Origin of the sequence: Niabella hirudinis, assembly GCF_051201075.1 — a bacterium.
Lineage (GTDB): Bacteria > Bacteroidota > Bacteroidia > Chitinophagales > Chitinophagaceae > Niabella > Niabella hirudinis.
This window is the reverse complement of sequence record NZ_JBPEHJ010000005.1, coordinates 115,343-173,013: the sequence shown is the minus strand read 5'-3', so window position 1 is coordinate 173,013 and position 57,671 is coordinate 115,343. Positions and strand designations below refer to the sequence as shown.

The window sequence follows — 57,671 nt, the reverse complement described above, 5'->3', positions numbered from 1 at the left end:
TGAAACGGTATCCTTTCGGGACACAGCGCCACTGGAGCGATCGATTATCCCGGGGAAAAGGGTTCGTTACCTGTCTGATATTTCAGAATCGATCCGTAACTACAATCATTACGTAAAAGAGCAGGCAGAAATAGCCACGAAGCTGTACCAGTTAAATGGCGTAATCAAACTGTATGAATAACCTAAAAAATAACATCTATGAAAGCAATTACAAGACCCTACAAAAAATGGCTGGGCACTTTAAAAGAAGAGATAGCGCAAAGCCGGTTGCAGACTGCGCTTACCGTAAACAAGAATATGCTGTTGCTGTACTGGTTTCTTGGCCGGCAAATTATTGAGAAAATTGATGGGGATGATTGGGGGGCAAAAGTGATCGATCAATTGTCGGCTGATCTTCAGTCGGGCTTCCCGGATATGCGGGGCTTTTCTGTAAGGAACCTGCTTTACATGAAACAATTTGCTGCTATATACCCCGATCTGCTAATTACGCAACAGCCTGTTGCGCAATTTAACGGTATAAATTATTTTCTTTCAAATCCTTTGCTGATAAGCATTCCCTGGGGGCATCATACCTATTTGATCGACAAAATTAGCAATGCGCAGGAGCGTTTATGGTATATTCAAAAAACAGTGGAGCACAACTGGAGCCGGGCCTTGCTGCAACACCAGTTAAGTACAGATTTGTATTTAAGACAGCATAAAAGAAAAAAGACCTCCAACTTTCATTTAAAAGTGTTTTATAAAAAATTGGATACCGGAAAATAAATCAAATGCTACAAAAGTCATCTATCAAAGAGGCATTGGAAGAAGTTTATCAGTCTTTGCAGGCGCAATTGGATCCGGAGTGCCGGCAGCTGGTGGATCAATGGCCGGAGCTAAAAAAGAAATATGAGAAAGATTTTTTTGAGTTTGCTGTTCGCAAGCGTACGATCCGGTTACCGCTTACGGTAACCTCATTGAGCGGAACAACCATCCGGAAGATCGCATTGCCGCAATATAAAGATTGGGGTGATCTGCTGAAATGGCAATTACAGGAAAACGTACCCGGAAGGTTTCCTTACACAGCAGGGGTATTTGATCTGAAGCGGGAGGGGGAAGATCCTACCCGGATGTTTGCAGGAGAAGGCTGCCCCGAGCGCACCAACAAACGGTTTCATTATTTAAGCCTTGATGCTCCGGCCAAACGGCTGAGTACCGCGTTTGACAGTGTTACGCTTTATGGTGAGGATCCGGGGCACCGGCCGGATATCTATGGGAAAATCGGCAATAGCGGGGTGAGCGTAGCAACCGTAGATGACGCAAAAAAACTGTACAGTGGTTTTGATCTCTGCGATCCTGCTACTTCGGTTTCGATGACCATTAACGGGCCCGCACCGGTACTGCTGGCGTTTTTCCTGAATGCGGCTATTGACCAGCAATGTGAAAAATATCTTGAAGAACATCAGCTATGGGATAAGGCAGACGCAGCGTACCGGAAAAAATTTAAGGGAGGGGTGGTTCCGCAATATTATAACCCGCTGGCTCCGCAAGCATTGCCGGAAGGCCACAACGGACTGGGGCTGCGGCTCCTGGGTATCAGTGGCAGCGAGGTGCTGGGTGATCAGGAATACGCGGCTATCAGGGCCGATGCTTTGGCCAGGGTAAGAGGTACGGTACAGGCAGATATACTAAAGGAAGACCAGGCGCAGAACACCTGCATCTTTTCTACGGAGTTTGCACTAAAGCTGATGGGCGATGTGCAGGAGTATTTTATTGATCATAACGTGAGAAACTTTTACAGTGTTAGCATCAGCGGCTATCATATAGCCGAAGCAGGGGCTAACCCGGTAACGCAGCTGGCATTTACGCTGGCCAACGGATTTACTTACGTAGAATATTACCTGAGCCGGGGAATGCAGGTTGATGATTTTGCCCCTAACCTGTCCTTCTTTTTCAGCAATGGGATGGATCCCGAGTACAGCGTGATTGGCCGGGTAGCACGCCGCATTTGGGCTAAGGCAATCAAAAATATCTATAGGGGAAATGAACGCTCGCAGAAACTGAAATACCATATACAAACATCGGGGCGCAGCCTGCACGCGCAGGAGATTGATTTTAATGATATCCGCACCACCTTACAGGCTTTGTATGCTATTTATGATAATTGTAACTCGCTTCATACAAATGCCTATGATGAGGCCATCACCACGCCAACAGAAGAAAGTGTACGGCGGGCCATGGCCATCCAGCTGATCATTAACCGCGAGCTGGGAACGGCCCGTTCGGAAAACTTTATACAGGGCAGCTTTGTAGTGGAGGAGCTGACGGATCTTGTGGAGGAAGCGGTGTTGATGGAGTTTGACCGCATCAGCGAACGGGGTGGTGTGCTGGGCGCTATGGAACGTATGTACCAGCGCAACAGGATACAGGAGGAGAGCTTGTATTACGAAATGAAAAAAAACGATGGCAGCCTGCCGCTTATCGGGGTAAATACCTTTTTAAATAAACAGGGCAGCCCTACCATTCTGCCGGGTGAAGTGATCCGGAGCACAGAGCCGGAAAAAGAGCAGCAGATTGAAAATTTAACCAACTTTCAAAAACGCAACGAGGCGCAGAGTGCTCATGCGCTGTTACAACTGAAGGCAGCGGCAGTTGCAGGGGGGAATCTTTTTGCGGTGCTGATGGATTGTGTAAAGAGCTGCTCTTTGGGGCAGATAACCCATGCTTTATATGAAGTAGGCGGGCAATACAGGCGCAGTATGTAATATTTTCTTAATTTCGCTGGATTCACTATCTAAAAAATTAAATATGGAAACGGGTTTGCTGCATCTTCACAGTTTCTTACGTTGGGTTATTTTATTATTATTGCTGGTGGCGATTTTTAAAAGTATTGGTGTGGGCAGCAGGCCGTTTACCAATGGCCATCGCAAAGCCGGTCTGTTCCTGATGATCGCAGTGGATATTGAATTTCTGATCGGGATCATTCAGTGGATCACAGGAGCGCATGGACTGAAAGTGATACAGGACCAGGGGATGTCGGCAGTAATGCAGAATGCGACCCTGCGCTTTTTTGCAGTTGAGCATATTACAATGATGCTGATTGCAGTTGTACTGGTTCATATTGGTAAGTCTTTTGCAAAGAAGAATATCTCCGACCGCAAGAAGCATCGTAAAACCGTCCTTTGTTATATACTGGCCCTGATCATTATCCTTGCCGCTATTCCCTGGCCTTTTCGTGAGGTAGGATTGGGGAGGGGCTGGTTTTAGGCAGGAGCCGTTTCTATGTCTGATGCATTTTCCTTGGTTTCAGGTTTCAAGTTTCGGTGATGTTTAAGGTTCAAAGTTTAAAGTTTCACGTTGGTGTCTTGGGTTCTGTTTTCATACCTGATGTCGGGTTTCCGCGATGCACTTTAATTGGTTGAAGATTGTTGAATACCGGGATCCGGTTTTTCCATCGTTCATTTTTGATTTTTCATTGCCTCTTCACCATTTTACAAATTGAAAATCCCTATCGGAGTAAAGAATATGGAGTTGTAACGGATCGCCATTTTCAAATCTTCACATTCCCTCATTCTCACATTCCCTCATTCTCACATTTCCATATTTTCATATTGTCCCCAACTCAATAACCTCGCAGTTGCGGATGTTTTTGCCATCGATCACAAACCGGATGAGTGTGCGCACCTGGTGCCATCCCTGTTTTCCCGCAGCCCCGGGGTTTATATGCAGGCATTGCAGCTGATCATCGTACATGACCTTGAGTATATGCGAGTGTCCGCTGATAAAAAGTTGCGGTCGCTCTTTTAAGAGCAAGGGCTTTGTTTCCTTATTATATTTTGGCGGGTAGCCGCCAATATGCCGGATCATTACGTTTATGTCTTCGCAGGGAAATATCAGTGTTTCGGGGAATGATCCGCGGATCTCCTGCCCATCGATATTTCCGTACACGCCGCGGAGCGGCTTAAAGCTTTTAAGTTGTTCCACCACGGCAGCATTGCCAAAGTCGCCGGCATGCCACAGTTCATCGCATTCGTTGAAATGGCGGAATACCGCTTCATCAAGGTAGCCATGTGTATCTGATAGTAAACCGATCCGCTGCACTGTCTTTTTTGATAAAAGTAGGAATAAAAAGAGTCCCGCTAAAAAGACGGGACTCCTTTCTTAAGGATTGAATCCGATCCGGTTTTAGAATACAAAACCAATGCGGACACCTGTAATGACATTGGGGGCTAATTCAAAGCCACTGCCTGCCGATTTTTGGGTAACGGTAGGTTCATCATTTACTTCGATAGTCGTTTTACCCTTTTTAGTGTTCAGGAAACCAAAGCCAGCTTCGGCACCCAGGAAAACACGTTTGGCAATGTAGTAATCAGCGCCCACTACAGCCCTTACGCCAAATCCAAGGCTTCCGGGCCCTTTAACACTGCCGGAATTGTTTTCCTGATAAGCGGTTCCGCCCATGGTAGCATCACTGAATTCGTTTTTTTTGCCGGCTACGCTCAGCAAAAGATCACCACCAACATAGGGCGACAGCCGCTCCGTTCCTGCAAAGTGCTTTTCCACACCCAGGTTCAGCAAAAAGTCAGTTTCGCTTGTTTTGTAGGTCCCTTTACGCGAATCATCATTAATGTCATAAAGGTTCTTAATGTTTTTGTAACTGCTGAGACCAAAGCCCAGCCGGAATGCCAGGGTTTCTTTGGCAAAATAACGGAAGCGTAACAGGTTGCCTTGCTCGGTTAACTCAAAATTGGAGTTTAATACACCACCAGACAGTCCGAACTCCGTGGTTACATCACCTTGATTGGGTTTGATTTCGCTTTGCGCGTTTGCTCCTGCCACGAGGGCCAGGGAAAAGATACTTAATAGGATTTTTTTCATTTGATCGAAATTTACATTTGCCGCTTTTGTTCAAGAAGTATGCCAGAGGATAACAAAAAATTAAGAAACCGTTAGTAATTTATTAACATTAAAACCGGCTGTTATTTGTAACAAACGTGTGTTATAAGGTTGCAAATAAAGAGAGCCGTTGACTTATTGCTTTACCGGTTTCAAGGCGATAAAATACTTTTTGAAGGCAGCCGCAATGGCATTAATTAGAAAAATTATTTTGGGCCCCGAAGAAAAAACGGCAGGCATCCTGTGGCGTTTGTCATTATTTTGTCTATCTTAGAAAAGTAAAAGTTCCTAAATCCAAATTATATGAAATTAAACGAACTGAAACCAGGAGACTGGGTTATTGTAACGGACAATGGTGTTTCCCGTGAGGGATCGGTAGTAAGGGTCAGCAATGAGGAGGGAGAGGTTTGTGTGGATAATGGTGTTCAGGAATTCTGGTACCCGCTGGACCAGGTACAGGGTATTCCTGTAGACGAGGCCCAGTTAATGCGTCTTGGATTTGAAAAAATGGATCGGGAGGCCGGAAACGGGGTAAAATACGGTAAAGGCCCCTTTCGGGTACTGGTGCCGGCGGCAGATAATTTCTCCAGCAGTGAGGTTTGGTATCGTGAAGATCGCCGTCTTTTTGACCGCCCTATTACCGTAAGTGAGCTGCAAAATATTCATTTACAAATGACTAAGGTTCCGCTGCTCCATTAATTTTTGCTATTTTTGTGGCCCGGAGGCCAAACAATACAGCTTTATTCTGAAATTTAAGCAGAATAAGGCTTTTTTATTATAAAATATTACCTATCTTTGCAGCCCTAAAATTTGTATGTCAAAACAACCTTTAATAAAACAAGACGGAGTCATCCTTGAAGCCTTGTCTAATGCGATGTTCAGGGTAAAGCTGGAAAACGGCCATGAGGTTTTGGCAACAATTTCCGGTAAGATGCGTATGCACTACATTCGTATTTTGCCCGGGGATAAAGTGGGATTGGAAATGTCTCCTTATGATTTAACAAGGGGCCGGATCAATTTCCGTTATAGAAATTAAGCTGAAAACCGTAAATTAAAAAAAAGATGAGAGTAAGAGCATCCATTAAGAAACGCAGCGCCGACTGTAAAATTGTACGTCGCAAAGGGAAGCTTTATGTAATTAACAAAAAGAATCCCCGGTTTAAACAAAGACAAGGATAAAAAATATTGTTCAAAGTTTAAGGTTTGAGGTTTAAAGTTATTGACCCCGGATCTTAAAATGAACATTAAACTTTAAACATTAAACTTCAAACAGATTTAAAATATGGCACGTATTGCCGGTGTAGACTTACCAAAAAATAAGAGGGGCGAGATTGGCCTGACCTATATCTATGGGATCGGTCCTTCCACAGCAAAATATATTCTGGACAGGAATAGCATTGATCGCAACAAAAAGGTGAATGAGTGGAATGACGAAGACCTGAATGCGATTCGTTCTACCATTACAGAAGAATTAAAAGTTGAAGGTCAGCTGAGAAGCGAGGTGCAAATGAATATTAAGCGCCTGCTGGATATCGCCTGCTACCGTGGCCTGCGTCACAGGAAAGGACTTCCGGTGCGTGGTCAGCGGACAAAAACCAACAGCCGTACCCGTAAAGGTAAACGTAAGACGGTTGCAGGTAAGAAAAAAGCAGCTAAGAAATAATTTAATATAATATATTGTTGGGGCGAAATATATTTCGCCCCAACAATTGTTATTTTATATGCACCTGATATTACCAGATCAATTTCGGACTCCCGGTGCAGGAATAGGATTGACTGGGCGTTTTGCCTCGCAGAACGTTTTTATTTTTTAAAGATTACCTTTTAAGAACAATGGCAAAAGCACAAAACAGCGGAAAAGCCGCAGCGAAAAAGAGGATTGTAAAAGTGGATGCGTATGGTGATGCGCACATTTCTGCAACGTTTAACAACATCATTATTAGCTTAACCAACAAATCAGGCCAGGTTATTTCATGGAGCAGCGCCGGTAAAATGGGTTTCAGGGGTTCTAAAAAGAATACTCCCTATGCAGCCCAGATGGCATCAGCAGACGCCGCCAAAGTAGCGCTGGACGCTGGTTTAAAAAGAGTGGATGTATTTGTAAAAGGCCCCGGGGCTGGTCGTGAAGGTGCCATCCGTTCTCTTTCCCAATCGGGTATTGAGATCGTGATGATCAAAGACGTAACGCCTCTGCCGCACAACGGATGCCGTCCTCCCAAGAAGAGAAGAGTATAAAGCCCACCCCGGCCCTCCCGGAGGGAGGGGATGGACCAAAAAATATAAAGTTCTTTCTATAGCATTGTTCAATTTCTTTTTGAATAATGCGGCCAGGTTAAACAGCCGCCCAGGCCCTCCCTCCGGGAGGGTTTGGGTGGGCCTCATTTTAAAAAAGGGTACACAATTAATTTTTTCCAAAGCTTTTTACTGATTGCTGTACCGGTTTCTAAAAAAGCTTAAATGAAAGTATAATTATGGCACGTTACAATGGTCCTAAGACCAAGATCTCCCGTATTTTCGGAGAGCCTATTTTAGGTAATGGTAAATGGTTGGGTAAAAACAGTAACCCTCCCGGTATGCATGGCGAAAAGCGCAAGCGTAAAACCTTAGGGGAATATGCATTGCAGTTACGCGAAAAACAAAAGGCAAAATATACTTACGGTGTGCTGGAAAAACAATTCCGCAAAACGTTTGAAGAAGCCAACCGCCGTAAAGGTATTACCGGTGAAAACCTTATTAAATTACTTGAAGCCCGTTTAGACAACACGGTATTCCGTATGGGTATTGCACCCAGCCGTCCTGCTGCACGCCAGCTGGTGAGCCACAAGCACATCGAGGTAAATGGAGAAGTGGTAAACATTCCTTCTTTCCAGTTAAAAGCCGGCGATATCATCACCCTGAAAGAAAACAGCAAGAACCGTTCTTCTATTACGAGCGTGATCCGTCCCAAAAATCCAAAGTTTGGCTGGATCGATTTCAATGAAACTGAAATCAAAGGTACTTTCATCACCTACCCCGAAAGGGAAAGCGTTCCTGAAAACATTAAGGAACAACTGATTGTTGAATTGTACAGTAAGTAATTTTAGTGAATAGTCAATATTGAATAGTGAGCTGTCGAGTCACCATTCATTATTTACTATTCATTTATTCACCATTCACTTAATAAAGGAAAAAATGGCAATTTTAAATTTCCACCAACCGGACAAAATCATTTTGCAGAAGGCTTCGGATTTTGAAGCCCAGTTTGAGTTTCGTCCATTAGAACCCGGGTATGGTGTTACAATAGGTAACGCACTGCGTCGTGTTTTATTAAACTCTCTTGAAGGATATGCTATTGTAGGCATTAAAATTGAAGGAGTAGATCATGAGTTTGCTACCATGAAGGGGGTTAGCGAAGATGTGGTTGAAATTATCCTGAATTTAAAACAGGTACGCTTCAAAAGAATCGTGGATCATGAAGGGGCCAATGAAAAAATTTCCATTTCGGTAAAAAATCAGACAGAATTCACCGCAGGCATGATTGCCGAGGGGACGCAATCCTTCCAGATCATGAACCCGGAACTGCTGATCTGCACTATGGATTCGTCTTCCAAGCTGGATATTGAACTGACCATCGGCAAGGGCCGCGGTTATGTACCGGCTGAAGATAACAAGGTAAAAGATGCCCCGGTTGGCTATATTGCCATCGACTCTATCTTTACCCCCATCAAAAATGTAAAATACAGCATTGAAAATACCCGTGTGGAACAACGTACGGATTATGAAAAGCTGTTGATGGAGGTAAACACGGATGGTACCATTCATCCGGAAGAGGCCGTTAAACAAGCCAGCCGCATCCTGATCCAGCACCTGATGATCATTACGGATGAAAACATCACGTTTGATAATAAGGAGGAGAAGAAAGAAGATATGGTAGATGAGCAGACATTGCAACTGCGTAAAGTACTGAAAACTCCGTTGGAAGACCTGGATCTTTCTGTACGCGCCTTCAATTGCCTGAAAGCTGCCAAGATCAATTCCCTGAGCGAGCTGGTTCAGTACGAGCAGGAAGACCTGATGAAGTTCCGGAACTTTGGTCAGAAATCCCTGTCTGAAATTGAGCAGGTGCTGATCGAAAGAGGCCTGGGCTTTGGTATGGATCTGCAGAAGCTGGGAATCGATAAAGACGATTATTAATAATGTGAGGATGTGATAATGTGGGAGTATGAAAATTTCCACATTCATACATTCACACATTTCCACATTAGACAGTAGGTTACATTTCCTTGACACGGTGTAGCCGAATTTTTTAACTTGGTATCGGGTTTAACCCTGAAACGTTAACCCTGAAACTTTAAACATTAAATGTCATGCGTCACGGAGACAAAATCAAAAATTTAAGCCGTACCAAATCGCACAGAGATGCGCTGTTACGCAACCTGTCCTGCCAGCTGATTGAGCACAAACGTATTGTAACTACTGTTGCAAAGGCAAAGGCTTTAAGGGTATATGTAGAGCCCCTGATCACCAAGAGCAAGGAAAATACCACGCATCAGCGCCGTATCGTATTCAGCCATCTGCAGGACAAAGAAGCAGTGAAAGAACTGTTTGGTTCTGTTGCTGAAAAAGTAGGCGGTCGCCCCGGTGGTTATACCCGTATCATTAAACTGGGCATTCGCCCTGGTGATGCTGCTGAAAAGGCGATGATCGAGCTGGTTGACTTTAACGAGGTTTACGGAAAGAGTACCGATGAGAAAGCAGCCGGAAAACGTACCCGCCGTCGTGGTGGAAGCGGCAAGAAAAAAGAAGAAGCCGACGCCGTTGCAGAAACAGCGCCTGCGGAGGAAGTAAAAGAAGCGGTTGCTCCCGAAGCACCGTCAAAAGAGGAGACCCCGGAAGCATAATATCTTCTTAAGAAAATAAAAGCCCCGCTCTGGTACAACCCGGGCGGGGCTTTTTTGTGCGGATCCCTTACCCGACCGGAATGTGCGTTTGATGAATTGCAATGATTTTTATTTCTTATTAGATGTTATATAAAGAAATGATTAAATGCTTAGGCTTTGCAAATGGTATAGTGAAAAAATAGTACCTTCAACGCTGTTTAATTGTTGCCGGGCGCAGGCTTTTATGTCCTGTCTGCAAACAGGCCCCGGTGTAATGCTAAAAGTCAAACAGGAAATATATGGATGTGGTAAGCAGCCAATCGGTTCAGCACTTCAAAAATGATGTAGGAATAAGGTTTCAATTGTATAACAGTTTGTTTACCTCTTTGCCCTTTCATAAAATTGAAAAGACGGGGATCTTATTGTCGTTGTTGTCCAGCATGTGTGAAGAAGGCTATGAAAAAGGATCGGGCCCTGTGGAGATCGTTGAAGATTTTTTTAGCCGACACACTTCCTTTACCACCTCTAAAGAGCGCATGGATCTTATGTTTCGGCTAGTACAGTATGTGGAACGCCAGGTGGTGTTGTTTGATGCGCTGGAAGATGCTTCCTATAAGAAGATAAACGATTTTAGCGGACCGGGTACATTGAAGCAGTTAATGTCCGCGGTAGCCCAGAATAATAAGGAGGCACAGTTTGGCAAAGTGCTGGAAGACTTTTGTGTGCGGTTAGTGCTGACGGCCCATCCTACCCAGTTTTACCCCGGATCGGTATTGGGAATTATCCGGGACCTGAGCAATGCGTTGCTTAAAAATGACGCCAGCGAGATTAACGTTCTGCTGCAGCAGCTGGGCAAGACGCCCTTTTTTAAGAAAAACAAACCCACTCCTTTCGATGAGGCGGTGAGCCTTATCTGGTACCTCGAAAATGTTTTTTACCCCGCGGCTGGCCGTATCCTTAGTGAGCTGAAGAACCAGTTTCCGGGGATTACTACAGCTAAGCATTCGGTAATCAAGATGGGCTTCTGGCCGGGCGGCGACCGTGACGGGAACCCCTTTGTAACCAGGGAGACTACGCTGCAGGTAGCGGCCGCGCTGCGAGGGGCTATTTTGAAATGTTATTATTTTGATGTGCGCCGGTTGAAGCGCCGCTTAACGTTTCATGGTGTTGAGGACATCATGAGCGACCTGGAACGCCGCTTGTATGAGGAGGTATTTATCCCGGGTAAGGAAGCGAACATAACCGATAAAGAAATTATATCCATATTGGAGGAAGTAAAACAAATTGTGAATGAAAAGGCCAACGGCTTATTTGTACCCCGGATACAGGAATTGATCAGTAAGATCGAGGTCTTCGGTTTGCACTTTGCTTCACTGGATATCCGGCAGGATAGCTCCGTACATGAAAAAGTATTTTCGCGCGTTGCCGCTTCGCAGGCCGGCTTATTACCAGCGGACTACGATACGCTGGAGGAAAAAGAAAAGGTGAAATTGCTGCTGAATCTGAAGCCGCTGGACAACACGTCTATATTTGAAGATACGGTGGTGAAGGACACGGTTGAAGTAGTCAATGCCATTTGTTCTGTACAAAAGTCGAACGGGGAACTGGGCTGCAACCGGTATATTATCAGCCATGCCACCAGCGTGTTGAGTATTATTGAAGTGATGGGCCTGTTTAAATTAAACGGTATTGGCTGTGAGGAAATAAATGTGGATATTGTTCCGCTTTTTGAAACGATCGAAGACCTCCAAAATGCGGGTGACGTAATGAAAACCCTTTACTCCCTTCCGGAATATAAGGCCCACCTGGATCGCCGCGGCGGAACACAAACCATTATGCTGGGCTTTTCTGACGGAACCAAGGATGGCGGCTACCTGATGGCCAACTGGAGTATTTACCGCGCCAAGGAAGAGCTGACGCGGATTACAAGACAATACGGCTTTGATGTGATCTTCTTTGACGGCAGGGGAGGCCCGCCCTCCCGTGGCGGCGGAAAAACACACAAGTTTTACGCGTCTATGGGACGCAATATCTCTAACAGGGAAATTCAACTAACGATACAGGGCCAAACGGTGAGCGCCAATTTTGGAATTATCGACTCTGCGCAGTTCAACATCGAACAGTTGATTAATGCTGGTGTTTCGAGTTCGCTTTTTGCAGATCGTTATCCCCCGCTAAACGGCAAACAGGAGCAGCTCCTGGAAGAGCTTTCTTCTTATGGCTTTGATGCCTATATAAAACTGAAAAACCATCCGCAGCTGGCAAATTATCTTTATGAAATGAGCCCCCTGCGCTTTTACAGCGAAACCAATATTGGCAGCCGGCCGGCCAAGAGGGGCCATCAACAGACTTCTATTTCGCTGGGCGATCTCCGGGCCATTCCGTTCTCCGGCGCCTGGAGCCAGCTGAAGCAAAATGTGCCGGGCTTTTTTGGCGTGGGCACTGCTTTAAAGCAGATGGAATATATTGGACGCTTTGACGAACTGAAGCAACTATACAACGAATCGCTGTACTTTAAAACCCTGCTGGATAACTGCGAAATGGCGATGAGTAAATCCTATTTTCCGATAACGGCTTACATTGCAGAAGACGAGCAATTTGGCGCTATCTGGCAAATGATTTATGATGAGTTTGTGTTAACCAAACAATACATTTATAAACTAACGGGGCACGATACACTAATGGGATCCTACCCCGTAGATAAATTGTCTATTCGCATGCGGGAACGGATCGTGATGCCGTTGGTTACCATTCAGCAGTATGCGCTGGTGAAGCTGCGCGAAGGGGCTGATGATATGGATGAAACACTTCGGGATGCCTATGGAAAGCTGATCATGCGTTGCTCCTTCGGTATCATCAATGCCGGGCGCAATTCGGCGTAGCCCTGCGGAAATATAAAATATCCAATGTGGAATTTAGAATGTAAAAGTGGAAAGATGTTGCGCAGCAATAACTGTTTGTTTAGCGTATTCGAAATGATTGTTTGCCAAAAAAGAAGAAGGGTGTAACAATTGAGGCATAGAAATGCAAAAGCCGGGCGTCCGCCAGCCGGCGGACCTGCCACTTTGTACTAAAGCCGATAGAAGCACTCATCCGGAATCGTGCCGTAACCGATTCCGGGGCCCTTTTTGGGTACCTTTTTGGGCAAACAAAAAGGCTACAAAAAAAATTAGTGCAAGGGTTTTGTGGGGTTGGTTGTGTTTTGCTTGCAGCATCTTGTTTTTATCTGACCTCAAATGAGCCCGTTTTACGATGAAATTTGTTGAATCGCGGGTTAAACAGCAGACCCTATTTATTGTTCAATATTTTTCATTCAATAAAATCGTATGCGTTCCTGATGGCAGTGTATAGCTGCCATTTTTATTTTGTATACCGGGCATCCGAAAACCCTTTTGGGGCTGCCAGGGCGTGGGTATAAAAAATGTGGCCCTACTGTTGGCCGGAACCCGGCAGGTATAGCGGAGCTGCTCCCCCTGTTTTTCCCATGATGAAAGGATTGGGCCTCTTGCGCTGTTGTAAGTAGCCCTAAAGGTATTGAGCCCCTTTACAAAATTGGGTTTAAGGAGTATATTACTAAAGCCCGGATGCTCCGGATCCGGAAAAATGCCACCCAGGGCTTTGTATAACCAGGCGCCGATATCGCCAAACATAATATGATTCAGCGAAGCATCGTTTCTGGCATCTACCTTCCAGTTTTCATAAAGTGTGGTAGCGCCGTTTTCGATCCACCAACCCCAGGAGGGATAAGTGTTGCGGGCGGCCAGCTGGTAGGCCAGGTCGGCATATCCGTTCTCGCTAAGTACATTGAGCACTGCTTTGGCACCCAGGATGCCTACATCCAGCTGAACACCGTCTTCTTTTACCTTTTTTGCCAGGTTGGCCACTACAAGGGCTTTCATTGTTTCCGGAACCACGCCCCAGTAAACCGGTGTGCTTTGCTCTGTTTGTAAACCACTGCCATAGATTCCGGTTTTGGTGTTGAGGTATTTACCGTTAATGGCATTTTTTATTTTTTCTGCCAGTACCTGGTAGCGGGTTGCATCTTCTTTCCTGTTAAAAAGCGCTGCTGTTTTTGCCAGTATCGTTACATCTTTATAATAGTAAAGAGAGGAGGTAAGTTCAACGGGAGATTTGGATTTTACCGGCACCCAGTCCCCCAATCCCCAGGTGGTAAGCCCGCCGGGGTATAGCGCGGCAATATGGTTTACATAGCTTTTTATATTTTCATAATTATCTGCCAGTGGCTTGCTGTCGCCATAAAACTGGTACAGGGTCCAGGGAATTATCGCAATGGTGCTGGTCCAGTCGGGCCCGTTGGCCCATTGGTAGCCCCAGCCGCTGGTAGGGATAATGGCCGGCAACACCCCGTTGGGCTGCTGTTCGTCACGATGGTCGGCCAGCCATTTTTCATATACGGTAATGCCGTCAAAATTATAAAGCCCTGTTTCCAGTGCAATGACGGCATCTCCCGTCCAGCCGTTTTTTTCCCGCTGGGGGCAATCGGTGGGGTAGCCAAAAAGATTTGAAAGATAGGAATGATTTGTTGCCTGCCAGATCTTGTTGATCAGCGGCGCTCCAGTTTCGATAGTACCGGCCCGGGGCACATCACTGTGCATGAACCAGGCCCGGAGGCTGGACTTGCTGAGCTCAACCGGCTTATTGCTGATAACTTCTACGTACTGGAATCCCTTATAGTTAAACCGCGGTTTAAAGATCTCCGTTCCCTTACCCTTGAGGATAAAAATATCGGTTTGAAAGGGATCGCTGTCGTCCGTGGGGCGGTAATGTACGTCAATATTGGAAAGATCTGTATGACCGGATGCGTGAAGGCGCTCCGAGTGGATCAGCCGGATAACGGTTCCGGCAGCTCCTGAAACACTGATTTCGCTGACACCCGAAATGTTCCGGCCCAGGTTAAAGACATAGTTGGTGTCGTTAAATTTTTTAAGATCCACCGGGGTTATGTTTTCAACATCCCGTATTGGGTGCAGTGCCTGTGCGGCGATCAGTTGTGATGGCGCTGCACGGTCAGTAGCGGTGTTCCATTTGGAGTCATCAAACCCCGGTTGGTTCCAGCCGGGTATTTCAAGCCGGGCATCATAATGCTCCCCGGTGTAGATGCTGTTAAAGATGACAGGGCTTAAAGCAGTTTTCCAGCTGCGGTCGGTGCTGATGATTTCTTCCGAACCATCTGTATACCTAACCCGCAGGTCCAGGCAAAAAGCCGGTCGGTTGCGCCAGGGCGCTTTATCAAAATACCATACGGCTGTTGACTGGTGGTTGTACCAGCCGTTGCCGAGCAGCACGCCAATTACATTCTGGCCCTGCTGTAGCTGTTGGCTAACATCATAAGTAATATAGAGGTTGCGGCGGTCGAACCGGGTGTACATGGGGTCCAGCCGGTGATCGCCCACTTTTGCTGCATTTAATGAAAGCTCATAAAGGCCGGCCGCCGCTATATAAATCCTTGCTGTTTTGACCGGCTTCTTTAATAGAAAAGCCTTCCTGAAATAGGGGGCGGGTTTCCGCTGTATATCACTGCCATCGCTGATCCATCCTCCCTGCCAGTTTGCTTGCTGCATCATACCGGTTTCGAAAAAAGCAGCGGGTGATGCAGGGTAGGGGCGGCGATCGTTACCCATAAGGGTTACGCTCCAGGCATATTTTGTGAAGGGCTCCAAAGCATTACCCTTGTAAGTAACCAGGTTGTCCCCGGAGGCAATAACGCCGGAGTTCCACACTTCTTCCCCGGTTTCTTTAGCAACAATGATCCTGTAGCTGGTTTGTACAGCGCCCGTTTTGGGATCATCAAGGATCCAGCTGAACCGGGGTGTTTTATTATCGATACCCAATGGATTAACGAGGTGCTCACATTGAAGATTGACAATTTTTTGAGCATGGAGCAACCGCGGAATTCCGGTTAAAACCAGTAGGAATAACAAGGCCGGTTTGTAAGTCATATAGCAATATTATCGGGACAAAATAAAATTACCGGTGCAAAATAACCGGAAAACCTAAGTAAAACTATTTTCAGGATAGTACAGGATGGTTCTATCCCTTAAAAGAAGTATTTTTTGAGGTATGCAGCGGTTTATAAGAAGATTGCTTTTCTCCATAGGGATGATGGCCGGCATCATACCGGCGATAGCCCAGGTTATGCCCGTTATACCAGGTTTAAAGGAATTAAATAGTCCCTTTGGCGCGTCCGATAGAAAGGCATTTGAGATGCCTTCAAAGAGCTATCATCCGGAGACCTGGTTTCATTTTATCGGGGGAAATATTTCGAAGGAGGGGATTACCGCTGATCTCGAGGCGATTGCCAAAGCGGGCATTTCTGGTATCCAGCTTTTTCATGGTCAGTTTGGCGGAAAGTGGCCGGGTGTAGGGCCGGAGATCATCTGCCTGAGTCCCGCCTGGGAAGATGCCTTAAACTTTACGGCTAAGGAGTGTAAACGGCTGGGGCTCCGGTTTACTCTGCAAAACTGTCCGGGCTGGGCTATGGCGGGCGGCCCCTGGATACAACCAGAGAACGCCATGCGTAATTTGGTTTGGAAGCGCCAGGATATTAAAGGAGGGCAAACCAATAGTATCCGTTTGGCAAAACCTGAAGGAATTGATGAGCCCTGGCGCGATTACCGGGAGGTGGCGGTACTGGCCTTCCCTACCCCGGAGGGCGATACCGGCCAACCCCTGACGCCGGCATCGGTAGCCGGCAGCTCCAACATATTATGGAACGGTCTCTTTTCAGAGAAAGGAAATCAACCCGTTCATCTTGCTCCTGCCAGCTCATCCGATCCCTACCACGTAACCGTTGATTTCAGTGAGAATGTTATTATTCGTTCCATCACGCTGCCCAGCATTAATAGTTTCAATCATGGCCGGTGCTACGAGCCGGGGGTGAGGATCAGGGGCTTTGCCATTTCTGAAAGCGGCCTGCAGAAAGATATACTGAACACCCGGCTGCCCCAAAGCAACTGGCAGGATCAATCGCCTGTAACCCTTTCCTGCAGGGAAACACAGGGCGCCAAAAAATACCGGTTTGAGATCCTGAACCAATACGATATGCAGCTCCGGTATATAAAATTGTCTTCAGCCGCCCGGAAAAACAACTGGGAGTCGGAAGCGGGATGGACGTTAAGGGCAATTGAACGAACGGGGGACAGCTATGCCCGCCCACCGGGTACCTATATAGATCCGGACAGGATATTGGATCTTACTTCATTAATGGACAGCAACGGAGTCCTGAACTGGAAAGCGCCCGCGGGCCGCTGGACGGTACTGCGCATCGGGCATGTAAATACCGGCCGTCAAAACGGACCGGCCCCACCGGCAGGAACGGGGTGGGAGTGCAACAAACTATCGGCAAAAGGAGCAACGGCGCATTTTCAGGGATACATAGGCCGGCTTGCAGGCAACAGCGGCCCCGTAAACGGATTGCTGAACGGGATGTTGATGGATAGCTGGGAATGTGAAACCCAAACCTGGACGGAGGAAATGGAGTCGGAGTTTGAGCGGGTTAATTCCTACCCGCTCAGCAAATGGCTGCCTGCTGTTTTTGGCTATGTTGTAAAAGATGAGGAAACTACCTTCCGTTTTCTCAGGGATTGGCGGGCTACGATCAATGACCTTTTTACCCATCAGTTTTACGGCCAGATGTCGAAGCTGGCTAAGGCCCGTGATTTATCCATCACCTATGAAACGGCCGCCGGGGATGTATTTCCTGCGGACATCATGGAGTATTATAAATATGCCGATGTGCCTATGTGCGAGTTCTGGCAGCCCTTTACGGACGGCTATGTGGGGTCGCTGAATTTTAAACCCATCAAGCCAACCGTTTCCGCAGCCCGGCTGTATGGAAAGCCCCGGGTTGCTGCCGAGGCTTTTACTTCTTTTGCGCTTACCTGGGATGAGCAATGGCAGATGCTTAAGGAAGTGGCCAATCTGAATATGGTCGAAGGCGTTACCCACCTGGTATTTCATACCTATACCCACAATCCGCAAACAAACTTTCTGCAGCCCGGCACCTCTTTTGGTTCCGGCATCGGCACCCCGTTTTTGCGGGGGCAAACCTGGTGGAAGGAAATGCCGGAATTTACCGGGTATTTTGCCCGTTGCAATTATCTGCTGGAAAGGGGAAAGCCGGTGTCTGATGTGCTCTGGTATCTTGGGGACGAGATAGATCATAAGCCCGATCAAAACGCGCCCTTTCCCGACGGGTTTAAGTATGACTATTGCAATACAGATGTTTTGTGGAACCGGCTTACGGTAAAGAAAGGGCGCATTACAACCCCCGAAGGTCTGCAATATCGCGTTTTATGGCTGCCGGCCCGCATCCGGATGTTGCCAAAAACAGCAGAAAAGATCGCCGCATTAATAAGAGAAGGAGCTACCGTAGTTGGTGATGCACCTTCGGGAATCGCCACGCTTAGCGGAGGCAACGCTGCAGCGGAGCGGTTGAACTCCCTTGTGCAATTCATCTGGGGTGAGGCAGTAAAACCAGGTATCCGGAAGATCGGCAAAGGACGCATTGTTTCGGGTATGGCTCTTTCAGAGGCGCTCAAACAACTGCAGATGACACCTGATGTACTGGGCGGACCGGTCCAGTGGATGCATCGCTGCACGGAAGATGCCGACTGGTATTTTGTGTGTGCGCCAAAAGGCGGAAAGTTTAAGGGCCGCTTAAGTTTTCGTAGTACGGGATATGTTGAGCTTTGGGATCCCGTTTCGGGCAAAGTGCTGCCAGTGACAGCAAAAAGACAGGAGAACCGGACGGTTGTTACATTGGAGCTGCCGGAAGCAGGTTCCGGTTTTGTTGTTTTTAATCGCCGGAAGGCAGTGAAAGAACTTAAAATTCCGGAACCGTCTGTTATGCCCATTGCCTTTACACAACCGTGGACGATTCGTTTTCCTACAGGCTGGGGCACACCGGCTGCCGTTGAAGTACAGGAACTAAAACCCTGGAGGGAATTGGACCGCTCCAATGAAGGAAAAGCTTTTTCGGGCACCGCGGTTTACACAACAGCCTTCCGGATGGATACCATTCAACGGAATGCGAAATATGCAATGGACCTGGGCCGGGTTAACATGATTGCTTCGGTGTCTTTGAACGGAATACCCTTTTCCGCATTATGGGCCATGCCTTATAAGCTGGATGTTACAAAAGCCATTCGCCCGGGGATCAATACATTGAGGATAGCGGTAACCAGCACATGGTTTAACCGGTTGGTATATGATGCCGGCCAGCCGGAAAAACAGCGAAAAACCTGGACGATCAATGACCCCCGCCCAACAGCCACACTCAACAACAGCGGCCTCCTGGGTCCGCTGAACATCTACATAAAAAAATAAAAGGATGCAAAAAAAAGAAACAATCCTGCCACGCATATCTTCAAGAAGAACATTTGTAAAACAAACCGGCCTTGCTGCGGCTGCAGGTATGCTGGCACCTTCCCTGTTTGCCCAGCAGCCTGGCAGCTTCCGAAAAACAAATGCCTATCTTATAGAAAACCGGCTGGAGGCCGGGACCTCCATATTGAGGGGGTATATCGGCGGCCGGCTGGATCAGTGTTTTCAGCAGGATATTCTTACAAAAAATTTTGACCATCTCGTAGCGCCTTTCCGGAACCGGGCAGAAACGAATCTCTGGCAGTCCGAGTTTTGGGGAAAATGTATGATGGCTGCGGTTTTGGCCTATCAATACCAACCCGATCCGCAGTTAAAAATAAAAATAGACGCTGCTGTAGCAGGCCTTATTGCCACCCAAACTGTGGACGGATATATTGGAAATTACAGTGCGCAAGCCAGGCTGAAGCAATGGGATATATGGGGGATGAAATACTGCCTGCTGGGTTTGCTGGAATATTTTGATCTGACCAATGATAAAAAAAGTCTGGATGCAGCAGAAAAACTGACCGGTTACCTGATGGGGGAAATTAACAGGCAGGGCGGAAAAATAGTTGATAAAGGAAATTACAGGGGCATGGCGGCTTCTTCTGTATTATTGCCGGTGGTACGGTTAAGCGTGGCAACCGGTAATAAACAATATCTCGATTTTGCTGAAGAAATTGTAAAACAGTGGGAAACGCCCGATGGCCCGCAGCTTATCGCCAAATCGGCTACAGACGTGAGCAAACGTTTTCCCCGGCCCAAACAATGGTACAGCCCGGAACAAGGACAAAAAGCATACGAAATGATGTCCTGCTATGAAGGACTGCTGGCGCTGTATCGCTTAACGGGGAAGGATGTTTATAAACAGGCCGTATTGAATGTATTTGAGAATATACAGGATACGGAAATCAATATTGCAGGATCCGGCGCCTCGGCAGAAATGTGGTTTGGCGGCAGGGAGCGGCAAACCACGCCGGTATACCACTACCAGGAAACCTGTGTAACGGTAACCTGGATGCAGCTTTGTATGGCCTTATTAAAACTGACCGGTGATGCAAAATATGCTCATGCTATTGAAACCACCTATTATAATGCCTTGATGGCGGCGCTAAAAAGCGACGGCTCCACCTGGGCAAAGTACACCCCGCTGAATGGGGAGCGGCTGCCCGGCAGCGGTCAGTGTGGTATGGATCTGAACTGTTGCAGCGCCAACGGGCCAAGAGGCCTGTTTGCGGTTCCGGGTCTTGTAGCGATGAGTAGCAGGGATGGCATTACTGTTAATTTTTTTATGGAAGGAACTACCGCAGTAAGATCTCCCAGGGGGAAGCGGGTAAAGCTGGTACAGACTACGGACTATCCGGTATCCGGAAAAATAGCCATCCGGCTTGAGATGAATGCCCCGGAAAACATGGTACTGCAGGTACGCATACCCGGGTGGAGCAGGCAAACCCTGCTGCTGGTAAATGGTACTGCTTATGCAGATGTAGTACCAGGTGCTTATGCCGCCCTTGAAAGAAAATGGAAGACGGGTGATACCATTAGCCTGGAGCTGGATATGTGCGGCCGGGTAAAGGTGATGGGCGATCAGCACCGGTATTTTGCCTTGCTTTATGGCCCGCTGGTGCTGTGCCGCGATACCCGTTTTTCGGGTACCAATCCCGGAACGGTAATTACTCCCCTGAACCTGAATGAACCGTATCCGGGTTTTAAAAAAGCTGCGGCAACCGCTGATCACTGTTGGGTACAGCTGGAGGCGCCGTTTGAAACGGAGAATTATAAGGAACAAAGAGATCCTCCGGTTACGGCAACTTTCTGCGACTATGCTTCTGCGGGCAACGGAGCAACGGCCTCTACATTTCAAACCTGGATGCCGCTTATTTTCAACGCGGCAAAACCGGGATGAGGGGCTTATTTCTTCTAATTTTGCAGCCAGAAATTATAAACATGAAAATAATTCCGTTATCCGAAGGCAGCTTTACCGTAGATGCTACAAAAAAATTTGTTCCGTTCCGGCTATCAGAGGATGAAATGAGCGCCCGTCCGCAGGGAAGCCTGCTGGTGGAGATACAGCCTTTTTTAATCATTACCTCAAAAGACATATTGCTGCTGGATACCGGCCTTGGTTTTAACCACGGATCAGGACGCCAAATGCAGCTTTTGGCCCATCTTGCTGAAAATGGCATTCAACCGGGCGATATTACAAAAGTGCTGATGAGCCACCTGCATAAAGATCATACCGGGGGCATGGTAAATGCTGCAACGGGTAAGCCCAGTTTTGAAAATGCCACCTATTACATCCAGGAACGGGAAGTGGCTTTTGCCCGCGAAAAGGATGGTATATCCTATGATTTTTCCAGGGTGGAACCCGTGTTGGAAGGCCATGTGAACCTGTTGCGTGCAGATGAAGGATTTATTGACGGTTATATACAATACCGGGTTACCGGGGCGCATTCAAAATTTCACCAGGTATTCTGGATCCGGGAAGATGAGGATACCTTATTTTTTGGGGCAGATGATGCGCCTCAGTATCAGCAAATGAAGCATCGCTTTGCCGCCAAGTATGATTATGATGGCAAAAAAGCCATGGAATTAAGGTCTGCATGGTGGGAGGAAGGGAAAAATAAAGACTGGCAATTCCTGTTTTATCATGATACCCGCAAACCCGTAGCCCGGCCGGGAAAGGAAGCAATGCTATAAAAAGGGCCGGACACAAAAAAGGCCTGCCCTGAAAAGAGCTGGCCGTTGCTAACCTATGAAAAACACCAATGCAAATATATGTACAGCTTTATTACAAAACAAATATTTGTACATAAATAATTGTTTAAACATTGTTTGGGCGGAAATTTTAGTTTTCTTTAACACTTCTTTTTTTCAGCTCTTCCCGGATCTTTTTTTTGAAAGATTGTTCTTCGCTAAAAAAACGGGTGGCCCTGGGCTCTCCGATAATGGGGGTAAATAGTTTGCGATAACTGATTTTCAATTGAATGCGCTCTTGTTCGCGAAGCAGCGGATCCCTATTGGTTTTATAGATGTTTTTTGCTTCGCCGAAATAACGGATCACCAACGGGCGTAGTTGCTTTTTTTCAGTTGCTGTGAGGTCGATCTTTTCTGTAAGATAATCGAGGAATACTTCATGTACTCTATGTACGGCCGGAGAGGGGGGTGTTTGTGCCGCACCGGCAACCGTCATAAACGATAATAAAAAAATAAGAACAGCTTTCATTAGTTTAGGGATATTTCATCATTAACTTCTGTGGTTTCGTTTAAGAAAGTGGCCAGGTCGGCGTCCGGTACATTCTTAAACAGCGTGGTCATATCTGTTTTGGAGGTTTTTACCCTGTTGGTGAGGGCTGTTTTGTCTCCGTTTGTGACCTCCTCCGGTTGTATGAAACGTTCCATTTGTTCGTTGGTTAACTGGTTTACGGTAGTTGCAACGGACGTGGTTGGTGCCGGAGCGCCGGTTGGTGATTTTTTGGTAAACAGGAATATGGATGAAACCGCCAGCAGGATAAAACTTGCGGCAATCCTGAGGCCCTTTTTAAATTCAACTACCCGTGCCCGGTTTACCCTGAACTGGGCAAAATAACGGGGGGGAACCTGGTAGGGCATTGCCCGGGAAACGGTATCCAGCACAGGATCTGCTGCAGCCTTGTCCGTTTCTTTGATTGCAGCCATCAGCCGGCCGGGAAATGATTCAAAATAGTTGCCGGGAATGGTAAATACCGGGTTTAATTGTTGTTCCTGCCGGATCCTGTCTAAGCTAGTATATGAGGCATCCTGTTTCATTGTGCGTAACTTTAAGACCGGAATTTTGCGTGTTTGTTTAACTCTTTAATAAATAATTTTCTACTTTTTTTGCGGCGTGATGATAGCTGGCTTTGAGTGCCCCTTCGGTAACGCCCAGTATTTCGCTCATTTTATTATAAGGCATTTCATCAAAATACCGCAGATTAAAGATCAGCCGCTGCTGCTCCGGCAGTTGCTGGATGGCCAGCTGCAATTTCCATTCAATCCGGGCCGGGTCAAAGTAAGGGTCTGCACGAACCTGATCCGTCAGATCGGCCTCATTGCCAAAGGATACAATGGCTTTTTTTTTCTTTTGGAGATGTGTAATGCTTTCATTTGTGCTGATGCGATACAGCCAGGTGTAAAGCCCGCTTTCTGCACGAAAATGACCCAGCCCTTTCCAGGCTTTTATGAATGCATTCTGCAACACATCATCGGCATCCTCATGTATGATAACCATGCGCCGTATATGCCAGTAAAGCCGCTCTTTATATTTGTTTACAATAGCTGTAAACGCCGCTTCTTTCGTACCCGGGGTACGAAAAAGGGCCAACAACGATTCATCACTTTGAAACTGTTCCATTCAGACGCCTGCTGTTCTTTGACGGGTAAGATAGGGAAAAGTTTAAAGAGTTTGATGTTTGACGTTTCACGTTGGAGGTTTAAAGTTTCAGGTTGGGTCCTGCTTTCTTGCTTGATGCCCGGTTTTCATAATACGCTTCAATTGGTTGAAGGTGGTTGAAGATAGGTGAAGGTTGAGGTCCGCTTATCATTCGCACATTCTCACATTTCCACATTCTCACATTTCCACATTTCCAAATTTCCACATTTTCAAATTGCACAACAAAAAAGGCCGCCAAATTTATTGACAGCCCTTTCAAAAAATGTTCTCAAAATGATCAACCGTTCTTTCGGGCCATCACTTTTTCTGCTGCTGCCACAATATCCGGTACATCCAGGTGATATTTTTTCAGTAGTTGGTCCGGGGTGCCGCTTTCGCCAAAGGTATCCAGTGTACCCACATACTCGATAGGAATGGGGAAATGTTTGGCTGCACATTGTGCTATTACATCGCCAAGGCCGCCGATGATATTATGCTCTTCTGCGGTAACAGCGCATTTGGTCTTTTTAATAGAAGCAATCACCGCTTCCTCGTCCAGGGGTTTGATGGTGTGGATATTGATCACTTCCACGCTGATCCCTTTTTCTTCAAGGATCACGCCGGCCTGAATGGCATTCCATACCAGGTGCCCGCAGGCAAAGATAGATACATCGGTACCCTCTGAAAACTGCTGGGCCTTACCCAATACGAAATCAGATTCGTTGGTGAAGATAGGCCAGGAGGGACGTCCGAAACGGAGGTAAAATGGTCCATCGGTTTCGGCAATTGCCTTAGTGGCCGCCTTGGTTTGGGTATAATCGCAGGGTACTACCACCGACATGCCCGGCAGCATCTTCATCATGCCAATGTCTTCCAGGATCTGGTGGGTAGCGCCATCCTCGCCCAGGGTAACTCCTGCGTGTGAAGCGCATATTTTTACGTTTTTGCCACTGTAAACAATGGATTGACGGATCTGGTCGTATACACGGCCGGTGCTGAAGTTGGCAAAGGTGGTGGTAAAGGGAATATGACCGCCAATGGTCAGGCCGGCTGCAACGCCCATCATATTGGCTTCTCCAATACCGCACTGTACAAAACGATCAGGAAATTCCTTAATAAACTGGTTCAGTTTCATAGAGCCCAGCAGGTCGGCTGTCAGCGCCACGATTTTATCGTTGCTGCGGGCCGCTTCCACAATACCGTCACCAAACCCGCTGCGGGTATCTTTTTTTCCTGTAGATTGAATATCCTTTAACGCCATAAGTTTTTTTTGAGGTTACAAAAGTAATGTTTCTCCTGTAGAACCAGGCATAAGTTTTAAGCAGATTAGACTATATTTGACGAAATTATACTCCTGGCCAAAGGTATTTATCTGCCTGCATCCGCTGGGTTTTTGTTAATAAAAAGCAGAAGCTTAAAAATCCTTTCTGTACTTAGGGTTTTACTTTGTTAATTTGGATTATTTACTTCACCTTTGCTCCTCACGAAAACACAAGAAATTTTATTTAAAGGAATGGGACTCTTCAACTGGTTTACACAAGAAATAGCAATGGATCTGGGTACCGCTAATACCCTTATTATACACAACGATGAAGTGGCTGTAAATGAGCCCAGTATTGTGGCGTTGAACCGCAATAATCCCAAAGAAGTGCTGGCTGTTGGAAAACGGGCACTGATGATGCACGAAAAAACGCACGAAAGCATCCGCACGGTTCGGCCGCTTAAAGACGGCGTAATTGCCGATTTTAATGCAGCGGAACTTATGATCCGGGAGCTGATCAAGCTGGTATATCCCAAAAAACCCTTATTTCCCCCCAGCTGGCGGATGATGATCTGCATTCCTTCTTCCATCACCGAGGTGGAAAAACGGGCTGTCAGGGACAGTGCAGAACAGGCGGGTGCCAAAGAAGTATACCTCATTCATGAGCCGATGGCGGCCGCATTGGGTATCGGTATTGATGTAGAGGAGCCGGTTGGGAATATGATCATTGATATTGGCGGCGGTACCACTGGCATTACGGTTATTGCCCTTGCGGGTATCGTATGTGACCAGAGCATCCGTATTGCCGGCGATGAGTTTACCGCAGATATTATGGAGGCCCTGCGCCGCTATCACAGCTTGCTGATTGGCGAACGTACGGCCGAGCAGATCAAAATACAGGTGGGTGCCGCTATGAAGGACCTGGAAAACCCGCCGGATGATATCCCGGTAAACGGGCGCGACCTGGTTACCGGTATTCCCAAACAGATTATGGTTAGCTTCCAGGAAATTGCGGAAGCGCTCGATAAAAGTATCTTTAAAATAGAAGAGGCCATCCTGAAGGCCCTGGAACAAACCCCCCCGGAGCTGGCGGGCGATATTTACCGCAGGGGGCTTTATCTCACCGGCGGCGGCGCCTTGTTGCGCGGGCTGGACAAACGGTTAAGCCAAAAAATAAAATTACCGGTTCATATCGCCGATGATCCGTTGAAGAGTGTGGTAAGGGGCACGGGCATTGCATTAAAGAATTACGACCGGTATCCTTTTGTAATGCGTTAATCCATCAACCGTTTTGTTCCCGCCTGGGGGAAACAAGCGCTAAATTCAACACCCGGTGCGTAATATATTTTTGTTCATCAGGCGATTCTCGGTTTTTATAGGTTTCCTTATCCTACAGGGGATCTGCTTGTATAATTTGTTTATATACAACCGGGTACATCGCGTAAAGGGTTTGGAAGCGGCAGGCGTAATAACGCGTTATTTCAATTCAAAATACAATTCGCTGGAAGATTTTTTCCGCATGCAGGCGGAAAATAAACGGGTGCACCAGATGAACGATTCACTGATGAACCTGATGAAGGCGAATTTTGTGCAGATCGATACCAATGCCATCCTGGTGCATGATACCGCGGCTGTGGATACTACGGGCAAAGCGCGCCGCTATCTCTGGAGATCGGCGCAGGTATTGTATGCAACAGTGAACGGCGATAAAAATTACCTGCAGATCAACCGGGGTACCGCCTCCGGTGTAGGCAACGACATGGGCGTATTTAGTTCCAATGGAGGGCTTGTAGGAAAAGTAGTTAATGCGGGCAGGGAGTTCAGCGAGGTTATGACCCTGCTGCATGTGATGAATAAACTAAGCGTTCAGCTCAAAAAAACGGGCAATTCGGGCATTATTTCCTGGGATGGTAAAATGCCCACCGAGCTTACCCTCAATGGCATCCCCAAAACAGATTCTGTACGGGTGGGCGATACCATCCTTACCGGTAATTACTCATTAAGCTACCCTCCCGGCAAAATGGTGGGCCGGGTTTCGAGAGTATTAAAGGACGAGGCGACCAATTTTTTTATTCTGAAGATAAAACCGGCTGCTAACTTTGGAAGCCTGCAGCAGGTGTTTGTAGTTGAAAACCTGAACTACGCGGCGTTGCAGCAACTGGGAGAGGAAACGGCCCGGAAAGTAGAAGCAAAATCTGGAAATAAGTGAGCGATCTTGTAAAAAATATCATCCGCTTTTCGTTATTTGTATTCGTACAGGTATATGTGTTTGATGTAATGCCCCATCTGCACCAGCTGATTACGCCCTACCTGTACTTTTTATACCTTTTATGGTTGCCTTTCTCAATTAAACGGGGCTGGCTGCTGATGCTGGGCTTCTTATTAGGCATGACGGTGGATTATTTTACGATGACGCCGGGGCTGCATGCTGCGGCCTGTGTGCTGGTGGCTTTTTTGCGCCCCCTCATCCTGCACCTGCTTTCGCCAAAAGATGCCGCAGGCTATACCTACAGGGAGCCCTCGCCCAAAGCAATGGGCTGGAGCGCCTACAGCCTGTATGCATTGCTGCTTTCATTTGCGCATAATTTTTACCTTCTTTTCCTGGAATGGTTGTCCTTTGGCGCATTGATCAATTTCCTGATGAAGGTGCTGACTACCACGGCCATCAGTATGCTGCTGATCTTTATTACCGAGCTACTGTTCCTCCGCAAACAACGCTACCGCACGAATACAGCGTAGTCGAAATTTGAAAATTTGAAAACGTGGGAATGAAGGTACGTTGTTACCCGATGATCTTTCCTCCGATCGACAATCCATTGGAGCAGGAAGGGGAATGAGTGAACGGTCAATGGTCAATCAATGTCGGTTCCTTTAGCACATAAACGTCTAATGTATTGCTCAATGATTCCACAGATTTTCACAGAATAGCTGCCGGCAGCCGGTCAACTTTCCTTAAGCCTTGAGACGAAGCAGTGACAGGAAAGAACTGTTTTTAGGGTGCTTAAGGAAACGATATTAATTGACTCCCCAAAACCTCCCATAGCCGCAGCGCGGCGGTAATTTCCTGTGCACCGCTTGTACAAACCACAATGATTACCGGTGCGCTGCACCTTTATTACCCGTATGGTCGTTTACTAACAGGATCAGCGCTGCGCTGCAGCTCCCAGTGCAAAATTAACTTGACGCATATGCGCAGAGCGGGACAGGTTGTGGGAATGAGCAATGGACATCGAGCGTTGAACCGGAGCCAACCTGAAACTTTAAACCTTAAGCCAGCGTTCAGCATTCTGCTCAAATCAGAAATCTCAAATCAGAAATCGTAAATCCTTGGTGTTTTGCACTATTTTTGATCTTTCATTACAAAATTTCCCTCAGGTTTTATTATGTCGGTGTTTAACAAGTCGAGAAGTTATATTATACGGATTATTTTCCTGTCCGTATTTATTATCATTATTGCGCAGCTGGTCAACCTGCAGCTGGTGAGCAATAAATACCTGGAGCTGGCCAAGAATAACGCGGTTTTTCAGAAGATCGTTTACCCTGAACGAGGCATTATATTTGATCGCAACGGCAAGGCTGTGCTCAACAATACGATCATGTTTGACCTGATGGTGACTCCGGCAGAGGTAAAAAACTTTGATACGACCTCCTTTTGCAACCTGATGCAGATCGATACTGCCGAATTCAGAACGCGGATTATTAACGCCATTGTTAAAAATTCGAGGGTAAGACCTTCTATTTTTCACTCCCTGCTCACGCCCGAAATGCAGGCCCGCTTTGAAGAGAATAGCTGGCGGTTCCCCGGCTTTGTGCTGCAGCAGCGTCCGGTGCGCACCTATCCTTATAATGTGGGCGCACATATATTGGGTTATATCAGCGAGGTGGATGGAAAAGATATTGAACGTTCCGGTAATTTTTACCGCATGGGCGATTATGTTGGAAAGAACGGGCTGGAGTATTCTTATGAACGGGTGCTGATGGGCCAGCGGGGGGTTCAGTACATGATTAAGGATAATAAGAACCGTTTGGTAGGGCATTATGAGAATGGGGAGTTTGATACCACAGCGATAGCCGGCAGGGGATTGAAGACCCACCTGGATGTGGAATTGCAGGTGCTGGCCGAAAAATTACTGGCCAATAAAGTAGGTTCTGTAGTGGCGCTGGATCCCAAAACCGGTGGTATCCTTGCAATGGCATCGGGGCCGGTATTTGACCCCAATGACCTTACAGGTCCCGATAAAAATAAGAACTATCAACGGCTGATATTGAATGTACGGGCGCCCTTGTTAAACAGGGGCATTAAAGGACGGTATCCCCCTGGTTCAACCTTTAAGCCTCTGGGTGGACTGGTAGCATTGGACGAGGGAGTTATCACCCCATCTTACGGGTATCCCTGTCCGGGCCGGTATTATGGCTGCGGGGCTGGCAAACCGGCCTGTACGCACTCCGGTGGCGGGCACGCGGCTAACCTCCGTCTCGCCATCGCCAATTCCTGCAACTCCTACTTTGTACAGGTATACCGTATGGCGGTTGATAACCCCAGGGCAGGCGGTCTGCGCAAGGGATTTGAGGGATGGATGGATTATATGCACAAGTTTGGCCTGGGGGTACGCCTGGGGGTAGACCTGCCCAGCGAAGACAAAGGAAATATTCCAACGGTAGCGGTTTATGATAAAGAATATAGAGGCTCCTGGAATTCCTGTACCAACCTTACCCTGGGCATTGGGCAGGATAAAATGCTGGCCACACCGCTGCAGCTGGCGAATGCCATGTGCATCATCGGCAACAAGGGATCTTATTATACGCCTCATTTTGTAGACAGTATTGATGGGGAAACCGCTGCCGATGCGCCGATCCTGGCGAGATACCGGGAGAAGCATGAGGTGTTGACGCATATTTCCGACACCGCTTATAATGCCATTATCAATGGAATGAATGATGTGGTAACACGCGGCACAGCAAGGGTGGCCATGATCCCCGGTATTGATGTATGTGCTAAAACAGGTACGGCAGAAAACTATACGATCCTGGATCACCGGCGCATCAAATTAAAAGATAACTCCATGTTTGTCTGTTTTGCGCCGAAAGACAATCCCAAAATAGCCATCGCAGTGGCAGTGGAAAACGCCGGTTATGGCGCCACTTGGGCGGGCCCTATCGCAAGGATCCTGATGGAAAAATTCCTGCTGGACAGCTTAACCAATAAAAGCAAGGCCGATCTGGAGCGCATCTCCAATACCAACCTGATGCCTTCCTATTACGACCGGCTGCAGTATATAACCGACTCCACCCGCGCAGAACAATGGGCAAAGATCCGTAAGGATAGTACCGGGCTGCGCCGTTACCTTAGGGGCGGCGGTCAAAAAGCAGCACCCAAAAAGGATTCGGCGCAAACCGGTGGCAACCGCAAGCCGGAGCCGAAACCGGAGCCTAAAAAGCCATCGGCATTGATCGTTTTTTTGACAGAGGATCGCAAATACACCCGACCAGTTACCGTTTTTGACGAATTTATATGAGCCAGAAAAAAGCTGAAATATCCAAAGGAGTAGATTATATACTTATTATAGTATACCTGTTACTGGTAAGTATCGGTCTGATGGCCATCTTTGGGGTTACCTATACAGACGGAGATCCGCTGGTGCAAAGCTTTATCGGTTATAAAACGGATTACAGCAAACAATTTTATTTTGCCTGCTTATCGTTGGTTTTAGGTCTTTTTATTTTGCTTACCGATAGTAAATTCTTCCCGGCAACGGCCAATTTGTGGTATGCAGGGGGCATCCTGCTGCTGTTACTGGTATTCCCTTTTCACTCTTCTGTAAAAGGAACCGAATCCATCATAAAATTGGGAGGCTTTCAGTTTCAGCCCGCTGAATTTTGTAAGGTAACCGTAGCCCTCGCCCTGGCCAAATACCTCTCTAACCCCGAACTGGATTTTTCCAAAACCCGGTCGCAGCTGATTGCCACGGCCATTGTAATGGCGCCCGCGGTGCTGACCATCTTTCAGAAGGAAACAGGACTGGCGCTGGTATTTTGTTCCTTCTTTTTTGTCATGTACCGCGAGGGGCTGCCGGCCATTATCCTGGTTATCGGTTTTGCCATCGCCTCCCTGGTGGTAGCTACGCTGCTGCTGGATAAAAACCTGCTGGCCATCATTCTTACGGTTATTGCCATCCTGGTGGTATTGTTCAGCCTCCGCCAGATCAGGAGAGACAAGGCCGTGCTGGTTAAGATCATTCTTATTTGGGTATTATGCGTGGGGATCCAGCGGTTTGGGGTGCCCTTCCTTTTTGAGCATGTGCTGGGCAAACACCAGGTAGAGCGTATTTATAGCACCATCGGGCGGGAGATTCCCCAGGAGTATCTGAAGGGCAATATGGGCGAAATTGACACCAAAACGGGAAAGCAGCACAACACGGCCGATTATAACGTAAAGCAATCAAAAATTGCAGTGGGAAGCGGCGGCCTCTATGGAAAAGGATTGCTGAGCGGTACGCAAACACGCTATGGTTTTGTACCCGAGCAGCGGACCGATTTTATTTTTGATACCATCGGGGAGGGGTTTGGATTTGTGGGAAGTGTAGCGTTGCTGGGCTTATATATCCTGCTTTTGTTCCGGATCATCCGGATCGCGGAGCGTCAGCGCAGCACGTTTAGCCGGTGTTATGCTTATGGTGTGGCATCGGTATTCTTTTTTCATATAGCGGTAAATGTGGCCATGACCATCGGGCTGGCCCCGGTTATTGGTATTCCCCTGCCCCTGATCAGCTACGGGGGCACATCCCTGCTAACCTTTACTATATTGCTGTTTATCCTTATCCGGCTGGATGCCGACCGGCAAATGGTGTTGCGGTAGGCCCGGAGACCAGTTCCAAAGTTCAAAGTTTCAGGTTTAAAGTTCCAGGTTTCAAGTTTCATGTTTGCATGCCTGAAAGCTGAACGCATGTTCCAGGTTTGAGTTTAAAGCCCGCCCGGCTGAATGCCGTTCGGACGGGTTTCACGTCTAAAGTTTGTGTGTTTTCATGCTCTGCGAACCTTCGGCATTGCCTATTGACATCGCTTAGATCCAGTTCCAGGACCGGTGCCCATTTTTCACATTCCCATATTTTCAAATTTTCACATTTTCGTGTAACTTTTCCTTTCCTGATCCGTATTACTTATAAACCGGTTTAAAAAGATAAATAACTACAACCCTGCTACAGGATCTATGACGGATAAGGAATATAACGAATGTGTGAAGATGTATGCTGATAATGTGTACCGGTTTATTTTGAAAAACCTGAAACATGCGGCAAATGCGGAAGATGTGGTGCAATCCTCCTTTCAGGCACTATGGGAGCAGCGTACGGAGGTAGATTACGATCGTTCCAAATCGCTGCTGTTTACCATTGCCTACCGGAAAATGATCGACCATATCCGTAAGTATAAAAGAATGGTTTATGAAGAATCGATGGGGAATTATGACCGGGGTATGGAGCAGGGCAACCGCCACCTGAAAGAAGTATTGAACCGGGCCCTGGAGCGGCTGGATGATACGAAGCGCTCCCTGGTCTTATTAAAGGACTATGAAGGGTATAGTTATGAAGAGATCGGTGGAATAACGGGCCTGTCGGCCAGCCAGGTAAAAGTGTACCTGCACCGGGCAAGGCTGCAGCTAAAAGATTATCTGGTCAAAATTGAAAACGTATTATAACCATGCAGGAAAAGATAAATCGGGATAATTGTGAAACATATTTTCTTTTATATGTGGATCATGAGCTGAACAACGCAGCGCGCGCGGCGGTGGAGCAATTCCTGCAGCAACACCCGGATATGAAGCCCCTGATGGAAGCATTGATCCGTACCCGGCAGGCTGCTGATTCCATGATTGTTTTTCCGGACCGGTCAAAATTGTTATTTGGCACAGCGCCGGTTACAGATGAGGAACTGTTGTCTTATATTGATGGGGAAGCGGTTTCAGAAGCGGCGCTGGACCAACTGAAAGATCCGTCTCCGGAACTGGCCAAACGTCTGCAGGCGTTTGAAAGCACCCGGTCCAAACCAGAGATGCAAATTGTTTTCCCGGATAAGGCCCTACTGTACAGGACTCCAAAGCTGGTAGCCATCAGAAAATGGGGAATGGTTGCCGCCGCAGCGGTAGTGGTCATAGCAATGGGCGCCGGGGCTTGGATGCTGGGGCAGCAAAAAAGGGCGGGCCTGGCAGTGGCTGGTCCTTCTGCAGGTGCCGCCGGACAAACAGCAATAGCCCGCGTTACTCCGCAAGCAGTTGCTGCCGATACCGTGCCGGCCGCCGGTGAAGGAGATACAAAAATGGGCATAGCCGCCGATATACCAGCCGCAGATTCCGGGGCTGATCCTGTAACAGCGAAAAAGGAAACTAAGACGACCAATCCGGCGCCATTGCCGGCGGTTGCCCGGCAACCATCGATAGCTCCCCGGCAGCCGGCACCGGTTGCCGGCAAAACCGATGTACCGCTGCAACCGGAGACCCGGCCAGCCATTGCAAAACAGGACCTCACCCCGCCGGCTATAGCGGAGCCGGACCCGCTGACACAGCAGGCCGTTGCCGTAGCCAGTGATGAAAAGCAACCCAAAACGAAAAAATCCTTATTTAAAAAATTAACCCGGCACATTGAAGAGCGGGTAGCTGAAACGCTTACCGGTAACGAAGGCCAGGTAACGATTGCCGGGTTTGCGGTTAACGTAAAATAAAAACAATGAAAACGATAAGAATAATTGTATGTATTACAATTTTGATGGCCCCCTTTTGCCTGTGGGCGCAGCGTAAAGCGAAAATTGACACCACCGAAATAACAGTGAAAGTGATCTCAAAGAGCAGCAAGGATTCTGTGATCATCAGCGGTAGCGGGCAGCCCTGGGTGAAAGCTACGCGGGTAAAAAATGTGAGCACCAGTTGGTTCGGCATCGATCTGGGTTTTGTGAATTTTGTGGATAATACCGTTTATACGGATGCTGCCACACAGGCCTTTGCGCCGGGAAGCAATGAATCCTGGCTGGATCTGAGAAGCGGTAAGTCGGTAAATGTAAATATATGGCTGCTCTCACAAAAGATCAACCTGGTAAAGCATGTGGTTCATTTCAAATACTCCCTGGGGCTGGAACTGAATAATTACAGGTTTAAAAACCCCGTTCGGTTCAATTCAAAGCCGGGTACGGAAGCCGCCATACCTGCCGTAGTGTATATGGATGAAACTCCGGGGCGCAGTTACCGGAAAAACAAACTGGCGGCCGATTATCTTACCCTGCCGGTGATGCTGAATTTTACCATCCCCACAAAGAACCGGAGGGAGGTGGAGGTGAGCCGTAAGAATGTACGGGTGAAAGCCAGTAAGGAATTTGGCTTCAGTGCAGGTGTCAGCGCGGGCTATTTATATGCGGCACGAAACAAGTACATTAATGGAGATGAAGGAAAACATAAATTGAAGGACGATTTTGGTTTAAACCCATGGAAGATTGCTTATGTGGGAGAAGTGAACCTTGGCTACCTGGGTGTATATGGATCATTTGCTACCAAAAGTATGTTTAAACAGGGGCTGGATCTTACTCCCTATATTATTGGCGTGCGCTTAGGTTTATAGTTTTATAAACAAGTTCTTTCCTATCTTTAACCGCTATAATAAACCAGCAATGCAACGGATTCAAAGGACTTTACTGCTGATCTTTCTGGCGGTGGCTGTGGCTACCACTGCCGCGCAGGGGCAACAGGATACACTTGTTATCAATGGCATTACCGTTATCAGGGATAATAAACCGGTGGAGCCGGAACCAAAGAAAAGGCTCTTTAAAGGTTTCAACACAAAGAAGAACCTTAGAAATATAGCAACGGAATGGGGCATGATCGATATCGGGATGTCGAACTTCACGGATGCTACAGACTACGCCAGTGCCGGAGCGCAGGAATATGCACCCGGCGGCAATGAACAATGGTTTGCCGGCCGGTATTTTAAATCGCGCAATATTAATATCTGGCTGGTAACGCAGCGCTACAACCTGGTACGGCATTTTGTAAACCTGCAATATGGACTGGGCCTGGAGTTGAACAACTATTGGTTTAAGAACCCGGTACGGTTCAATCCCCGGCCGGCAACGGATATTGCCCATCCTCCTATTGCTTCCATCGATGAAACACCGGGCCGCAGCTACCGGAAAAACAAATTGGCGGCTGACTATATAACGGTACCGCTGATGTTGAATTTTAATCTTACCCCCAACCGGTTGTATCCCTTTGAGTTAAGCACCGGTATTAGCGTGGGGTATTTATACGCTTCGCGAAATAAAACTATTAGCTCCGATGGGGGAAAACAGAAGGCCAAGGGCGATTTTGACCTGGATCCCTGGAAGCTGTCTTATGTAGGCGATATAACATTGGGGGTGGTTACCTTATATGGGTCCTATGCATTTAAAAGTATGTATAAGCGCGGACTGGATCATACGCCCTATAACTTTGGCATCCGGTTGCGGCCGGCAGATTTTTTTGGGAAGATCCAGAATTAGGAATACGTTGTTTCTGGTTTTCCTGAGAATCGGGATAAAGTTCAAGGTTTAAAGTTTCAGGTCGGGCTCTGTTTTTATACAGGATGCCCGGTTTCTACCATGCGCTTTGATTGGTTGAAGGTAGTTGAAGATTGTTGAATACCGGGATCGGGGTTTTCTATTGCTTATTTTTGATTTGTCATTGCCTCTTCACCATTGCCCGTTGCCCGTTTCACAGATTGAAAATCCCCATCGGAGCGAAGAATACGGAGTTGTAACGGACTGCCATTTCCATATTTCCACATTTTCAAATCTTCAAATTTTGTAATCACTGCATATCCACGTACACGATCCGGAAGCGGTTCTTCATCCCCGTTGTTTTTTTCAGTATCCAGATGCCGGCTGCGGAAACAGCTGCAGCAATTCCCAAACGGGTGAGATTGGACCCTTTAAAAACGGGTTCGCCGGACCGGAGGCCATTAATGATGTTGAGTGCGTCATAGCCAAAACCTCCAATGGCCATCAATCCGCCAAGCGGTACCAATACACTTTTCCGGCCCCTGGTTTTTGACACGTAAACCATCCGGATCTGCTGGTAATGAAATGGCACAATATCTGTCTGAATGGTATCGGTGATCACATAACCCAGAATATTCTGATACCGGGAGGTTTTATAAAAAGCAATAAAAACAGAATCCCGCGCAATGCGGGCTATCGGGCCTTCATAGGTAAAACCATCTGTAGCAATAAACCGGATGTCCATACCTGTATAAAAGTTAAGTACGGTTACTCCTGTACTCTTTCGTATGGAAATATAATCACTCATCCTGGAAGCGGAAGGAGCGGGACGGGCAGCACTATCAGATTGGGCCGAGATCTTCAGCGCAAACAGCAGGCAGCAAAATACTGTAAGCAGTTTTACCATTGGCGCTAAGATACTATCAATTTTTTTTGCTATTTGTTAAAGAAAGCTAATTTTAGATACCCATCCGTTTTGCAAACGCCGGCTGCAGCCAGGGCTTAAGATCGGTGTAGGGCACCCAAATGTCAATCAGGCCAAAGGCATAGGCGGCTACTTCATAAGGCTGGTAAATAAACCCGATACCACCGCTGGTAAAATAAAAATTATCCGTCAGGGCCAGCCGGTCATCAAAAAGGACTTCTGTTAGCGGTTTGCCATCTGCAATTTTATACAGGGCTCTGAAATGGCGTTCCAGCAGGGGCTGCAGGCTGGCAGAATCAATGGTAAGCACATCGCCAGGCGTCAGCTCCTTTTGTTGCTCCATATCCAGGCATAGCATGGTTTGCCCGTACATCCCGTGCGCTCCGCCGGTGTAGGCATAGTTGCCCACGCTAAGCACCGCATAACCATTATTGTTGTATACCAGGTTGGAACTGATCTGTTGATCGTAGTGCATCATGGACACCGGCACTTCATCTCCCCTGCTCTTCATGGTATCCACATCATCCCGGAAGTTTTCGATAAAGCTTCTTCCAAACTGTGTCATGGCTGTTTGGAGCGATGTAGAATCGGGTGCCTGCGCAGCCAGTATGTTTTTCTTTATCAAGCCGGTAAACCAGCGTTTGGGAGCATCTGCAGCCTGAGGCTCCAGTAGTACAAGACTGGTAAAGGCGGAGGGCGTGTCTTTTTTGAAGCCCGTAAGCCGCATCGAATCCAGGTAGCCAACGGGTATAAAAGCAGCGCCGCTTTTTGAAGCCAGCAATTGCACGGGCTGGGGATTATTCTTGCCCATCCATTTAAGCCCTGTTACCCGGTCCGGTTGAATCACGAGGTGCAGCCGGGGGTCATGGCCATACCGGCTATCGCCGCTGGTGCGTGGAGCAAATTCTATAAAAAACAAACTGTCGCTTTTGAGCAGGCTGTCTTTTTGAAACAGCAGGTCCATGATCTGCCCATCATTGTAGGTATAATTGACATCATAGCTGCCTCCAAACTTCACCACCTGCATGGTAACAGGCCGTTCGCCAATGGTTCCCTGGTATTGCATGTAGTAATGGTCCGGGTTTTGCGTTGCCGTAACAGCATCTCCTGGTCCGGCATTGCTTTTTTTATTGTTTTGCTTGCAGCTGAATAATAGTGCCGGAGCAAAGAGGATCAGAAGGAAAGTCTTTTTCATGCTTATTTATTTTGTAGAAACCCCGCACAAAATTAAAACATCGGGAGTATTATTTTACATTTCCTGAAGCCCTTATGAAAGAAGGGGCTTTTATAGCGGACGGGATCACTTTTTTATCCCCGATGTATCGGAGCCCGGTATACCTGGCGCCGGCAGGGTTTGCTTTATTGATGTCCGGACGCCAGCAGGGAGGCCGCCTGCCGGTCCAGGTATATTCCGCAGGAAGGATGTAGCTGTAAAATGCTGGCCGGGTATAACGGGTTTACCGGTTGCTCAACACTGTCCTTAACAGCCCGTGCCTTTCGACGATCAGGTACTGAGCAAATGATATGGCGGGACTTCATGATCTGCTTTACCGACATGCTGATGGCCTGCTGCGGTACATCCTCCACCGTAGCAAACCAGCCTTCGCCCATTTGCTGCCTGCGACATTTCTCATCCAGGGTTACAATAAGATAGGGATCCCCGGTATCAAAGTTGGCCGGTGGGTCATTAAAAGCCAGGTGGCCGTTCTCGCCGATGCCTGTAAGTGCTACATCAATGTGGTATGGGAGGATATGCTCACTGAGGCGCCGGCGTTCCGTTTCTGCATCATTTTCCCCGTTTATCAGGTAACAGGCCTTTAAAGGGGCTACTTTGTCGAGGAATCGTTCTTTAAGATATTTTCTGAAGCTTGCCGGATGGGTAATGGGCAGCCCGATGTATTCATCCAGGTGAAACATGACCACTTTATTCCAGTCGATATTTGCCACAATAAGCCGCTCCAGCGTCTGAAACTGGCTGGTACCCGTGGCAAGGATAATGTTGGCCGTTCCGGTTTCGGAAATGGCACCCCGGATAAGATCAGCGGCCTGTTTCCCGGCTGCTTGCCCTAGTTCCGTTGGATCTTCCTTAATGATCAGTTCCATAGTGGATTCCATTTAATGATGCGGTGATGAAACATCATGCAATCAAAATTACCATTAACAATGAGGAATGAAACCAGGAGGCACATAAAATACCGGTAACGTTACCGGTTATTTATCCTCTTTAAAAAGAGAAGACGCATCAATAATCAATAACTTAGCTACAGCGGTTTATGCCGGCCTGACCCCAACGATCCATATAAAAAAATACAAAGGCAGCGGCGGCTGCGCTTATCAGAAAACGGATGGGTGTTTTACCGGTATTGACCCTGGTGTTTTTTGTTATCGGCTTTAAAGAAATGGTCGTAAATTCAACTAAATGGAACGTTATCTGAAGATCATCAATGCCTGTATTCTTACGCCTCACCGGGTTATTAAGGAAGGTACGTTAATTGCAAGCGAGGGGCGTATTGTGTATATAGGCCAGCAGAACCGGGAGCTGGAGGATGCCCTGGAAATTGATGCACAGGGCGCCTACCTGGCTCCGGGATTTATAGACCTGCATGTGCATGGCGGGGGCGGGCATGATTTTATGGACGCTACCGGGGAGGCATTTCTTAAAATTGCGGCAACGCATGCACAGTATGGAACCACGGCCCTATATCCCACTACGCTCACCGCCGAAAAAAGCGACCTGCTGAAAACACTGGATGTTTTTGAAAGTGTACAGAAGCAAGACAATTACGGAGCACAGTTAATGGGCATGCACCTGGAAGGCCCTTATTTTGCCATGAACCAGCGCGGTGCCCAGGATCCGCGTTATATCCGTAACCCCGATCCTGAAGAATATAAAGAAGTAATTGCTTATTCCCGGTCCATCAGGCGCTGGAGCGCAGCCCCCGAGCTGGATGGTGCGCTTGAGCTGGGGCATTACCTGCGGTCAAAGAACATTTTACCGGCCATTGCACATACCGATGCGGTATATGAAGAAGTGGTCAAAGCGTTTGAGGGCGGGTATACACTGGCCACCCATTTTTATTCGGGAATGTCGGGCGTTTCAAGGAAGAATGGGTACCGTTATGCCGGTGTTATTGAAAGCGGTTACCTTATAGATGCCATGGATGTGGAAGTGATTGCCGATGGTATCCACCTGCCGGCGCCCTTGCTGAAGCTGATCGTTAAGATCAAAGGGGCCGATCGTATAGCGCTGATCACAGACGCCATGCGCGCCGCAGGTATGCCGGAAGGGGAAAGTATGCTGGGCGACAGGGAAAACGGGCTGAAGGTAATGGTAGATAAAGGCGTGGCCTGGCTGCCGGACCGGAGCGCTTTTGCAGGCAGTGTGGCTACGGCCAGCCGGCTGGTGCGCAATATGATTGATTTGGCAGAAGTACCCCTGGCAGATGCAGTTCGTATGATAACGGCTACACCGGCGCGCATTATGGGTATTGATCAGCAAAAAGGTGCGCTTGTACCCGGGAAGGACGCCGATCTTGTGCTGTTTGATGAGAATATAAATATCAGTAAAACGATCATCGGAGGGCGGGTTGTTTATAGCCGGGAAGGGGGTACTGCTAAGGGATAAGAAATGAACAGAGTTGCTATAAAAAACGGTTCTTTAATAACAGGCCGGAAAATATAAAATATTAAACCAATGGATATTGAACCTTTAAACGAATATTGCGCCGTCAGGCGCATTGTGTTTATAGGAAAAAGCATGATTATATAAATTGGGCTCCGTCAGGAGCCGCGTAACCGGCAATTTTAATAACACGGGGCTCCTACAGAGCCCGATTCCCCACCCATATACCAACTATAAACACAGTGCACCTACGGTGCAAGTATTGGAATTTAGATGCGTTTGCCCTGGGGTTCCCCGATCTGTCGGTTGGAAATGGCAACAGAGGAACAGGGGTACTTAACGACATTGATTCTCCATTGAATATTTTACATGAATACTTTGCAGAGAATAAAAAATAGACGGATTGTCTCTAAAATATCAACAATTGATTCCTTGCTCCGTATAACGCCGGGTAGACTCCCGCTCAATCAGCCTGCCGGGAAGCACCACTTCTTCCGCAATAAAATTCCGTTTGCTAATATGTTTTAGAAGGAGCTCACAGCTTTTTTTGCCAATTTCAAAAGCCGGCTCCGCAATAGTGGAAAGCGTTGGCGACACAACGGTGCATGCGGGGTCATTCGTAAAACCAATAATGCCCACTTGTTCCCCAACTTTAATACCTTTTTTCTTTAGGGCCATGATGGCACCAATGGCTTTGCGGTCGTTGGCGGCAAAAATGGCATCGGGGTGTTTTTCCCGTTTTAGTAATTCAAGCGTATCGGCTTCGCCGTTTTCCTGCGAAAAACCGGAGTGAATAATCCAGTCTTCGTTTACCGGAAGGCCGTGTTTGGCCAGGGCATCCAAAAACCCTTTTTTACGTTTGCGGGAAAAGCTTAAACCTTCCGGCCCCCCGATATGCGCTATTTTACGGTATCCCCTTTTAATTAAATGTTCCACGGCCTCAAAGGCGCCATTGTAATCGTCCTGCATCACTTTTGAGGTTTTGATGGCGTCCGGAACCCGGTCAAAAAATACGATGGGCACACCGCTATCGATCACCTGCTGAAAATGGGTGCAGGCATCAGAATCCGAAGAAACGGCAACCAGCAATCCGTCCAGGTTGGATGCCGCCAGGTTTTTTATAATGGAAAGTTCCCGCTCCGGCGAATCATTGGTGATGTGGAGCATGATGTTGTAATCCTGCTGGTAGGCCACTTCCTGTATACCCGTAATGACGGTTGAAAAATAATAATTGGCTACAAAGGGCAGAATGACCGCCAGGTTGTGTGAACTGCGGTTTACCAGCCCGGTGGCATTAAAATTAGGCCGGTAATTGAGTGCCTGCGCCATTGCCAGAACCTGTTCCCTTGTTTCGCGGTTTACATCATACGTGTCTCGTAACGCGCGGGAAACTGTTGAAACGGAAATGTTCAGCTTTTTAGCAATATCTTTTATGGTTATAAACCGGCTCATGAAAATGCTTTACCGGACAGCAAAAGTCCATCGGGTGAAGATACCGATCTTTTTTTGTTTGCCTGAAAAGTTGCATTTTTATAGCGTGAGGTATTTAATTTTTGTATTCTTTTTACTAAACCTGCCGGATGCGGCTGCGCAGGAAAGCGACTCTGTTAAAACAATAGCGCCTGTTACCGTGCAGGCTTTTCAACAAAAAAAAGAGGGTGCAACGGCAGTAGTGCACCGGGTAACCTATGAGCCGCCTTCCAGTAAGGGGTCGCTGGTTACTGCCCTGAACACGATAGCAGGTGTGCGTATGGAAGAGCGTTCCCCGGGGAGCTACCGTATCAACATCCGGGGCAGTTCGCTGCGCTCGCCTTTTGGTGTCAGAAACGTAAAAGTATATTGGGGAGGCATCCCGCTTACGGACCCCGGCGGCAATACCTATTTTAACCAGCTGGCATTTAATAATTTTAATTCGATTACCGTTTTTAAAGGCCCGGCTTCGAGCATGTATGGCGCCGGCACCGGCGGGCTGATCCTTACAGAGCCCAAAACCGAAACGAAAAGCGGCTTGGGCTTGGAGTATTTTACTGGTAACTACAATGCCCGCCATATCCTGGCGGACGGCAACTGGAAAAAAGATAATTATATTAATACGGTCACCTATGCGCACGATCAGTCGGATGGATACCGCGCGCAGTCGGCCATGCAGCGGAATAATTTTAGTTGGAATACGCGAATGAAATGGAACGGCCGGGAGCTGATGGCATCCGTTCTTTTTTCCGATTTGTACTACCAGACACCGGGTGCATTAACGCTGAAAGAGTACCGGCAGGATCCGCGGGCTGCACGTCCTAAGGCGGGAGCCTTTCCGGGCGCAGAACAGGTTAACGCGGCCATCTGGCAAAAAAACATTACCGCAGGTGTAACGCATAAACAAAAATTTGGCATTTACTGGAGCAATACCACAACGGGTTATGGTTCTTATGCACTGGTTAAAAACAGCGCGGTACGCAATTTTGAGCAGCGTATGGAACCGCATTTTGGCGGACGCACGGTTTTTGATTTTGAAAAGAAGTGGGGGCCGTACAACCTTCAATGGAGCACGGGTGCGGAGGCGCAGCAGGGCTATTCAGCCATCCGGGTATCAGATAATAAAAATGGTAAACCAGATACCCTTCAAACGGATGACGATGTAACCATTGGTACCTACAGTATTTTTACTCAGGGTATGCTTTCCTGGAAAAGCTGGAGCTATACGGCTGGTATAAGCCTGAACCGTAGCCGGCTGGTGTTCTCCCGCCTGAACGAATACCCGGTTACCGAACAGGTGTTCCGCTATAATAATGAAATGGCCCCAAGGTTCACCGTGCTGAAAAAGTTTGAGGTGGCAGACCTGTTGGCTACGGTGTCCCGGGGCTTTTCTCCACCTACGGTTGCAGAGGTATTGCCCTCTACTACCATTATTAACCCCGATCTGAAGGCAGAACATGGATGGAACTATGAGCTAACGGCAAAGAAAGCGTTGCTAAACGGGCAACTGCGCCTGGAGGCTACCGGCTTCTATTTTAACCTGAGCCAGGCCCTGGTACAGCGCCGTGACTCCTCCGGCGCCGATTATTTTACCAATGCAGGGCGCATCCGGCAGAAGGGACTGGAGCTATACGCAAACTATACCCATTTTTTTGAAACAGGTATGGCGGATTATTTCACGGCGGAGGCGAACTATGCGCACAGCCATTTCAAATACATCGATTTTTTAAGAACAACGCAAAACTATTCCGGCAATTGGGTGCCGGGTGTGCCCATGAATACATGGAACGCCCAGCTGGACCTGGTGTTGAAGCGGGGCATCTATACTGACGTGAATTATTATACGGCTTCTTCCGTTTTTTTAAATGATGCTAATGGAGAAAAAGCGCCGGCTTATCACCTGCTGGGTGTAAAACTGGGTTACAGGAGGCAGGTGCATGCGGTGCAGGTGAATATATATGCGGGCGCAGACAACCTGCTAAATGAAACCTACAGCCTGGGTAATGATATTAACGCTGCCGGCGGCCGCTATTACAATGCCGCGCCCCTTCGGAACTATTACCTGGGCGCCGCCATACGCCTGCAAAAAAATTAAAAGTTACGGGGCTGGTTAAAGACAGCTGTTACCAATGCTGCTGTTTCGTAGCCCTGCTTTGTATTGTAGCGGGTGGTAAGGGAGTTGATATTAATGATGTCTACGATGGTGCCAATCAGGCATAATCCGCCGGTAAGCAGATAAACGATACCCAGGGCAATATCGCCGGTAATCAGCCGGTGAATGCCGGCAACCCCCACAAATCCCAGCAGGGACAACAGCAGCAATTCCTGGCGCGACTTTCGCCGCCGCTGGTACAGCATCAGGAATTGTTCCTGCTGCTGCGCACTCATTTCCCGGGTAATATTGAGGATCATTACCAATTCATCATATTCAATATCCGGGATGACCCGTAATACCTGTTCCTGGTTCATAATTATTGTATTTGTTGGTTGTGGGTAGCGATTTGATGATTTGCCAGATTAATGCAGCGGTAGCCGGTATGCCAAGCGGGTGCTCCTTCCAGGCAGCGCCAAAATTAAGATGCAACGTGTAATGGATGGAGTGCCCGATGCCGCATCCCGGGCACCAGCTAATGCCTAAAGCTTTAAAGGGGCAAAGAGAAAAAGAACTGTTTGTATTCATAAAAAATAACAGGATCAACGCCCCGGTCCAGGTGAACGCTTCTCCGTATTTTATGATGAATAACCGCAGGTTCATGGAACAAATCTACAAAACTCTGGCGCTGTTTGTAAAACCGATATCGGTGAGCGGAAGCCAAACGGCGGTTAACCGGTAAGTTGAGAGGGGGAATTTCTGATTTCTGATTTCTGACAAACTTACTAATATACGAATACCCCCCTTAATGGTCCAACTTTAAACCTGGAACCTGGAACTTTAAACCTACAAAGACCCCGGTTAATACTGAACATCAAATGTCAAACCTCAAATTAAAAAACGAAGACTCCGTCAATACCCGGCTCTTATTTCCACATTTTCACATCTTCAAATTAATACGAAAACTCCGTCAATATCCGGATCTCATTTGCACATTTTCAAATCTTCAAATTGATACGAAGACCTGTTGATGGTCCAACTTTAAACCTGAAACAAAATTACTTCCGTACCGCCCAGCGGATCATTTCCTTCCAGGTTGGTTTTTTGCCATACATCAGGATACCGGTCCGGTAAATTTTTCCGGCAAACCAGGTCACAAACAGGAAGGACGCTACCAGTACCGCCATACTTAAGACCAGTTGCCAGTAGGGCACGGTGCCGGGTATGCCATAGGGAATGCGGGCCATCATGACCAATGGAGATGTAAAGGGGATAATGCTGCCCCAAACCGCCAGCTGGCCGCCGGGATCCTTAGCTGCGGCCATCATAATGAAAAACCCGAAAATAATAATCATAGTAATTGGAAAGCTCAGCGATTGCGCCTCCCGCATATCTTCATTTACGGTGCTGCCCACTGCTGCATAAATGGAGGAGTAAAAGAAAAAGCCTCCCAGGAAATAAAAGACAAAAAGAGACAGGATCACGGGCACGTTGGTGTTGGTGAACAGGCTCTGCACGCCGCCGATCATCCCGCTTACCGAACTGTTGTTGAGCGCACCGGAACCCGCCCTGGTGGCATTGTAGATAATAAAAATAAAAGCGATCCAAAGCAGGAACTGGGTTAACGCTACGCAGGCAATACCAATGATCTTACCAATCATCAGCTGAAATGGTTTTACAGAAGATACAATGATCTCCGCAATGCGGTTGGTCTTTTCCTCCATAACGCCCATCATTACCTGGGCCCCGTAAATGATCAGTATAAAATAGATCAGAAATCCGGATACAAAGCCGATCCCGTAGGCCAGGGAGGCGTCTGTGGCTTTATGCTCCGTGTTTTCTGATTTGATCTGCAACTTGCTTTGGGTTAACAGTTGCTGTTTTACCGTATCGATCCCGAGGTCCTCATATTTGATCTCGTTCCAAATGACATTCAGTTTGGATTGCACATCCGGTATGGTGCCCAGGGTTCTCTTCGACCGTACCACGAGGTTGTCGGGGGTATGGGCCACCATTGTGTTGGCGGGTATTACCAGGTAACCATCAAACCCTTTTTGATCAAAGGTCTTACTAAGCACTTCGGGATCTTCCTGCAGCAAGGTTAATGTACTGTTTGGGAAATCTTTATTGGCTTTGCTGATACGCTGGGGGGTGAAGCTTCCCGATGAATCAATGACTGCGATGTTCAGTTTTGTACCTGCCTTTTCAGACAGATAGGAAGTGCCAAAAATCAATCCAAGGTAAAGCAGGGGGAACAGCAACGTTGTAATAATAAATGTTTTTTTTCGGACCCTGCTGAGGTACTCGCGTTGTATGATTAAGGAAATCTTGTTCATGGGAAATTAATCTTGGAGCGTTTGAAATTGACGGGCCGATGGCGTACCCTCTACCTTGCGGATAAATATATCATTGAGGGAGGGCAAGATCTCGTTAAAAGAATCGATATGGGCGCCTTGTGTTAAAAAATGAGAAAGCACCTGGTTATTGCTTACCTCCGGGTGTTTTTGAAGAACGAGCCCATGGGTACTTGTTTGCTTTATTTCAAATAAGCCGGTGGGGTCGGTTGGGGGAGGAGGAGAAGCGAACGTAATATGATAGAGGAATTCTTTAAATTCCTGTTTTATGCCTTGTACGGTGCCATCCAGTATTTTTTGCCCTTTATTTACAAGGATGATATGATCACAGATCTCCTCTACCTGCTCCATCCGGTGTGTACTGAAGATAATGGTGGAGCCGTTTTTTGCAAGGTTAAAAATCTCGTCCTTAATAAGATTGCTGTTAACGGGGTCTAAACCGCTGAAGGGTTCATCCAGGATGATCAGTTTGGGCTGATGCAGCACGGTAATCACAAATTGCAGTTTTTGCTGCATCCCTTTAGAAAGGTCCTCCACTTTTTTGTTCCACCAGGAATCCATTTCCAGTTTGGCAAACCAGGTTCTTAAGCTTTCGGTGGCGTCTTTTTTCTTCAGCCCTTTCAACTGTGCGAGATACAAAGCTTGCTCTCCGATCTTCATTTTCTTATAAAGGCCCCGCTCTTCGGGCATGTACCCGATCTTTCCGATATCGTTAACGGGGTCAAAAGTCTTCCCCTCAAGGGTAATGGTTCCGGCATCGGGATAAAAGATCCCGGTGATCATGCGGATCAGCGTGGTCTTCCCGGCGCCGTTTGGGCCCAACAAACCAAAAATTTGTCCCTGAGATATGGTGAAACTGACATCATCTACCGCTTTTTGCGTAGCAAAGTATTTTTTAAGATGAGCAACCTGCAGTAAGTCCATATATATGCTTTAGTAGTGTAAATATACTTCGTCCTTGCTCAGGTAAAGGCAAATTGATCACTTTTTTATCCATAATGTCCTTGCTGGTGATGCGTGCCGGCTCCGCGTGCCGGAAAAATACCAGCTAACGTAAGATGCCGGCGGCGTTTTTCCAACGCCTGGCGGGGCGCAGAGGCCGCAACTGCACCGCGGTTGTTTATGAATGGCTTTGAAGATTTTACCGCACCTTTACAGCATTATTCTAAAATATGAAGAAGAACAAACTGATCGGGATACTGTTGATAGCAATGATGGCCGGGCTCAGTAGCTGGGGATTTCTCGTGCACCGTACCGTAAATCAGCTGGCCGTTTACGGATTGCCCAAAAAAATGCAGGCTTTTTTTTATACGCATATCGACAGCCTGGTGCTTAATGCCCCGCGGCCGGATCAGCGCCGGAATGTAGACCCTGCCGAGGGAAATAAGCATTTCCTGGATGGGGAATATTATGGCAATAATGCTTTTGACCTGGTTCCGCACAAATGGGAAGATGCGGTAGCAAAATATACGGAGGATACCCTGATGAAATATGGCACCCTGCCCTATGTGGTGGTGGAAACGCAGCAAAAACTGACCGAAGCATTCCGCAGGAGGGATAAGGACAGTATTATTTTTTATGCCACGGACCTGGGACACTATATCGGCGATGCGCATGTACCCCTGCATACCTCCATCAACTACGACGGGCAACTAACCAATCAGCGGGGACTGCATGATCTTTGGGAAACCTCCGTGCCCGAAGCAGAGCTGGCGGGGTTTACCATCGAAAGCCGGCATAAAGCGCAGTACCTGCCCTCCGTTGAAAATGCTATATGGAGCATTATGAAACATACGCATTTCCTGTTGCCGGCCATGTTTGCAGCAGAGAAAGAAGTGTCCAAGAGCTTTACTGACACTTCGCGGAAATACCGCTGGGAGTTTCGCTGGGGAAAGAACAGGCGGTTTTATTCCAAAGAATTTGCGGTGGCCTTTAATAAAGCATTAAAAGGTTCTATTGAAGGACAGCTGATCCGCAGCGCCAATGCCTTGTCCGATTTCTGGTACACTGCATGGGTAAATGCCGGCCGGCCCAACCTGAGCAGCCTGGTAACAGAGCCCTATAAAAAGAAACAGTTTCGCGGGGAGCGTAAAGCATACCATAACAATCAGCTGATCAAAAAGGGCTGGCTGATCAGTAATAGTTTCCGGACAAGGGATTAAGGTTTTGTTTCAGGTTTCAGGTTTCAAGTTCCAGGTCTCAGGTTAGATCCGGTTTTTCTGAAAGAGTTGAACATGGTTGAATATTGTTGAAGGTGGTTGAACTGGTTGAAGGTGGCTAAAAAGCCGGATCCGGTTTATCGTTGGATGCGCCAAACCCAATACCCTTCCCGGTTTTACGTCTTCGGGGCTCAACATCTGGCTTAAGGAAATGGTATTGAATAGTCAATGGTTCATAGTCAATGGTTCATAGTCAATGGTCAATAGTCAATGGTCGATGGTCGGTGGTCAATAGTTCATGGAGTATAAAGCGGATCCAACCTGGAACTTGAAACCTTAAACTTTGAACAGCTTTCAGCTATAAGCCCCGACTCCCGAGCCCAACGCGGGAACCAACCTGAAACCTGAAACTTGAAACTTTATCCCGATTCTCGGGAAACCTGAAACCCGCTCTTAAATAAACGGCATTGATTCCCCTATCCTCACATTCTCAAATTCCAACGCTCTATCCTATCTTTCCGAAAATAACATATTATGAAATGCCTGATCATTGTAGATATGCAGTATGATTTTTTACCCGGCGGCGCTTTGCCCGTGGCCGGAGGAAATGATCTGATCCCGGTGATCAACCGGTTGCAGCCGGAGTATGAGCTGGTGGTGGCTACACAGGATTGGCATCCGGCGGATCACAAGAGCTTTGCGACACAACATCCGGGAAAGAAGGCTTTTGATCTAATTGCGTGGAGGGGCGGAGACCAGCGCCTGTGGCCGGATCATTGTGTGCAGGGAACACCCGGTGCAGAGCTGCACCGCGATATCGATCAAAACAGGATTGAAGCGATCTTCCGCAAGGGTATGGACCCGGAAATTGACAGCTACAGCGGTTTTTATGATAACAGACATTTGAGATCCACCGGCATGGGCGATTACCTGAAAGGGAGGGGTGTTGACGAAGTACATGTATGCGGGCTGGCAGCTGATTTCTGTGTTTATTTTACGGCGCTGGACGCCCTGGAGCTGGGATTCAAAGCGGCGATTGCACAACAGGCCACACTGCCGATCGACGCGGTACGGTATGAACAGCTAAAGCAGCAGTTTCAGGAACGTAGCGGGTCGTTCGGATCATAAGGACTCAGCGCTCTGTGACCCGTCCGGGATGAGGGGTGGTCACAGAGCGCTGCAATCCCTTTTGGGGCATACTGCTCTATCGCTTAAAATAGTTTCAGGTTCCTGCTTATTTGCTATTAAACTGCGCCCACTTTATACTGTTATGGATTTCATCCTCGGTTCTGTAAATAAAATACAGGGTATGGAACTGACCATCCGTTATTTCTTTAACGGGAATATGCACAATGGTCTCTTTCGGGTCTTTTGCGACTGCCGGTACGGGTTTGCTGCCTAACAATACCCCGTTGGAGGCATCCAGCCGCACTTCAAGAACCGGCGTTGTTCCCGTGGCTTCCTGCTGGATGCAGGCTATATTAAGAGCGCGTACACCTGTTAGGTCAATCTCCTTTAATGCCAGCCCTCCTTTTGCCGTTTTTTCGGCGTTGCGGAATGACCGGGTATTGCTTTTTAATAAAAGGGTACTGGTGCCCGTAAGCGATTTGATCTGATTGCCACCTTTATCGGAATAACTGGCAGATAGGACGAGCACACGGTTAGGCTTAGTATCTATTGGCGGTACAATAGTGCCCGAGGCAGGCAATGATTTTTTTATAGCACTCAGGTCGCTTAATGACAATATCCAGGTAACGATCTGGTGAACGTCATCTGTTGTAAGGGTGGGGTGGGCCGACATGGCCGTTTCGCCCCATACACCGCTGCCGCCTTTTATTATTTTTTCGGTAAGGTAGTTTACGGCGCCGGGGTCCTTGCTGTATTTGGCAGCCACCTGTTCAAATGAGGGGCCTATTGATTTTTCTGTTTCCTTATGACAGGCTTTGCAATCCAGCGACAACATGATGTTTTTTCCGCTCACACCTGCCTGGCCCTGCTGATGTCCCATGGAAGCGCCTGCTTTGTCGAACCCTTCGGTGAAATCGGAGGAGACAAAGAGACTGGCCGGGTCAAAAGCTGCGGTATCTTTTGGATCGGTTGCCGTTATTTTATAGTGCAACGGTACCCCGGGCATGTAAAAGGACCGGTTTCCGCCGGTAATAGCGATGTTTACCACCGGTGTTTCATTCCCTGCATAAATACTTATGGCATCGCTTTTGGTAACAGCGCCTTTATCATCTTTTATTTCAACCATTATTTTAAAGTCGCCCGCTTTGGTATAAGTATACGTTAGCCCGGCGGTATCGGTTTCTTTACGGGTGCCATCTCCCATGATCCAGGTATACGTTATTTTGTCGTTATCCGGGTCTTTGGCCTTTACAGATACGTTAACGGCAAAAGGCAGTATGCCGGTTGTTTTATCTACCGTAACGGAGTCAATGGCCGGCGCTCTGTTGCCGCCGTTGAAATTGATCCTGGCCAGGCCGGCGTCCGGGTTTTTAGAGAACCAGCCCGATCCGTATTCAAGCAGGTATAGCCTGCCATCGGGCCCTACTTCCATATCGATCAGCGAGTTCACTTTAACCGCACTGGCGAAAGGTTCCATCTTGTCAAAATCGCCGTTGGGCAGCATGGTTACCGCCTTCATCCATCCGCGGATCCAGTCATAAATGATGAGCTTCCCGTTGTAGTAATCCGGTAGCCTGGTTTCCTTGGGAAACATATTCGTATAATATACAGGGCCAGCCATAGCATTCCTGCCGCCTGATCCTACCTGCGGAAAGTCGGGGGAGGCTGCATAAGGATACCAGATAAATGCAGGTTGGGCCGGTGGCAATATGCTTAACCCCGTGTTGTTTCTCGAAGCGTTAACGGGATGTGCGGGGTCAAAATTGTCCCCGCTTTGCCCGGTACTGTAATCATATTTCCTGTAGGCGTAATTATTACCCACAAACAGCGGCCATCCAAAATAGCCGGCCTTGCGCGCCTGGTTTATTTCATCATAGCCACGGGGTCCGCGTTCTTTAAAATTGTCTGAGCCAGCATCTGGCCCCACCTCGCCCCAGTATAAAAAGCCGGTTTTCTGGTCTACAGAAATACGGTAGGGGTTCCGGTTGCCCATTACATAAATTTCGGGTCTTGTCTTTTCCGTTCCTTTGGGAAAAAGATTGCCATCGGGAATTTCATAGCTGCCATCGGGGTTTACCTTTATGCGGAGGATTTTTCCGCGGAGGTCGTTGGTATTACCGCTGGATCTTCCTGCATCGTATTGCTGGTGACCCGGTATATCATTCATTGGGCTATATCCGTTATTAACGAACTTTACGCCCGGTTCATCAAATGGGGTAGCATTATCACCTGATGAAACATAAAGCAGTCCATCCGGGCCAAATGCGATGGATCCGCCGGTATGACAGCAGATATCTCTTTGGGATTTTACTTCAAGGATCACTTTTTCGGTAGCCGCATCGAGCGTGTCATTTTTAAAGGTGAACCGGGAAAGTCTGTTCACCGCACTGTCTGCGGGGCTATAGTAGATATACACCCAGTTGTTTTTGGCAAAGTCCGGATCCTTTTGCAGTCCAAGCATACCTTCTTCTGCGTTAACGCCGGGTACATCCGTTTTGTAGTAAACATTTAAAAAGCCAACCTGTGTTACTTTTTGGGTAGCGCTCTTGTACAACATGATCTCTCCCCGCCGTTGTATAACCAGTACGTCAAAATTGGGTAGGATCGTCATTTCCGTTGGCTCAAAAAAAGTACCCTGTGATAGCTGCTCTTTGGAGAACCGGTCGTCATCGGGAGGCATTTGGGTTGTGGCCTTTGAGTAGTTCAGCTTTTTATTATCGCCGATTGCATACCGGATGCCGCCTAAAATATGTTGCAGGTATAAGGTATCTGAGAACGACTCCGGCGTATGCCCCAATTCGGTATAGAACGCCCTTCCGCCATCAAATGCGTGATACCAGGCAATGGGATGCGCTGCACCGTTCTTGCCGCCCTGATAACTTTTTTCATCGATGGTCAGGATCACGTTTACGGATTTGCTCATCTTTTTGAAGTTGTAAAACTCATCGGTTTTTTTCCATTGCAGCGGCAGGTGGCGGGTTGCGATATTGGTGCTGTCCTTTACCTGCAGAACGCCGGGCTGCACATTAGGGAAACTATCAGTGATACCCGGATGATCCAGAAAATAGGCACCCGCTAACCTTCCATACCAGCCCCAGTCCGGTTCGCAATCCGTTGCCGCATGAATGCCCATGTAACCACCTCCTGCCTGTATATATCTTTCAAAAGCGGCTTCCTGCCGGTAGTTGAGCACATCCCCGGTGGTGCTGAGAAAAACAACAGCGGCATACTTTTTTAAACTGTCGTCAGTAAAGATCGTGGCATCTGTGGTGGTGTCCACATCGAAGTTATTGGTTACACCCAGCTTTTGAATGGCCGTATTTCCATCTGCAATGGATTCGTGGTGAAAGCCGGCAGTTTTGCTAAATACGAGTATTCTTGGCTTTCCGTTTTTTGCGGCACAGGATCCCAAAAGCAGCATAATCATGAAATAGCACAGACGTTTTAAAACGGATGAAGATGGATGCATAAAGATGAATATTGTTGATTTGATAAAACGGCTAACAGGTACACGAGGCATTACCCCGCCGGGAACAATACCGGGCATTCCTGCGCTGTTGGCAACAGGCCGGTCCTTGCGGCAGAGTGGGATCGGGTAAGAACGAGGCATCGGCAACCGTTATTTTAATGTTCTGGCAATAAACCATTATTGCAAAAATCCGGAAATAGAACGCTATTAGCGATAATATGCAAAAATAGTATCAGTTTCTGTTAAAATAAATGCATGCTATGCTGTGAAGTAGGGGCCAAAATAGTATTGAAGTTGTTTAAACTTTTGAACGCGCGCATAGTTCCCGCAGATTTACGCCAATTTTTGCGCAGATTTTCGCAAAAAATCAATCTGCGGTAATCAGCGGTGTATTGCATCCATCTAAAATCAGCGGGAAAATCAGACGATCCGCTTTTTTGGAGAAAAAGTTTAAACAACTTCATCCAATAGACGCGAACTATGCTTTTTATTTCAAAAATAAAAAAGCCGCCCCAATTCCTTTTGAGACGGCTTCTGTTTTTTTGAACGGGCCGATCAGAACTTAAATGCAGCGGTTACCACAAAGTTCCGGGGAGGAATGGGATTGATGCTATAGTTCTCATGCACATAGTAGTTAAAGGTATTGGTGATATTTGCCAGTTTGGCCAGCAACGACCATTTTTTATAGGTATATCCGGCAGAAACGTCAACAGTAACAAACCCGTCTACTTTAAACATCCGGTCCCTGATGGTGCCGTTGTCATCTGAGTAGTCATTGTTCCAGCCCGCATTGCGTTCTCCTACATAGTAAATACCCCCTCCAAATTTCAACCCTCTTACGGCTCCGTCCTGGAAGGTATAGAAGGTCGTGGCGTTTGCGGTATGCGCAGGGCTGTTTACCAGGCGCGGTCCTTCTACAAAACTTCCTTTCCGGCCGGAGGTTTTGGTATAGCGCATGTTATTGTAGCTATAGCCGGCCAAAATGTCCCATCCTTTTACCGGCTGGCTTTTCAGATCAACCTCAATACCATCGCTGGTAGTTTGGCCGGTCAGCTCCCTGTATTCCGGATTTTCAAGAGCGGGTTGTGACAGGTTGCTGTTGATGATACGATATAATGTAAGGTTTGCGCTTAGCAGCCCATCGAGGAAATCATTTTTTACACCGAGTTCAAACTGGTCGATGAACGACGGTTTTAAGGGCTGATTGTTTATATCTCTGCCTGAGTTTGGAGAGAACGAGTTGGAATAGCTTGAAAAAACGGTTGTATGATTGGTAGGCTGATATACCAGACCGATCCTGGGGGAAAAGGCTTTGTCGATCTGTATGTTGCCGTAGGCCGCTGAGTCGTTTTGAAGATAGGTGGTCTGCGTGGGGTCTGTTTGCTGAAAGGACCAGCGGATGCCGGCAAGCAGTTTAAATTTATCGGAAAGGGTTACAAAATCCTGTACATAAGCTCCAAAACGTGTAACGAAGGCATCTGCCGAAGTTTTCCATTTCCAATCTGCGGGCATGTCGGTACGTGGGGTGTAAGCTGCAGGATCCACCAGGTTGATGGAGTCGTAAAATGTGCTGGCACTGTACGTAGAAGCCAGGTTGGTAGTTAGATCCCGCTCACCATCCATGCCGATCAATACTTTATGTCCGATAGTGCCGGTTTGGAACTGGCCGTTTAGGTTCACCTGTCCGGTATAATAATCTTGCTTATTGTTGGTTTTTCCCAGTGGTCTTCTCCATTTTCCGTTTACATCTGCCTGTATCCGCTCCAGGGAAAAATAGTCCCTTTCATAGTTCTGATATCCGGCCAGGGCGCTTAGCTGCCAGTTGTCATTGAATGTATGATTGAGTTCGGCTGATGCGGTGGCCTGGTTGGTTTGGGCGTATTGCCAGGGCGCTCCAAAAAATGCATTGCGGCCTACAGGGGTGACTGTTTTACCACCGTAAACGCCTGCTTTGTCGCTCATGGTTCCGATCCCAAAATCGGGCGTGAACTTGTGCTGCAGGTAATCGCCCTGTACCAGCAATTTTGTTTTTTCGCTTAGCTTAAACAGCAGCGAAGGGTTTACATAGAACCGCTCAGAATGTACCTCGTTGCGATAGCTGTTGGCCTTTTCATAAGTGCCGTTCAGGCGATAGGCAACGGATTGGCTGATGGGGCCATAAATATCAACAGAGGGCTTATAAAGGTCATAGCTGCCCACGCGCATGTTGATTTCGCCGCCGAAATTGAACCGCGGTTTTTTGGTGATCATATTGATGATTCCGCCGGGTGCTACGTTGCCGTATAAAAGCGCTGCGCCACCCTTTAAGACCTCTACGCTTTCAATGGCGCTCATTTCGGGCATGGCGCCGCTGTTGACGCGGAATCCGTTTTTGAAGGTGTTGGTATTACCCAGGTTGTAACCGCGGGCATAAAAGGTTTCCTGGGTGCTGGCGCGGGCCCCGCCCAGGTATACCCCATTTACATTTTTAACCACATCGCTTAAGCGCTGCGCCTGTTGGTTTTCGATAGTGGCCTGGCCAATGATTGTTACCGCCTGCGGCAGGTCCATAATGGGAATATTGGATTTGCCGATCCGCGCGGTTCCCTGGTTAATGCTGCCCCCAATACGGACAATCACTTCTTTTAACTCCCGCGCATTGAGGGAAAGGTTGTATTTGGAGGCCTCTGAACTCACGGGCGGCACAGTTACCGGTACCTCCTGGCTGGTTTCTCCTTCAAAAGAATATACCAGTATGTATTCGCCGTAAGGAATCTCGTTAAATTCAAAGTGCCCCTTCTCATTGGTTACAGCGTGTTTTTTTTTACCCTTGATCGTCACATTTACATTTGGGACCGGGTTGCCCTCCGGGGTTGTGATTACTCCCTCAATATTACCGGTATTGGTTTGCGCATTTACACTTAAAAACGTCGTTAGCGTCAATAAAAATAATAAAAGTTTGCTCATTTTCCTTAAAATTTCGCGGCGAAGGAAGTTCATTTCCTGCTTTTTTATTTTCTAAATGCGGAAATTCATTTACGAAATCGGGAAAAATGCGTTTGCGAAATCGGAAAAACTGTTGGTATCGGTCTGTGTAAATTATTTGTAGCAGATTTGTTTTACCTTTATAGCAAAACTGTTGTGTTATGTATCCGGCAAAAAAGACTACAACGAAATTCAACACAAAAAAATCTATTGAAAAGACAACGGCTAAGGATCGCCAAAAATGGACGCTATCCATAGGTAAAAGAACATACAGCTGGACCAATGATATGGAGCGGATTGAGATTGTCAGGCGGGGGCTGCCTTATGATGCTATCGAAGAAATCGGCAAAAAAATCGATCGTCCTGTAAAAATGGTTCTGACTGCTATTAGTATTCCGCAGACTACCTACAATAAGAAAAAAAAGGAGCAGTCTTTGCTCGAAAAGAAAGAAAGTGAGCTGGTTTTGCTGATCAGCGAGCTGGTGGACTATGGCATTGAAGTCTTTAATAAGGAGGAAGAAAAATTCCAGCGCTGGCTGAAAAAGCCCAATCAATCATTAAGCGGCAATATTCCTGAATCAATGCTGGACACCGTTTCAGGAATCAATGAAATTAAATATGCTTTAAACAGGATCGAATTTGGAAATTTAGCATAAGATGATCGTCTATCGCATAGAAAGGGAAAAATACTTAGATACAACGCTGCAGGGTACAGGAGCATCAATGGTGCGCGGCTACAGGTGGAACAGCTTAAACACCCGAATGGTGTATGCTGCGGAAAGCAGGGCCCTGGCCACTCTGGAAGTTGCTGTTCATTTAGATCTGAGCGAAGATCTGCCCATCGATCGCTATTATGTGGAGATTGAAATACCCGATGATCTTCCCATCCAGGAGGTATTGGTGGAAGATCTTCCCGGCGATTGGAATGCTAAACCTCCTGTACCAGCCACGCAAATAATAGGGGATGACTTTGTTCATTATAATGAAGTAGCCGTTCTGAAAGTACCCAGCAGTATTGTTCCTGATGAATTCAATTATTTGATCAATCCCTTTCATGAGGACGCTAAACGTATCCGGGTGATACGAACCAGAAAAATGGAATTTGATCAGCGGTTTAAGCTGTAGTAAAAATTCTATCCTATTTAGCGGCCTGAATATTAAAGGTGATCTTAAAACCGCACTTCATCGTCCCGATGCTGTGCATAGGCTTTTTTGAAATCGATGGTTGTTACCTGGCTGGCAACAAAACGGATTCCGCCCAGGATGTGATTTAAATAAACCGGGTCGCTATAGGATTCTTTAGCATGGCCCAAAACGGTTACCCAGGTATGACCGCCATCAAAAGCGTATTCCCATACGGCAGGGTAAAAGTCGCCATAGGTTCCTCTGTTGATTCTTATGTTTGCCGCGTGTCCGGGAAGGGTGGAATCAATGGTACGCAGATCGTGTACCATCAAAGCCCGGGGACCGGGATAAAGTTCTTTGGCAAAGTAACATTCATCGGCCCTGCTCCACACTGCGGGAACCCCCTTCATAGAGGGATGTTTACTATCAATAACCCGCACGGTAAATTCCTGGAACCGGGCATGCCAGGCAAATGTGCCGCCCAGCATCATTTTGAACCAGCGCCAGTTGCGCTCGGTTCCGGTTACGGAATGCAGACCCACCAATCCACCCCCGGCTTCAATATAACGGCGAAAAGCAAGCCGCTGCGCATCGGTATCAAATACATCATTATTAGTGCTTGGAAAAATAAGGAGGGTATATTGCTTCAGGTTTTCTTCGGTCATTACCGATGGCTGAGAGCTGGTGTCTACTTTAAAGCCATGAGCGGCACCCAGCTGCTGAATGGCTTTAACGGCAAAGGGAATATTATCATGTACGAACCCCTTGCCATTTTTGGTGTACACCAGTACCTTTACTTTTTTCCAGTTAACGGGTTGCCCCTGAACCATTGCTGCAGCAAACAGAAAGGCTGCCAAAAAAAGAACACCGCTTCGTAAATTCATTGCTATTTTTATTTAAAAGTGATTTTTGGAGGATGGGCAAATGCCTGCCAGGCTTCTTCCGCATGGGCTTTGGGCAGCTGGTTGTTAAACACCAGGAAGCGGTATCGTAAGATATATTGCCTGCCGGGTTCCAGCAGCCAGTCCTTATTTTTTGTAGGAGAAAAATTGAGGAATACATCCCCGCGTTTGTTCATATTT

General features: G+C 47.4%; 50 protein-coding genes (2 of these 50 running past the window's edge). 31 read left to right on the top strand and 19 right to left on the bottom strand.

Going from position 1 to position 57,671, the window contains the following annotated elements; all coding sequences use genetic code 11:
• The 4 genes in view from GGU45_RS11570 to GGU45_RS11555 are tightly spaced (at most 43 nt apart) and all read left to right on the top strand, a layout consistent with a single transcriptional unit that may run on beyond the window.
• A protein-coding gene (locus GGU45_RS11570; protein WP_435224871.1) for a cobalamin-dependent protein crosses the window boundary here: on the top strand, window positions 1–181 show its 3' portion. It extends 1,220 nt beyond the left edge of the window; the window shows 181 of its 1,401 coding nt (coding positions 1,221–1,401); its start codon lies beyond the left edge, outside the window; the stop codon is at window positions 179–181.
• Window positions 182–198: 17 nt separating this feature from the next.
• The gene (locus tag GGU45_RS11565) at window positions 199–765 is read left to right on the top strand and encodes a DUF1016 N-terminal domain-containing protein (RefSeq protein WP_435224869.1); all 567 of its coding nucleotides are present in this window, start codon (window positions 199–201) and stop codon (window positions 763–765) included.
• Window positions 766–770: 5 nt separating this feature from the next.
• Complete coding sequence (locus GGU45_RS11560) at window positions 771–2,744, top strand: methylmalonyl-CoA mutase family protein (RefSeq protein WP_435224868.1); 1,974 nt, start codon at window positions 771–773, stop codon at window positions 2,742–2,744.
• Window positions 2,745–2,787: 43 nt separating this feature from the next.
• The gene (locus GGU45_RS11555; RefSeq protein WP_435224866.1) at window positions 2,788–3,246 is read left to right on the top strand and encodes a hypothetical protein; all 459 of its coding nucleotides are present in this window, start codon (window positions 2,788–2,790) and stop codon (window positions 3,244–3,246) included.
• 339 nt (window positions 3,247–3,585) lie between these two features.
• Here GGU45_RS11555 and GGU45_RS11550 read toward each other — a convergent pair whose 3' ends face one another.
• A complete protein-coding gene (locus tag GGU45_RS11550) occupies window positions 3,586–4,080 on the bottom strand; it encodes a metallophosphoesterase family protein (RefSeq protein WP_435224864.1) in 495 nt (164 codons plus the stop codon).
• Window positions 4,081–4,164: 84 nt separating this feature from the next.
• Window positions 4,165–4,857: a BT1926 family outer membrane beta-barrel protein gene (locus GGU45_RS11545; protein WP_435224862.1), complete on the bottom strand. Its 693-nt coding sequence runs from the start codon at window positions 4,855–4,857 to the stop codon at window positions 4,165–4,167.
• A gap of 321 nt (window positions 4,858–5,178) precedes the next feature.
• On the opposite strand from GGU45_RS11545, the gene GGU45_RS11540 reads away from it, so the two are divergent.
• The 9 genes from GGU45_RS11540 to GGU45_RS11500 all read left to right on the top strand — a co-directional run bounded on the left by GGU45_RS11540 (window position 5,179) and on the right by GGU45_RS11500 (window position 12,616).
• Window positions 5,179–5,574 carry a hypothetical protein gene (locus GGU45_RS11540; RefSeq protein ID WP_435224860.1) on the top strand — a complete coding sequence of 132 codons (396 nt, stop codon included), beginning with the start codon at window positions 5,179–5,181 and terminating at the stop codon, window positions 5,572–5,574.
• A gap of 115 nt (window positions 5,575–5,689) precedes the next feature.
• Window positions 5,690–5,911 (top strand): translation initiation factor IF-1, encoded by a 222-nt coding sequence (gene infA / locus GGU45_RS11535; protein ID WP_435224859.1) that lies wholly within the window; start codon window positions 5,690–5,692, stop codon window positions 5,909–5,911.
• A gap of 26 nt (window positions 5,912–5,937) precedes the next feature.
• Window positions 5,938–6,054, top strand: coding sequence for a type B 50S ribosomal protein L36 (gene ykgO, locus GGU45_RS11530; RefSeq protein ID WP_071597075.1), 117 nt, complete (start codon window positions 5,938–5,940; stop codon window positions 6,052–6,054).
• 103 nt (window positions 6,055–6,157) lie between these two features.
• Window positions 6,158–6,538 carry a 30S ribosomal protein S13 gene (gene rpsM / locus GGU45_RS11525; RefSeq protein WP_435224857.1) on the top strand — a complete coding sequence of 127 codons (381 nt, stop codon included), beginning with the start codon at window positions 6,158–6,160 and terminating at the stop codon, window positions 6,536–6,538.
• Window positions 6,539–6,708: 170 nt separating this feature from the next.
• Window positions 6,709–7,110: a 30S ribosomal protein S11 gene (gene rpsK / locus GGU45_RS11520; protein WP_435224855.1), complete on the top strand. Its 402-nt coding sequence runs from the start codon at window positions 6,709–6,711 to the stop codon at window positions 7,108–7,110.
• Between the two features lie 236 nt (window positions 7,111–7,346).
• Window positions 7,347–7,952 (top strand): 30S ribosomal protein S4, encoded by a 606-nt coding sequence (gene rpsD / locus GGU45_RS11515; protein WP_435224853.1) that lies wholly within the window; start codon window positions 7,347–7,349, stop codon window positions 7,950–7,952.
• A gap of 94 nt (window positions 7,953–8,046) precedes the next feature.
• Entirely contained in the window at window positions 8,047–9,048 is a 1,002-nt protein-coding gene (locus GGU45_RS11510; protein ID WP_435224851.1) for a DNA-directed RNA polymerase subunit alpha, read from the top strand.
• 173 nt (window positions 9,049–9,221) lie between these two features.
• Entirely contained in the window at window positions 9,222–9,755 is a 534-nt protein-coding gene (gene rplQ / locus GGU45_RS11505) for a 50S ribosomal protein L17 (protein WP_435224849.1), read from the top strand.
• 278 nt (window positions 9,756–10,033) lie between these two features.
• Window positions 10,034–12,616: a phosphoenolpyruvate carboxylase gene (locus GGU45_RS11500; protein WP_435224847.1), complete on the top strand. Its 2,583-nt coding sequence runs from the start codon at window positions 10,034–10,036 to the stop codon at window positions 12,614–12,616.
• 417 nt (window positions 12,617–13,033) lie between these two features.
• On the opposite strand, the gene GGU45_RS11495 is transcribed toward GGU45_RS11500, so the two are convergent.
• Window positions 13,034–15,694, bottom strand: coding sequence for an alpha-L-rhamnosidase (locus GGU45_RS11495; RefSeq protein WP_435224845.1), 2,661 nt, complete (start codon window positions 15,692–15,694; stop codon window positions 13,034–13,036).
• A gap of 121 nt (window positions 15,695–15,815) precedes the next feature.
• On the opposite strand from GGU45_RS11495, the gene GGU45_RS11490 reads away from it, so the two are divergent.
• The 3 genes from GGU45_RS11490 to GGU45_RS11480 are packed head-to-tail and all read left to right on the top strand — an operon-like array spanning window position 15,816 to window position 21,818.
• Window positions 15,816–19,082: a glycosyl hydrolase gene (locus GGU45_RS11490; RefSeq protein WP_435224843.1), complete on the top strand. Its 3,267-nt coding sequence runs from the start codon at window positions 15,816–15,818 to the stop codon at window positions 19,080–19,082.
• Window positions 19,083–19,086: 4 nt separating this feature from the next.
• Window positions 19,087–21,024: a beta-L-arabinofuranosidase domain-containing protein gene (locus GGU45_RS11485; protein ID WP_435224841.1), complete on the top strand. Its 1,938-nt coding sequence runs from the start codon at window positions 19,087–19,089 to the stop codon at window positions 21,022–21,024.
• 41 nt (window positions 21,025–21,065) lie between these two features.
• Window positions 21,066–21,818 (top strand): MBL fold metallo-hydrolase, encoded by a 753-nt coding sequence (locus tag GGU45_RS11480; protein ID WP_435224840.1) that lies wholly within the window; start codon window positions 21,066–21,068, stop codon window positions 21,816–21,818.
• A gap of 148 nt (window positions 21,819–21,966) precedes the next feature.
• Here the strand turns inward: GGU45_RS11480 and GGU45_RS11475 are convergent, their stop codons facing one another.
• From GGU45_RS11475 to GGU45_RS11460, 4 genes are all read right to left on the bottom strand, one after another.
• The gene (locus tag GGU45_RS11475) at window positions 21,967–22,344 is read right to left on the bottom strand and encodes a hypothetical protein (protein ID WP_435224838.1); all 378 of its coding nucleotides are present in this window, start codon (window positions 22,342–22,344) and stop codon (window positions 21,967–21,969) included.
• Window positions 22,344–22,907, bottom strand: coding sequence for a hypothetical protein (locus tag GGU45_RS11470; RefSeq protein ID WP_435224837.1), 564 nt, complete (start codon window positions 22,905–22,907; stop codon window positions 22,344–22,346). The genes GGU45_RS11475 and GGU45_RS11470 overlap by 1 nt, the downstream gene beginning before the upstream one ends.
• A gap of 37 nt (window positions 22,908–22,944) precedes the next feature.
• The gene (locus tag GGU45_RS11465) at window positions 22,945–23,490 is read right to left on the bottom strand and encodes an RNA polymerase sigma factor (RefSeq protein WP_435224835.1); all 546 of its coding nucleotides are present in this window, start codon (window positions 23,488–23,490) and stop codon (window positions 22,945–22,947) included.
• Window positions 23,491–23,806: 316 nt separating this feature from the next.
• Window positions 23,807–24,769 carry a transketolase family protein gene (locus GGU45_RS11460; protein ID WP_435224834.1) on the bottom strand — a complete coding sequence of 321 codons (963 nt, stop codon included), beginning with the start codon at window positions 24,767–24,769 and terminating at the stop codon, window positions 23,807–23,809.
• Between the two features lie 252 nt (window positions 24,770–25,021).
• On the opposite strand from GGU45_RS11460, the gene GGU45_RS11455 reads away from it, so the two are divergent.
• From GGU45_RS11455 to GGU45_RS11415, 9 genes are all read left to right on the top strand, one after another.
• Window positions 25,022–26,047, top strand: coding sequence for a rod shape-determining protein (locus GGU45_RS11455; protein ID WP_090389562.1), 1,026 nt, complete (start codon window positions 25,022–25,024; stop codon window positions 26,045–26,047).
• Between the two features lie 136 nt (window positions 26,048–26,183).
• Window positions 26,184–26,978 (top strand): rod shape-determining protein MreC, encoded by a 795-nt coding sequence (gene mreC / locus GGU45_RS11450; protein ID WP_435224831.1) that lies wholly within the window; start codon window positions 26,184–26,186, stop codon window positions 26,976–26,978.
• Window positions 26,975–27,508 carry a rod shape-determining protein MreD gene (locus GGU45_RS11445; RefSeq protein ID WP_435224829.1) on the top strand — a complete coding sequence of 178 codons (534 nt, stop codon included), beginning with the start codon at window positions 26,975–26,977 and terminating at the stop codon, window positions 27,506–27,508. Before mreC ends, GGU45_RS11445 begins: the two co-directional genes overlap by 4 nt.
• 644 nt (window positions 27,509–28,152) lie before the next feature.
• The gene (mrdA, locus tag GGU45_RS11440) at window positions 28,153–30,285 is read left to right on the top strand and encodes a penicillin-binding protein 2 (protein WP_435224827.1); all 2,133 of its coding nucleotides are present in this window, start codon (window positions 28,153–28,155) and stop codon (window positions 30,283–30,285) included.
• Window positions 30,282–31,625: a rod shape-determining protein RodA gene (gene rodA / locus GGU45_RS11435; protein ID WP_435224825.1), complete on the top strand. Its 1,344-nt coding sequence runs from the start codon at window positions 30,282–30,284 to the stop codon at window positions 31,623–31,625. Before mrdA ends, rodA begins: the two co-directional genes overlap by 4 nt.
• 351 nt (window positions 31,626–31,976) lie before the next feature.
• Window positions 31,977–32,462 (top strand): RNA polymerase sigma factor, encoded by a 486-nt coding sequence (locus GGU45_RS11430; RefSeq protein WP_435224823.1) that lies wholly within the window; start codon window positions 31,977–31,979, stop codon window positions 32,460–32,462.
• Window positions 32,463–32,464: 2 nt separating this feature from the next.
• Window positions 32,465–33,481: an anti-sigma factor gene (locus GGU45_RS11425; RefSeq protein ID WP_435224821.1), complete on the top strand. Its 1,017-nt coding sequence runs from the start codon at window positions 32,465–32,467 to the stop codon at window positions 33,479–33,481.
• A gap of 5 nt (window positions 33,482–33,486) precedes the next feature.
• Window positions 33,487–34,368 carry a hypothetical protein gene (locus GGU45_RS11420; RefSeq protein WP_435224819.1) on the top strand — a complete coding sequence of 294 codons (882 nt, stop codon included), beginning with the start codon at window positions 33,487–33,489 and terminating at the stop codon, window positions 34,366–34,368.
• 49 nt (window positions 34,369–34,417) lie between these two features.
• Window positions 34,418–35,284 carry an outer membrane beta-barrel protein gene (locus GGU45_RS11415; protein WP_435224817.1) on the top strand — a complete coding sequence of 289 codons (867 nt, stop codon included), beginning with the start codon at window positions 34,418–34,420 and terminating at the stop codon, window positions 35,282–35,284.
• Between the two features lie 307 nt (window positions 35,285–35,591).
• Here GGU45_RS11415 and GGU45_RS11410 read toward each other — a convergent pair whose 3' ends face one another.
• From GGU45_RS11410 to GGU45_RS11400, 3 genes are all read right to left on the bottom strand, one after another.
• On the bottom strand, window positions 35,592–36,188 hold the full coding sequence (locus GGU45_RS11410; protein WP_435224815.1) for a hypothetical protein: 597 nt from the start codon (window positions 36,186–36,188) through the stop codon (window positions 35,592–35,594).
• Between the two features lie 52 nt (window positions 36,189–36,240).
• The gene (locus GGU45_RS11405) at window positions 36,241–37,401 is read right to left on the bottom strand and encodes a DUF3298 and DUF4163 domain-containing protein (RefSeq protein WP_435224813.1); all 1,161 of its coding nucleotides are present in this window, start codon (window positions 37,399–37,401) and stop codon (window positions 36,241–36,243) included.
• Between the two features lie 164 nt (window positions 37,402–37,565).
• Entirely contained in the window at window positions 37,566–38,309 is a 744-nt protein-coding gene (locus GGU45_RS11400; RefSeq protein ID WP_435224812.1) for a glucosamine-6-phosphate deaminase, read from the bottom strand.
• 316 nt (window positions 38,310–38,625) lie between these two features.
• Between GGU45_RS11400 and nagA the strand changes: the two genes are divergently transcribed.
• On the top strand, window positions 38,626–39,831 hold the full coding sequence (gene nagA / locus GGU45_RS11395; protein WP_435224810.1) for an N-acetylglucosamine-6-phosphate deacetylase: 1,206 nt from the start codon (window positions 38,626–38,628) through the stop codon (window positions 39,829–39,831).
• 414 nt (window positions 39,832–40,245) lie between these two features.
• Here nagA and GGU45_RS11390 read toward each other — a convergent pair whose 3' ends face one another.
• Entirely contained in the window at window positions 40,246–41,280 is a 1,035-nt protein-coding gene (locus GGU45_RS11390; protein ID WP_435224808.1) for a LacI family DNA-binding transcriptional regulator, read from the bottom strand.
• Window positions 41,281–41,365: 85 nt separating this feature from the next.
• Here GGU45_RS11390 and GGU45_RS11385 point away from each other — a divergent pair, with 85 nt between their 5' ends.
• Window positions 41,366–43,393, top strand: a complete 2,028-nt coding sequence (locus GGU45_RS11385) for a TonB-dependent receptor plug domain-containing protein (protein WP_435224805.1) — start codon at window positions 41,366–41,368, stop codon at window positions 43,391–43,393.
• On the opposite strand, the gene GGU45_RS11380 is transcribed toward GGU45_RS11385, so the two are convergent.
• The 4 genes from GGU45_RS11380 to GGU45_RS11365 form a co-directional block, all read right to left on the bottom strand.
• On the bottom strand, window positions 43,390–43,767 hold the full coding sequence (locus GGU45_RS11380; protein ID WP_435224803.1) for a TM2 domain-containing protein: 378 nt from the start codon (window positions 43,765–43,767) through the stop codon (window positions 43,390–43,392). The two genes, GGU45_RS11385 and GGU45_RS11380, sit on opposite strands and share 4 nt — an antisense overlap.
• Complete coding sequence (locus tag GGU45_RS11375; RefSeq protein ID WP_435224801.1) at window positions 43,727–44,053, bottom strand: DUF2752 domain-containing protein; 327 nt, start codon at window positions 44,051–44,053, stop codon at window positions 43,727–43,729. The genes GGU45_RS11380 and GGU45_RS11375 overlap by 41 nt, the downstream gene beginning before the upstream one ends.
• Window positions 44,054–44,448: 395 nt before the next feature.
• A complete protein-coding gene (locus GGU45_RS11370) occupies window positions 44,449–45,726 on the bottom strand; it encodes an ABC transporter permease (protein ID WP_435224799.1) in 1,278 nt (425 codons plus the stop codon).
• A 6-nt stretch (window positions 45,727–45,732) separates the two neighbouring features.
• Window positions 45,733–46,668 carry an ABC transporter ATP-binding protein gene (locus GGU45_RS11365; protein WP_435224797.1) on the bottom strand — a complete coding sequence of 312 codons (936 nt, stop codon included), beginning with the start codon at window positions 46,666–46,668 and terminating at the stop codon, window positions 45,733–45,735.
• Window positions 46,669–46,916: 248 nt separating this feature from the next.
• On the opposite strand from GGU45_RS11365, the gene GGU45_RS11360 reads away from it, so the two are divergent.
• Entirely contained in the window at window positions 46,917–47,906 is a 990-nt protein-coding gene (locus GGU45_RS11360; RefSeq protein WP_435224795.1) for a zinc dependent phospholipase C family protein, read from the top strand.
• Between the two features lie 531 nt (window positions 47,907–48,437).
• A complete protein-coding gene (pncA, locus tag GGU45_RS11355) occupies window positions 48,438–49,031 on the top strand; it encodes a bifunctional nicotinamidase/pyrazinamidase (RefSeq protein WP_435224794.1) in 594 nt (197 codons plus the stop codon).
• A gap of 106 nt (window positions 49,032–49,137) precedes the next feature.
• On the opposite strand, the gene GGU45_RS11350 is transcribed toward pncA, so the two are convergent.
• Together GGU45_RS11350 and GGU45_RS11345 are read right to left on the bottom strand one after the other, a co-directional pair.
• Window positions 49,138–52,458, bottom strand: coding sequence for a ThuA domain-containing protein (locus GGU45_RS11350; RefSeq protein WP_435224793.1), 3,321 nt, complete (start codon window positions 52,456–52,458; stop codon window positions 49,138–49,140).
• Window positions 52,459–53,055: 597 nt separating this feature from the next.
• Complete coding sequence (locus GGU45_RS11345; protein ID WP_435224791.1) at window positions 53,056–55,446, bottom strand: TonB-dependent siderophore receptor; 2,391 nt, start codon at window positions 55,444–55,446, stop codon at window positions 53,056–53,058.
• A 179-nt stretch (window positions 55,447–55,625) separates the two neighbouring features.
• Between GGU45_RS11345 and GGU45_RS11340 the strand changes: the two genes are divergently transcribed.
• A complete protein-coding gene (locus GGU45_RS11340; RefSeq protein ID WP_435224789.1) occupies window positions 55,626–56,120 on the top strand; it encodes an Xre family toxin-antitoxin system antitoxin in 495 nt (164 codons plus the stop codon).
• Window position 56,121: 1 nt separating this feature from the next.
• Window positions 56,122–56,589: an RES family NAD+ phosphorylase gene (locus GGU45_RS11335; RefSeq protein ID WP_435224787.1), complete on the top strand. Its 468-nt coding sequence runs from the start codon at window positions 56,122–56,124 to the stop codon at window positions 56,587–56,589.
• A 44-nt stretch (window positions 56,590–56,633) separates the two neighbouring features.
• On the opposite strand, the gene GGU45_RS11330 is transcribed toward GGU45_RS11335, so the two are convergent.
• Window positions 56,634–57,473, bottom strand: coding sequence for a ThuA domain-containing protein (locus GGU45_RS11330; RefSeq protein ID WP_435224785.1), 840 nt, complete (start codon window positions 57,471–57,473; stop codon window positions 56,634–56,636).
• 8 nt (window positions 57,474–57,481) lie between these two features.
• Window positions 57,482–57,671: the end of a DUF6807 domain-containing protein gene (locus GGU45_RS11325; protein ID WP_435224783.1), read on the bottom strand. The gene runs 1,055 nt beyond the window's last position; only the last 190 of its 1,245 coding nucleotides appear in the window; its start codon lies off the right edge, out of view — the gene reads right to left on this strand; the stop codon is at window positions 57,482–57,484.

What these genes read in the sequence shown, in the direction of transcription:
- GGU45_RS11430 (WP_435224823.1), top strand. Translation starts at nt 31,977, where the DNA reads ATGACGGATAAGGAATATAACGAATGTGTGAAGATGTATGCTGATAAT.
- infA (WP_435224859.1), top strand. Translation starts at nt 5,690, where the DNA reads ATGTCAAAACAACCTTTAATAAAACAAGACGGAGTCATCCTTGAAGCC.
- GGU45_RS11380 (WP_435224803.1), bottom strand. Translation starts at nt 43,767, where the DNA reads ATGAACCAGGAACAGGTATTACGGGTCATCCCGGATATTGAATATGAT.
- GGU45_RS11410 (WP_435224815.1), bottom strand. Translation starts at nt 36,188, where the DNA reads ATGGTAAAACTGCTTACAGTATTTTGCTGCCTGCTGTTTGCGCTGAAG.
- rpsD (WP_435224853.1), top strand. Translation starts at nt 7,347, where the DNA reads ATGGCACGTTACAATGGTCCTAAGACCAAGATCTCCCGTATTTTCGGA.
- GGU45_RS11465 (WP_435224835.1), bottom strand. Translation starts at nt 23,490, where the DNA reads ATGGAACAGTTTCAAAGTGATGAATCGTTGTTGGCCCTTTTTCGTACC.
- GGU45_RS11350 (WP_435224793.1), bottom strand. Translation starts at nt 52,458, where the DNA reads ATGATTATGCTGCTTTTGGGATCCTGTGCCGCAAAAAACGGAAAGCCA.
- GGU45_RS11510 (WP_435224851.1), top strand. Translation starts at nt 8,047, where the DNA reads ATGGCAATTTTAAATTTCCACCAACCGGACAAAATCATTTTGCAGAAG.
- GGU45_RS11565 (WP_435224869.1), top strand. Translation starts at nt 199, where the DNA reads ATGAAAGCAATTACAAGACCCTACAAAAAATGGCTGGGCACTTTAAAA.
- GGU45_RS11365 (WP_435224797.1), bottom strand. Translation starts at nt 46,668, where the DNA reads ATGGACTTACTGCAGGTTGCTCATCTTAAAAAATACTTTGCTACGCAA.
- GGU45_RS11420 (WP_435224819.1), top strand. Translation starts at nt 33,487, where the DNA reads ATGAAAACGATAAGAATAATTGTATGTATTACAATTTTGATGGCCCCC.
- pncA (WP_435224794.1), top strand. Translation starts at nt 48,438, where the DNA reads ATGAAATGCCTGATCATTGTAGATATGCAGTATGATTTTTTACCCGGC.
- mrdA (WP_435224827.1), top strand. Translation starts at nt 28,153, where the DNA reads ATGTCGGTGTTTAACAAGTCGAGAAGTTATATTATACGGATTATTTTC.
- GGU45_RS11490 (WP_435224843.1), top strand. Translation starts at nt 15,816, where the DNA reads ATGCAGCGGTTTATAAGAAGATTGCTTTTCTCCATAGGGATGATGGCC.
- GGU45_RS11555 (WP_435224866.1), top strand. Translation starts at nt 2,788, where the DNA reads ATGGAAACGGGTTTGCTGCATCTTCACAGTTTCTTACGTTGGGTTATT.
- rodA (WP_435224825.1), top strand. Translation starts at nt 30,282, where the DNA reads ATGAGCCAGAAAAAAGCTGAAATATCCAAAGGAGTAGATTATATACTT.
- GGU45_RS11405 (WP_435224813.1), bottom strand. Translation starts at nt 37,401, where the DNA reads ATGAAAAAGACTTTCCTTCTGATCCTCTTTGCTCCGGCACTATTATTC.
- GGU45_RS11390 (WP_435224808.1), bottom strand. Translation starts at nt 41,280, where the DNA reads ATGAGCCGGTTTATAACCATAAAAGATATTGCTAAAAAGCTGAACATT.
- GGU45_RS11400 (WP_435224812.1), bottom strand. Translation starts at nt 38,309, where the DNA reads ATGGAACTGATCATTAAGGAAGATCCAACGGAACTAGGGCAAGCAGCC.
- GGU45_RS11375 (WP_435224801.1), bottom strand. Translation starts at nt 44,053, where the DNA reads ATGAACCTGCGGTTATTCATCATAAAATACGGAGAAGCGTTCACCTGG.
- GGU45_RS11330 (WP_435224785.1), bottom strand. Translation starts at nt 57,473, where the DNA reads ATGAATTTACGAAGCGGTGTTCTTTTTTTGGCAGCCTTTCTGTTTGCT.
- GGU45_RS11560 (WP_435224868.1), top strand. Translation starts at nt 771, where the DNA reads ATGCTACAAAAGTCATCTATCAAAGAGGCATTGGAAGAAGTTTATCAG.
- GGU45_RS11345 (WP_435224791.1), bottom strand. Translation starts at nt 55,446, where the DNA reads ATGAGCAAACTTTTATTATTTTTATTGACGCTAACGACGTTTTTAAGT.
- GGU45_RS11470 (WP_435224837.1), bottom strand. Translation starts at nt 22,907, where the DNA reads ATGAAACAGGATGCCTCATATACTAGCTTAGACAGGATCCGGCAGGAA.
- GGU45_RS11475 (WP_435224838.1), bottom strand. Translation starts at nt 22,344, where the DNA reads ATGAAAGCTGTTCTTATTTTTTTATTATCGTTTATGACGGTTGCCGGT.
- GGU45_RS11460 (WP_435224834.1), bottom strand. Translation starts at nt 24,769, where the DNA reads ATGGCGTTAAAGGATATTCAATCTACAGGAAAAAAAGATACCCGCAGC.
- rpsK (WP_435224855.1), top strand. Translation starts at nt 6,709, where the DNA reads ATGGCAAAAGCACAAAACAGCGGAAAAGCCGCAGCGAAAAAGAGGATT.
- GGU45_RS11485 (WP_435224841.1), top strand. Translation starts at nt 19,087, where the DNA reads ATGCAAAAAAAAGAAACAATCCTGCCACGCATATCTTCAAGAAGAACA.
- GGU45_RS11340 (WP_435224789.1), top strand. Translation starts at nt 55,626, where the DNA reads ATGTATCCGGCAAAAAAGACTACAACGAAATTCAACACAAAAAAATCT.
- GGU45_RS11495 (WP_435224845.1), bottom strand. Translation starts at nt 15,694, where the DNA reads ATGACTTACAAACCGGCCTTGTTATTCCTACTGGTTTTAACCGGAATT.
- GGU45_RS11540 (WP_435224860.1), top strand. Translation starts at nt 5,179, where the DNA reads ATGAAATTAAACGAACTGAAACCAGGAGACTGGGTTATTGTAACGGAC.
- rpsM (WP_435224857.1), top strand. Translation starts at nt 6,158, where the DNA reads ATGGCACGTATTGCCGGTGTAGACTTACCAAAAAATAAGAGGGGCGAG.
- GGU45_RS11545 (WP_435224862.1), bottom strand. Translation starts at nt 4,857, where the DNA reads ATGAAAAAAATCCTATTAAGTATCTTTTCCCTGGCCCTCGTGGCAGGA.
- GGU45_RS11455 (WP_090389562.1), top strand. Translation starts at nt 25,022, where the DNA reads ATGGGACTCTTCAACTGGTTTACACAAGAAATAGCAATGGATCTGGGT.
- GGU45_RS11480 (WP_435224840.1), top strand. Translation starts at nt 21,066, where the DNA reads ATGAAAATAATTCCGTTATCCGAAGGCAGCTTTACCGTAGATGCTACA.
- ykgO (WP_071597075.1), top strand. Translation starts at nt 5,938, where the DNA reads ATGAGAGTAAGAGCATCCATTAAGAAACGCAGCGCCGACTGTAAAATT.
- GGU45_RS11415 (WP_435224817.1), top strand. Translation starts at nt 34,418, where the DNA reads ATGCAACGGATTCAAAGGACTTTACTGCTGATCTTTCTGGCGGTGGCT.
- GGU45_RS11370 (WP_435224799.1), bottom strand. Translation starts at nt 45,726, where the DNA reads ATGAACAAGATTTCCTTAATCATACAACGCGAGTACCTCAGCAGGGTC.
- GGU45_RS11335 (WP_435224787.1), top strand. Translation starts at nt 56,122, where the DNA reads ATGATCGTCTATCGCATAGAAAGGGAAAAATACTTAGATACAACGCTG.
- GGU45_RS11360 (WP_435224795.1), top strand. Translation starts at nt 46,917, where the DNA reads ATGAAGAAGAACAAACTGATCGGGATACTGTTGATAGCAATGATGGCC.
- GGU45_RS11425 (WP_435224821.1), top strand. Translation starts at nt 32,465, where the DNA reads ATGCAGGAAAAGATAAATCGGGATAATTGTGAAACATATTTTCTTTTA.
- nagA (WP_435224810.1), top strand. Translation starts at nt 38,626, where the DNA reads ATGGAACGTTATCTGAAGATCATCAATGCCTGTATTCTTACGCCTCAC.
- rplQ (WP_435224849.1), top strand. Translation starts at nt 9,222, where the DNA reads ATGCGTCACGGAGACAAAATCAAAAATTTAAGCCGTACCAAATCGCAC.
- GGU45_RS11500 (WP_435224847.1), top strand. Translation starts at nt 10,034, where the DNA reads ATGGATGTGGTAAGCAGCCAATCGGTTCAGCACTTCAAAAATGATGTA.